The following is a 56,792-nucleotide window of genomic DNA, read 5'->3' on the forward strand; positions in this document are numbered from 1 at the left end:
TGGAATCCACGAAGGAACGTGGGGTAATTTTGTGCGAAGAGGTTTCAAAAGATTAAATATTTGCAAGCGAATGTAGGGACCAATTTATTGGTCCGCCGCCGTTAGGCGAATTATTTGGAGATAAAATAAAAAAATGAGAAAGAATAAATGCAGATTAAATATAAATTGAAAAAATTTAAAATACAAAATAAAAATAAAAATTTAAAATAAATTTTTATTCAAATGCAATATTTGTTCTCTCACCCAATTCACACGGACCGGTAAACCGGTCCCTACAGCCAGAATAAAGTTTGTGGCAAGGGATGAGGATTATTTAAAAAAAGAATTTTAAACCATTGTAGGGACCAATTTATTGGTCCGGTGGCGTATGGCGAACGAATTGAAATAAAATAAAAAATGAAAATGAAAATTTATAAATAAATGGTTTGTTGAAAAAATTTAAAACAAATATTAACTTTGTTTTCACACCCAACACACGGACCGGTAAACCGGTCCCTACATGCCCATATAATATTTTAAAACAAATATTGATTTTGTTTTCTCACCCAACACACACGGACCGGTAAACCGGTCCCTACATGGTTTATTTAAAATTAATTTTAATCGACAAACAAAGAATCCAAATACCACCTTTTGGGATTGTTTGAAATATATTCCCGTATATTCATGAGATCTTCATCATTTCTTACAATGTGATCATAAAAATTCTTTTGCCAAAAACGATTGTCAAAAATCTCTCGAGAAAACAATTTTGTAGAAAAAACCTTAAAAAATTTAACAATCTCAATAAGATCAAATTCATTATTTTTAAAAATTAAAAAATGAAGATGATTGGGCATAATGACATAAGAATCAATAGAGGAACCTGGAAATGATTCACAAAGAGCAGAAAAAGAACGAGCGATAATAATATCCGAATCGTTGGAGGGCACAAATGTTTCTTGAGAAATTTCTCCGAGCAAATTTCTGCGACCATTTACACATAGGGTAATAAAATAAAATGTTGGGGTTTTATAATCAAAGCCTTCAAGATGCATAGGCTTTCTTTTGGGAAATTTATCCATAATTACCTCCAAAAACAAGGAAATTATAGCATAAAACGGTGTAATTTTAAACCATTGTAGGGACCAATTTATTGGTCCGGCGGCGAAGCCGAATTATTTAAAATAAACAATGATAAATAAAAAAAAGGCATATGTTAAATATGCCGATTTTTTTATTTTTATTTACCGAAGAGAGTTGTTTTTATTACTTCTATTACTTCTTTTAAAATGTAGAAGTAATCAACTACGTTGTTTGCGTTTAAGTGGATTGTTTTGGCGGTATCGCTTACGGTATCTGTTACGTTTGAAACTGCTCCTGTTACTTTATCTGCTGCAAGGTCCAGGTTTCTTGTTACGTTATTTACTGTATTTGATACTCCTCCCACGCTTTGGGCAAGTTTTTCTACTTCTGGTTTTACGTTTGTCAAAAGCTCATTGGCTTCACTGGAAATAGAAGATACATTAGCAGTGATTTTTATTGCGTCATCAGAAATTGCGGGTATTTTTTTCATTGTATCGTCTATTACATATTGGTTCTTTTCTACAATTTCTTGAACTTTTCCCAATATTCCCAGGACTTTTTTAAGGACAAGGGCTAAGAATATCAGTGCTCCTGCTCCCGCTAAATATAATATAATTCTGAGCAAATCTTCTAAAGTAATTGTTGCTCCCATAATTATAGATTCCTCCTATTTCTTAATGTCTTTTTTTACTTCTTTTGCTCCGTCTTTTACGTCTTTTTTTACTTCTTTTGCTGCTTCTTTTACGTCTTCTGCTGCTTTTTTACCTTTTTCTTTTACTTCTTCTGCTTTTTCTTTTACGTCTTCTTTTGCGTCTTCTGCTTTTTCGGAAATAACTTCTCCTATTGCTCTTGCTTTATATTTTGCATTTTCAACGGCATCTTTAAAGTCTTCTTTTGCATCGCTGGCTTTTTCTTTTAAATCGCCCATGATTTTTCTGCTTGTTTCGCCTGCTTGATATGCTTTATATTGAACTGAGTCTGCAAGGTCTTCTACTGAAGATTTTACGTTTAGTGCTGCGTCTTTAGATTTTTCTGCTATTTTCTTTCTTGTTTTATCGCCTGATTCAGGTGCAAATAAAATTCCTGCAAGTCCTCCTAGGGCTGCTCCTGTTAAAACTGCTCCTGCCTTTTCTGCAAGTCTTTTTCTTTCTTGTTCTCTTCTTTTTCTTTCAAAATAATCAAAAATTCCCATGTTGGGCCTCCCTTTTAATATGTGATATTATTTATTTACCCAATATTATCAAATTCAAACGATTAAGGAGTTTTTTATGAAATTATTTGATTTACATTTACATTCTAATTTCAGCTTTGATTCTGTGGAAGATCCTGAAAAAATTGTTAAGAGTGCTATTGCTAAAAATGTTGAGGTTATGGGTTTTACTGATCATTATGATATTTTTTTAGGTGATAAAGAGCCTTGTATGTACAATTTAAATGATTATTTTAAGGAGATTGACAGGCTTAGGGATAAGTATTCTTCAAAGATAAAAATTTTAAGAGGGATTGAAATAGGTTTAAATTTAAATTTTAAGGGCTTTATTGATAGGTTAATTGATCTTTATCCTTTTGATTATGTTATTGGTTCTATTCATGGTATTTACGAGGATGATATTTTTGAAAATAGGGATAAGATTGAAAAAAATCCGCATTTTTGGCTTAATAAATACTACGATTACATTTTAAAGTGTCTTAATTCTTTTGATAATTTTAATATTTTAGGCCATTTGGATTATATAGATAGGTATATTGATTTTAAATATGATCCCTATGATTATCTTGATAGGGTTGAAGAAATTTTTAAGCTTTTAATTAAAAAAAATATTGCTCTTGAGATTAATACTGGTGGTCTTAGAAAGGGGCTTAATTTTCCTCATCCTAAGAAGGTTTTTTTGGACAGGTATTTTGATCTTGGGGGAAGATTTTTAACTCTTGGAAGTGATGCTCACAGGGCTTCTGATGTGGCGTGTGATTTTGATTTTGCTCTTAAGTATATTTCTGAGTATCCTGGGGAGCTTATTTATTTTGAAAGGGGAAAGATGATTAAATAAAAATTCCGCAATGCCGTATGCTCCATTAATTCAGACCCGCCCTAGTTGTTAGGTGGGTGGCCTGCCTAATATCTCTAAAGTCCCCGCAGGGCATTTTATCCTTATTAAGACGACGGCCTCCCGGATCTTTTCTGTCGGTTGAATTAAATGAAGTTTTTATTTCGCACATCGCAGAATCTATTTTTATTATAATTCATCAATTAACTTTTTACAAGTTTATTACATTATTAAGGTCTTCATATCACAAGGTAATTCTCCTTTTATTTCAAGGATTTTATTTGTCCTTGGATGGTTAAATTTTAAGTAATAGGAGTGCAGGGCTTGTCTTTTTATTAGGGGTGATGGATTTCCGTAAAGGGGATCTCCAACAAGGCTATGACCTATATAGTTTAAGTGGACTCTTATTTGGTGAGTTCTGCCTGTGAAAAGCTGAACTTCTGCCAGGGTCATATTGTTAAAGGTTTTTATGGGTTTTACAAGGGTCTTTGCGTATTGGCCTCTTTGGTCTACTATTCTTTTTATTCCGTCTTCTGAACGCAAGATATTTTTTTCAATTATGGTTTCTCTATCTATTACTCCTTCTACTATTGCCATGTATTTTTTTATGATTTTTCCTTCTTCCATTTGTTTTGCCAGTTGGGAGTGGGCGTTGGAATTTTTTGCCACGATTATAAGTCCGCTGGTATCTCTATCTAATCTATTTACTAGTCTTATTTTTCTTTTTATATTATTTTTTAAAAAATATCCTGCTAAATAGTTTGAAAGGGTTCCCCTTTGTTCCACGTTTACTGCGTGGGCAATTATGCCTGGTTCTTTGTTTACTATTAAAAGGTCATTGTCTTCATAGACTATATCAAGTTCTTTTTCTTCAGCTATGGCGTTTAATTCTTCTTCTTCAATTTTTATGGAGACTATATCCCCTGGTTTTAAGTCAATGTTTTGAAGGATAAGCTTACCGTTTACAAATATATTTTTTTCTCTTACGCTTCTTCTAATGTATCTTGATGACAAGTTTATTTTTTTTAAAAATTCTTTATTTTTCATAGCTTTATCAACTGTAAAATGATAAAAGTTAAAATCGTCTTTTAATATATCCATATCCACCTCTTTATTTTTTGCAAAAGTTACTATATTATATACTTTAGTTAAAGTAAAGGTGAAAAGATGTCAAAAATAATTAATATTATTTCAAATTACAATTTTGAATCAAAAAAAATCTCTTATGAAATTTATGAAAAACTAAAGGAAAGGGACTACTTACCTTCTACAACTTTCAATCACAAGGCTGAACTTACAATCTGCATTGGTGGAGATGGGGCTTTTATTAAGTCTATTCACAACAACAATTTTCCTCAGATGCCTATTGTGGGAATTAATACTGGTCACTTGGGATTTTTTCAAGAAATTTTACCGGATCAGATAGATTGGTTTTTGGATCAATATGAAAAAAAGGATTATGAAATTGAAGATTTAAAACTTGTTAAGGGTGATATTTATACAAAAAACCGAGTTATAAATCTTACGGCTTTAAATGAAATTGTCCTAAAGGCTCAACATTCAAAGACTATCCACATAAATGTTTTTGTACAGAGAAATCATGTTGAAAAATTTTCTGGTGACGGAATTTTAGTTTCAAGTCCTTCGGGCTCTACTGCCTATAATTTTTCAACGGGAGGGTCTATTGTTTATCCAACTTTAAATGTTTTACAAATGACTCCTATCTCTCCTGTTTTTTCTGCTGCCTACAGGTCCCTAATCCACTCTGTAATCGTTCCTGGAGACCATGTGATAAGTTTGGTACCTGAAAGAAGATATTCTAACTCCTGCCTTGTTCTAGTGGATGGAAATGAATATAGTTTTTCAAATTTAAAAAGAGTGAATTTAAAAATTTCTAAAAATTCCATAAAAAAATTAGTCCTCAATAAGGATTCTTATTGGGACAATTTGAAGAGCAAATTCTTATAAAAAACCTCTCTATATTTTAAGATAAAGAGGTCTTTTTAATCTTTAAGTTTATTTTTTTCGTCTTTATTTTCTTTTAGGCTTTTTTTATTTTTTTCCTTTTTAAAATAAACTATCAAAGCTATTAAAACAAACCAAGAAACTGCATAGGAAGCAACTTCACCTAAGACAAAAAATGAAACCAGACCCAATAAAACTATTTGCCTATTGTCTAAATTAAAGGGAAAGGATTTTTCTTTTTTATTTTCCACTTCTCTTGCATCATAGCTTATATTTTGAGGAAAATTATTATCCAAGACTTCCTTAAGGTCTGACATGTCTCCAAATTCATTTATAATTTCAAAAAAGGCATCTTCTTCTCTATTTGATATTTTTATTTTTTCTTCCATGCCTAAGTTCATATTTTTTTTAAGTTCGGCTTTTATATTTTTATTTTTTTGAGTTTCTGGATAGCCTAAAAAAATATTGTCAATGTAGGTGTTAATTTCATTAAATTCTCTATACATGGTCTCTCCTCCATAAATCTTCAATTTTATTTAAACACAAAGTTTTTTTAAAGAAAAGATTTTAATTTTATTTTTACTTATTTCTTATATTATATTTACACTTTTTATATCTTTTTCATTCATTGCAAAAGGAACTTTTTTTTGTTACTATTTTAAATGGTGATATTATGAAGACAAAAGATTTAGCAAAAAATGCCATAGTACTCGCTTTTTATATGTTGCTTATAGGTTTAAACCCCTATGGGTTTTATATGTTTCAGTTAAGAATTGGTGAGGCTCTTTCAGTCCTTCCTTTTTTTAACAGAAAGTTTGTGCCTGCCTTAATTTTAGGTGGAGCTCTTGCAAATTTTGCATCTCCCCTTGGCCCTATTGATATGATCGTAGGTGGTTCCTGTGCAATTATAACTTATGCTTTAAGTAAATTTATAAAAAACGTCTACCTTAATTCTTTAATCTTTAGTTGTGTATCTGGACTTTTAGTAACTTTAGAGCTTTTTAAAACTGGAAACCTTGATATGAGTATGAAGCTTCCTTTTTTAATAAGTTTTGTAAGTATAGCTGGTTCTACTTTAATTGTTACAAGCCTTGCTTGTTTTATAATTAATAAAACTAAGTTAAAAGAATTAATAAAAAACAACTAATCCTTGATTATCAAGGATTTTTTACATAATTGGGAAGTGTTTATGAAAAATTATTTTACTCTTGCCTATATAAGAAATTTAGAAGATAAGGAAAAATTTTTATTTTTACTGAGAAATAAAAAGAAAAATGATATAAATAAGGGAAAATATATTGGCATCGGCGGTCACGTGGAGGAAGGTGAAAGCCCTGACCAAGGTATTGACAGAGAAATATTTGAAGAGACTGGTTTAATTGTTAAAAATAAAATTCACTGTGGAAGTGTTTTTTATAGGGATATTTCCGGCTACCATGAGACTATGGAAGTTTATTATGTTGATGATTATAAGGGGGTTTTACATGAGTGTAATGAGGGAGATCTTCACTGGCTCTATCCCCAGGAATTTATGGATCTTCCCCACTGGAAGGCTGATGAAATATTTTTAGACTATGTTTTTCAGGGGAAAGTTTTTTCTAAGATGAGTTTTCTCTATGATAAAGACAACTTATTGGAGGTTGTTAAAGAATGAATAATACAATAAAATTTCCAAAAGAAAAATATTTAATGACTCAATTTTTCTATTGGATGATTATTTGTGCCGTTCCTACTTTTATGAATGCCTTTTTAACTGGAAGAAGTATGAGTCCTACTGAAATTGGTATTGTTACAGGTTTTGGAAATATAATTGCGGTTTTTTTGCAGCCGAGCATAAGTCACATGGCTGATAAGTCTAAAAGATATAATGTTAGAGATTATCTTCTCTTTCTTTCTTTTTTAGGAATTTTTATGGTTGGTGGAACTTTATTATTTAAGGATTTTTACTTAACTTTTATTTTTGCCATGCTTTCTATTACTGTTTCTCAACTGATTTTTCCTTTAATAAATGCTCTTTCTTTTTATTACAAGAAAATTAATGTAATTATAAATTATGGTCTCAGCCGTGGAATAGGTTCTATTTCCTTTTCAATTACTTCTGTAATTTTAGGAAGACTTGCTCTTAAAAATACTGAGTCCCCTATGATTTTTGGACTTTTTCTCTATATTGGGATTTCAATTTTACTGATTTTTCAAAGTTTTAAAAATGTTAACCTAATAAACAATGAAAGCTTTGATGAAAAAAAGGTTGAAAAGAACAATAATTATATTTCAAGAAAAAATTTAACTTTATTTTTAATTGGGGTTGCTGGTCTTTACACTTCTTATATGTTTTTAATAAATTACATTTTTCAAATTGTAAAAAACATAGGGGGAACTAATAAGGACGCAGGCCTAGTCCTTGCTATAGCTTCTATAATAGAGTTTCCTGCAATGTTTGCTTTTTTAAAATTAAATAAGAAATTTAAAATTCAAAGTATTTTAAAATTTTCAGCTCTTATGTTTGCTTTAAAGGGAATTTTAACTTACATGGCAACTAATGTGGAATTCTTATTTTTAATACAAGTAACTCAGGCTGTGGGCTTTGCCCTTTTTACTCCAGCTTCAGTTTATTTTATGGATCTTGCAGTTTCCCCTAGAGAGGCTACAAAGGCTCAGGGTTTTCTTTCCAGTGCCATAACTCTTGGCAGTGTTATAAGTGCTTTTGTTGGAGGTGTGTCCATAGATCTTTTTGGACCTTCCCATGCAATTTTAATTTCCACTTGTCTTGCCCTTTTAGGCAGCGGTCTTATCTTTATCTCTATTAAAAATTATAAATTAGATAGAAATTAAAAAAATCACAAAGTTTTTCTTTGTGATTTTTTTTATAAAGTTTTTATTATAAAATAAAAAAACCTTGGAAGTTGGTGATTCCAAGGTAATTTTTGTATCTTATCTCTTTGAGAATTGTGGAGCACGTCTTGCTTTCTTTAAGCCGTACTTCTTTCTTTCTTTCATTCTCGGGTCTCTTGTTAGGTAGCCCGCTTTTTTTAATAGACTTCTGAAGTCTGCGTTTACTTCAAGTAAAGCTCTTGCAACTCCATGTCTTACAGCTCCGGCTTGACCTGTAAATCCACCACCGTGAACTTTTACTATAACATCATATGAGCCGAGAGTTTCTGTTAACTCAAGGGGAGATTTTGCAACTGTTATTAAAGTATCGTAGTTAAAGTAGTTGTCTAAATCTCTTCCGTTAACGGTAAAGTTTCCGTTTCCGGGAATAAGTCTAACTTGAGCTACAGAAGATTTTCTTCTTCCTGTTCCTCTATATTGCTTATTGTCCATAACTACCTCCAATTAAAATTCGTATACTTCAGGTTTTTGTGCTTCGTGAGGATGATTTGGTCCTGCATAAACCTTTAGTTTTGTATACATTTTTCTTCCCAATCTGCTCTTTGGTAACATGCCTTTTACAGCAAGTTCAATGATTCTTTCAGGATTTTTTTGAACTAATTGTTTATATTGGATTTCTCTTCTTCCTCCCGGATATCCGGTGTGATATGCGTACACTTTTTGATTCCACTTGTCACCTGTTAGACGAATTTTATCTGCGTTAATTACAATTACAAAGTCGCCTGTATCAACATGGGGTGTATAGATAGCTTTGTGTTTTCCTCTTAATAGAGTAGCTACTTCAGTAGCAAGTCTACCTAAAACTTTATCTTCGGCATCTATAATATACCATTTTCTTTCAACTTCATTAGCTTTAGCCATAAAGCTCTTGCTATTCATGAATTTCCTCCTGTGTATAAAAAATTTCCGGGGCTTTTTAAACACTATTGATTATAATAGAGTGTTTTTATTCATTTGTCAAGATATTTTTTAACCTATATTTTGATGAGCAACTCTTGATGCTGCTGCGGCTGCAATAGCTGCAACTAAGTCGTCTGCGAAGGTTGTAACTTCATCTGAAGTTTTTTTTCTGTCATCAAGTTCTTTTATTATTCCTATTTTTTCCTTGTCAAGATATCCAAAATTTGTAAGTCCTATGGACCCGTATAAATTTACTATTCCAAGGGGCAATATTTCGTCTATACCGTAAAGGCCTTCGTCGTTAGAAACTATTGATTGAAGAGGTTCGTCTAAATTTTTTTCCATTGCCATCTTATCAAGAGCAAGGCCTGTGAGAACAGCATGAACTACTTCTCTTTTTCCCAAAACCATTTCAACGGATTCAAGGCAAATTTCATAAGTTACATGAGGGCTATAGGGAATTTGAAGATCATAAACTATTTTTGCTATGTCTGAAATTTCTATTCCTCTTTCTTCTAATCTTTCCTTTGTAATTTTTACAAGTTCTTCCATTTTATATTTATACATCAGTTACCTCTTGTGCTCCCTTCTTCTGAATTTTTCCACATTCCGACTTTTTCTTTTTTTGCTTTATCTTCTATTTCTTTAAAATATTTTTTGTATTTTATGTTTGGCTTAAAGGTATAGACCCTTGCATAGCCCTTTGCTAAAAGTATTCCTTCAAGGGTATTCTTCTCAATTTCTTCCCTATTTATTTTTTTAGGTTTTTTTAGCCAAACATATCTTAAAAGTCGATTATATTTATCCCTTTCTTCTATGTCCTTTTCAAAATATACTTTTTTATTTAAAACAAGGCTTTTAGTTAAGTCTTTTGCCTCATGAGAAAAGTCTTCTTTACTTTTTAATTCTGGAGTGTTTACTCCTATAATTCTTATTTTTTCATTGTTTGCCCAAATTGTATCTCCATCAGATACTTTTGTTACGGTATAAGCTTCAAATTGCCCTAAAGAGGGACTTAAAAATAAATTTATACCGTAGGCGAGAATAATTAGAAAGACTAAAAATAAAAGTTTTTTTAATCTATTCATATTTTTCTTCTTCTTGCTAAATTTCTTTTTCTTATAAGCTTTTTTCTGCTAATTTTTATGGAAATTCCATAAATTAAACCTGGCAAAAAGCTTAGTAAGATTAAACTTACAAAGCTTTCTTTAAGTTTTAAGAGTCTAATAATATAGAGCTGGGGAAATAAAAACACGTCCATAAAAATTCTGAATCCGCTTCCTCCTGGTCCTGCTTTAAAAATATTTTTTCCCAGTCCTAAAAAGGCAAATCCCATAGTGATTAAACCTATAAAGACAATTAAATTTCCCGCAAGAAAATCAAAGTTTTTATTTTGCCTTTTGCTCATAGCCTTTGAAAAGTTAAAATACAAAAAAATCACAAAAGCTATAAGGACAAGTCTGAAAATAAAATTGCCATATAAAACCCCTGTCAAACTTGGGCTTAAATTTATAAAATAAGCAAGAACAAAAAGGATAAGTCCTAAGAAAATATGAAAGATAAGGCCTCTTATATTATTTCTCATTTTTGTCCCCTATCTGTCAACTCTTGAGCACCTTCCATCATATAAGTTTTTGAATCCTTATCAATCCAAATTCCCAGAGCATTCTTTTCTTTTAAAAGTTTTTCTCCTTCTTCAATGGGAAGTAAAAAGCAAGCTGTAGATAAAAAGTCACAAAGGCCTGAATCTTTTGCAATAATTGTTACTGATTTAAAATCATGGGCAGGTTTTAAAGTTAATGGATCAATTATGTGGCAATATCTTATTCCGTCCAAATCAAAATATCTTTGATAATCTCCACTTGTTACAGCTGAAGTGTCATTTAAATGCAAAACTTCAGAAATGGAATCCATTCCGTTTGTATTTTCATCAACATCTGGGTTTCTTACTCCTATGGCAAAGGCTGTTTTTCCACTATCATTTTTTGGGAAATCTCCAATAATTCTAACGTTACCTCCGGCACTTATTACGCAGTGCTTTACCCCTTCTTTAATTGCTTTTTGAGCTACCAGTTCTGTTGCATATCCCTTGGCAACAGCACCTATATCCATTTTCATTCCCTTTTCTTTTAAGTAGATAGAAGATTCTTCATCATTAAGCACAATCTTATCCATACCTAAAAGGGGTCTGAGAGCTTTTAGGGCTTCCTCTGTGGGCAGATAAGATCCTGTTAAGGCTTTTACCTCTTCTTTTGTTTTTCCTTCGTTATAGAGGTCCCTGTACTTTGTCCAAAGGTCCACAACAGGTCCTATGGATATATCAACCTTATTTGACAGTTCTTTATTGTAGGTAAAAGTATCCTTAATAAGTTTATAAGCTTCAGGGCTCACTTTTACAGGAGCGAGCCCTGCATTTTCGTTGACGTTACAAAAATTGTTTATTCCGTCATACTTATTGTATCTGTCAAAGAGTTTATTTAATCTTTCAAATTCGTTTTTTATAAGTTCAAGTTGTTTTTGACCTTCTTTTTCGTTTTCTGTATAGACACTTACATCTACAACAGTGTCAAAGGTGTCGAAAAATTGGTCTGAATATTTTTCAAGTTCTTTATCCTTATTACAGGCTGTAAAAAGACTTAAAGATAAAATTAAAGATATTAAAATTATTATTTTTTTCATGCAATCACCTTTTTAATTTTAACATTTACTTGAAACTTAAACAAGAAATAAGATATTATGTGATTATATTAAAAAAGGAGAAAAATATGTATTCAATATATGCAGACATGGGTGGAGATTTCAGCCAAGATATAATAGACAAAATAAATATTATTCCTATGGATATCATTGTTGACAAAGAAACAATTTTAAATACAGATGATTTTAAAAATTTAAGCAGAGAAGAATTTTTGGAAATATTAAAAAACAAGGATATGTCCACTTCAATGATAAATTCTTTTACATTTAAAGAATACTTTAAGAAATCTCTGGAAGAAGAGAAAGACATCTTATATATATGTCTTTCTTCAGGGCTTTCAGGTCAGTATTTACAGGCTAAAATTGCAGCAGATGAACTTTTAAAAGACTTTCCTCAAAGAAAAATAGAAGTTGTAGATTCCCTTGCAGCAACAGCAGGTCTTACAATTCTTGCTGAACATGCCCTTAAAAATAGAGATAAAGAAATCCCTATTGAAAAAAATGCCGAAATTTTAAGAGAAAAAGCAAAATTTTTAAAACACATATTTATTGTAGACGACTTATTTCATTTGCAAAGAGGCGGTAGGCTTTCAGTAACGGCTGCCCTGGTGGGAACAGCTATAAAGATAAAACCTATACTAAGAGTGGATGCTGAGGGAAAGCTTACAGTAAAAGAAAAAACTCGAGGCATTAAGAATGCCTATAAAAAATTAAAAGAAACATATTTTGAAGATAGAAATTTGAATTCAAAAGAGCTTTTTATATCTCAATGTGCTAATGAAGAGGGAGCCCAAATACTTAAAGAAATGATCTTAGAAAAAGATCCCGATGTTAAAATAGAAATCATCGAGATGACACCTATAATTTCTATACACACAGGTCAAGGTTTACTTACAACAATATATGAAGGAAGCGAGCCTAACTAACTTTTAAAATATGGATTTTTATTGTATAATACAATTTGTTTAGGTGATAAAATGGAAAAGAAAAAAGTAGTCCTTGGAATGAGCGGCGGAGTTGATTCTTCAGTCTCTGCTTATCTTCTAAAAGAAGAAGGCTATGATGTAATCGGAGTCTTCATGAAAAATTGGGACGAAAATGATGCTGAATGCACTGCTACTGATGATTATTTAGACGTTATAAAAGTTTCGCAGGAACTGGGAATCAAGCAGTACACAGTGAATTTTGAAAAAGAGTACTGGGATAAAGTTTTTTCTTATTTTTTAGAAGAATATAAAAAAGGAAGAACCCCTAACCCCGATGTTATGTGCAACACTCAAATAAAATTTAAAGCTTTTCTTGACTTTGCTATGAAGTTTGATGCAGACTATATAGCTATGGGACATTATGCAAGAACCAAGACTGAAAACGGAAGAACCTATCTTTTAAGAGGCCTTGATAAAAATAAAGACCAGAGCTATTTTTTAAGCAGAGTAAATGAGGAAGCCTTAAAGAAAACTATTTTCCCTATTGGAAATTTAGAAAAAAATAAAGTTAGAGAAATTGCAGAAAAATTAAATTTGTCCACAGCTAAGAAAAAAGATTCCACTGGAGTTTGTTTTATAGGCGAAAGAAATTTTAATGAATTTTTAGACAAGTTTTTATTTACAAAACCCGGCGACATTGTTGATGTTGATGGAAATATAATCGGCAAACACTCAGGCCTTATTCATTACACAATAGGTCAAAGAAAAGGAATCGGCATAGGCGGTGTTGGAAGCGGAGAACCTTTTTTTGTTTGTGATAAGGATTTAAAGAACAACAGGCTTATAGTAGCTCAGGGAGTTAAAAATCCTCTTCTTTACAAAGATGAGTTTACTGTTGAAGATCCCTTTTTCATAACTGAAAAACCGGACTTTCCCTTTAAATGCACTGGGAAAATTCGTTATAGGGCACCTGATGAAGAAATGACCATCTATAAGGACGGTCAAGATTTAAAAATTAAGTTAAAAAATCCGTTAAAAGGAATTACTCCCGGACAAGTATGTGTCTTCTACAAGGGAGAAGTTTGTCTTGGATCGGGTATAATAAAAAATTAGGAGGATATTATGAAATTAAATTTTACAAAAAGAGAGGCCTTTGGTAAAAATAAGGTCGATAAACTTAGAGCACAAGGTCTTGTCCCTGGAGTTGCATACTCAAAGGGAGAAGAAGCAATTCACGTATATGCAGTAGAAAAAGATTTAGTAAAAGCATATCAAAATGCAGGTCTTTCAAACATTATAAAGGCTGATTTTGACGGAGAAGAAAAAAATATTCTTTTTAAAGACGTTCAAAAACATCCCTTTAAAAATCAAATTATGCACTATGATATTTATCTAATAGATATGAATCAAAAAATCAAAGTTGAAATTCCTGTTGTTCTTGAAGGCAGAGATAATGTAAAAGTTCAACCTTCAGTATTGATGCAAATACTTGATACAGTTGAAATTGAATGTTTACCTGCAGATCTTCCAAGTGAAGCTCTTGTAAAAGTTGTTGATATGCAAATTGGCGATACAATGACAGTAGAAGATCTTGACATAGCTAAAAACGAAAAAATCGAAATTCTTACAGATAGAGATGAAATTGTGGCTACTTTAAGTGCTCCTCAAGAAGAAGTTATTGAAGAAGAAACATCAGAAGCATCAGTTGAAGTTCCTACAGTTGCTGAAACTAAAGAAAAAGAAGAAGAAGAATAACAAAGTTAAAGCCGTCTTTTTTAAGGCGGTTTTTTTATTTTCCCATCTTTCTTGTTTAAGAAACCATAGACTTATATAATATTAATAAAATAAGTCAAAATTTTTAAGGAGGATTAAAGATGAATTATTCAATGAATAATAAAGATATTAGCCTGTATAATGATAAGAGTCCCTATTCTTTTCCCAAATACACATCTCAATTAATTAACTGGGCTAATCAAAATGCAAAGGGAACCCGTCCAAATGTTGTAGGTCAAATGTCCAATCTCTTTTTGGAATTTTTAGAATCCGGCGATGAAAAGACCATAGAAGGCTGGAAGTCTTGGTATGAAAATCTAAATCCCAATGCCCGCAAAGAAGCAAGTGAAAAAATATGGCTGCAGATAAACAATCTTCGCAGTGCCATTGATCTTATTGATAAAGCCATGGTAGAAGACTGGGTTGAAGATCTTCTTATCTACAAAACATTTAACGGACTTTATTTTCAAAAAGTAATCTTGGCTTTTCTTGCAGAAAAGAAAAACACTTCCTATCGTTTGGCAAATCCTCAAGAAGAAAGCCAAGGTATAGACGGATATGTTGGAAACACCCCCTATTCTGTAAAACCCTTTAGCTATAAAACTATGGGCCGTCTTTCTGAAGTAATAGATGTGAAAATGATCTATTACAACAAGACAAAAACAGGTATAGAAATAGAAGTGGAAGATTAAAAACACTTTGACTTTTCTATGTAAAGCCAAATTTTATTTATATAGGCCTAATTTAAGGAAATTTCCTGGTCAAAATAAATTTGATTTTATAAAATTTATAAAAAATCACAAAAATTAGCGGACAAAAGCAAAATAGCTCTTATCCGCTAATTTTTATATAAATAATTAACTTTTATCCTTACCATATTGGCAGAAAAATACATTTCCCTCTTTTTTAATTTCAGTTATAGGATTAATTTCAATTTTCTTTTCCTGCTTTGTTTTTACAAGAAAACCATGATGATCATTAAGATAACATTTTTCTTTTTTTTCCTCTTTTAAAGAATCAATAAAATTTAAATGTCTTTTAATTCTAGTATCAATAATTTGATTTAATTCATCAAGGCTCCTATCCATATTATTTAAAGCCATATCTGCAATAGCTTCGTCAATCTCAACTCCAATACTGTTCCTATTTAAAATCATACAAGCAAGGTTAGTTGTTCCAAGGCCTGCAAAGGGATCTAAAACAGTGTCCCCCTCCACTGAATACATGTTTATCAATCGAAAGGGTATCTCCAAAGGAAAAGAAGCATTTCTATCACGACCATTTTTTGCTGAAAGAATAGTTTGAGAAGTTCCCTTAACATCCCAAAGATCAGAAAACCAAACATTTCTCTCTTCCCAAAAAAAAGCACTTTTTTGTCTTAATAATTTTTCTTGACCCTTAAAAATTCTCTTGCCGCCCTTTCTAAAAATCAGAATATATTCATGCTCATAAGTAACATAAGCACCAGCAGGATACATTCCAGAGCCCATAAATTTATTAGGAGAATTGGACTGCTTTCTCCAATGAATATCGGGAAGAAGACTATAACCCATTTCAAGAAAGGTATTAATAATCTGAGTGTGATTGGAAAAAAGTTGAAAATTATCTCCTATACTTCTTGTTGCATCTCCTATATTAATGCAGACAAAACCATTCTTAGCAAGAACCCTGTCACACTCTTCCCAAGTTTTTTTAAGGACCTTATGCATTTTAAAAAAAGCGCCCATCCCATCTTCAGATTGTAAATCCTTTTCAATTTCTGGATCCTTTTTGCTAAACATTTCATCCCACATTTTTATCATGGGATAAGGAGGCGATGTGACAATTAGATTAACTGACTCATCTGATATTTTGTCCATTTTTTTGCTATCTCCAAGAATAATTTCATGTTTTGTCATTTATCTTTTCCTCCTATTTTTAAGCTTTATTTTAAAGTAGGTAAATTTTTTAATTTATTTTTGCCTTAGACTAATTTTAAACTATTAATTTAAGTCTGCCAAGGGATTAAGAATATAAGAAAATAAAAAGACCTCGACTAATATATAAATCTTAGTCGAGGTCTTATAAAATTTTATTTTTTTACTTTAATAAACTTTTATCTTCTATAATTTTTAACCAAATTTCATCCTTTAGATTTGATTTTCTCTTAAATTCATGACTGTTTGCAGCTTCCATAAGTTCGTAATAAGCCCAGTGCTTTTTATTTAGGTCTTTGTACTTTTCCAATAGAGCTTCATTTAAATCAATATAAGCCCTATCTGGAATTCTATTAAAAATACTGTTAAACATTATAACTGCTTCAGCTCTTGTTATATTGTTATCTGGTTTAAATGTTCCGTCGGAATATCCTACTATTCTTCCATTTCCAAAAGCCATATTAATTTCTTTTTCGTACTTATGGCCGATTATGTCAGGGAAATCTGATTTTGCATTATTTTTTTCATCAATGGCAGCGAAAAGTTTTGCCATTTCTCCTCTTGTTATAGGATCATTGGGTCTTATTTTATTTTGATTCCAATCTAAAAGTCCAAGTCTTATTCCTTCATTTAGAGAAGCTATATACCATTGTCCTTCTTCAACATCTTCAAAATCAGGTTTTACCTTGTTATTTGCAGAAATTCCCTTTAATCTTACTGCTATTGCCACAGCTTCTGCCCTTGTTATATTTCCTTCAGGTTTAATATTGTTATCAGGATAACCGTAAATATATTTTATATGGTTTTCATAATGATCATCATCATGATTATTATGATCTTCACTTATTATAGTGAATCTTCCTCCAATCTCCCTATCTTCTTTAGGCTTTTCAGGTTGAGGTTGAGGTTTTGGTTCAGGCTTTTCAGTTTCTTTTAAAACTATGTTGTCATCAGCCATTTTGCTTAAATCTTTTTCTTCTTTAAATTCAAGAGTTTTTAAGCCTTGAGCTAGATCTTTTCTAACCAAAGCTTTCTCTTTCGCTGTCTTTCCTAAAGAAGCATTAGACTTATATAGAAGAATGCCAAAATCTCTTTCAAATACACCGTCATAAGCTGGACCTTTCTTTAAATCTTCATCAATAAGATCACTGTAATTTTTATTTTTATCAACTTTTAATATTCTATATAGAGGAGTTGAATTTTCTGTCCTATATTTTATTCCCTGAGGATTTCCATCTTTATCTTCAGCTTTTTCATAAGAATTTATGGTGTTTTCTTTAAAAATATCAACGTGATATTTTCCGCCCTTGACTAAAATATTCTTATCTCTGTACTCTTCATCTCCACCGGAAAATACTTTTGCCTTGCCTACATATAAGGCTCCATCGTTTTCTAAAAATATACTACTTATAGGATCTTTTCCAAACCAACCTTTAGGTGTAGTATAAGACATAACTTGTGGTGTGAATTGACCTTGTCCGTCAATTATAACTTTACCACTTGCTGATATGGCATAGGCTTCAGAGGATCGCCCTGAGAATCCTCCACCTCTAGTTCTTGGATGCATTTTCTCCTTATAAGCTTCTATATAGGTTTGATAAAGTTTATTACCAGCTTCAATTTTACCTGCTTTTATAGTGGCATTTCCTACCATATAAAGGCCTGAACCTGCTTGCCTATTAGTTTCTTGATCTGTAAATCTACAACCTCCACCAAAAATTGTAGGTTCCGTTCCGCTTGCTTCATCACCTTCAACAACTAGGTTATTTACATTGGCAATGGCGTGACCTGACTTTGTGGAACTTCCTCCGCCATAAATTTGTGCTCCACCCTTTACAGATAGATTTTCTCCTCCGTCAATGGCGCTTCCTGCCGTAAGTCTGTCGGCAAATAAATATCCGTTCCGAGTTATATTAGTGGATGAACCCCCCGTTATTAAAGAGTCACCTATAATTTGAATGTCTGTAGCACCCTTTATCCCTGCTCCGGCAATTCCATTACCTTCACACCTACCTGAAGTATCACAATTAGATGGGACAGTTAATATATCTCCACCGTGGACTTCTGAGTTTTCAATATATACACTGACTACATTTTCAAGTCCGTAGCCTGCAGATACATTTTCTTCAGCAAAGCTATTGCTGTGTTTGTATACACTTTTATTTCTCAAGTATTTTATAGGTCCATAGCCTTGAACCACTGCACCATTTACAAGTTTAACTTCACTTGCATCTTTTATACCAGAGCCAAATCTGTATAGGTCTTTTTTTGAACCATTATCACTTAATATGTTAGATATTCCTCCACCGGAAATATTAGCTCCGTCAACTAAGACTTTACCCAGAGTTCTAATACCTGCAGCCCCAACCTTAGGTGCTATTTCATTGTCGCTATACCCTTTATTAGATGTGCTTGATCCAGGTGTAGGACCTTGAATAGAGGTGTTTGCTCCGTAAACATTTACATCAGCCTTTGAGTCTATAAGGGCTTCTGATGTATTAAAGAAGTGAAAACCGCAACCTATTGATAAAGGATCGGTTTGACCTGGCATTCCCAAATTCAATGTTCCAGTTCCCATTTCTATAACAGGTGAATGGGGAAGCTTGTACATAAAGTCTGGATCAGCTGAACCACTAGGCATAGTGTCATTAGCTCCCTTGTCTATAAAGTTTCCTCTATAGACATTTACCTTAGCGTTTCCATTAGCAAGGATAATAGGCCCATAGAAGTTAGTAAATCTTTTCCCACTGAAAAAATTTTCGGATTCTGTATTACCATTTGAGTCTATATATTTTATATTACCACCACCGGTTATGCTATTCATTTTTTCCTTATCGCTATCATTTAGACTTGGAAATTCTTTTGTGGCAAAGTCTAATTTACCTCCATCATCTTCAACTTCAATAGTACCATAGTAAAACTTTTCTCTTTTGCTCTCGTTTACAGATAAATCAACTCCGTTACCTGGAGCTATTTTATTGTATCCGGCACACTTGATATTAATATTTTTCCCTATTATTGCTCCTTGACCGTAGCCTCCTGCACCTCCTGAAATAACAGTAGATGTAGAATGATATTCATTTTTTTCTCCTGAAAGGTCTACGATTATATTTTCACCCTTTAATCCATGGCCGCCTTGGATATTATCTCCTAGGCCATTACCGCCTCTTATATAAAGGCCCTGATCAACGGTATAAGGGGAAGGTTTAAAGTCTAAATTAGTTTGATCAACTTCAATATCTTTAGCAACAATGGCATCTGCTCCCCTTTCTGTTGAAGAATCTCCCCCTATAATTCTGCTGTAATATTTTAGCTTAACTGTTACAGGATACCCATATTCATTAATTTCACCAGTTTCCTCCTCACCAGTATAAGACATAAGATTTTCTATTTTTACTGAACTGTTAGGTAGATAAATAGCAGGCTTGCCATTTTGTCCCGAAAGATTCATCCTCTCAGTTAAATAAAGATTCCCTTCGCCTGAAATTACTGCTTTGTCTTCAGGTCCCTTTAGATAAAGGTGTCCCTTCAGAGTAAGAGTTTTTTCAGAAGCTATATTAAAGCTTATATTTGATATGTAAACAGCCCTTGCTCCCTCTGTTGTACCCCATCCATAAGCAGCTTGTTTTGGGTCTGATGACATAATGGTAATATTACTATTTACATTAATTAGTCCAAGGGAAGAAAAGTCATTACCTCCTGGCTTAAATTCATTTCTGTTATAAAATTTTACAAGGTCTATAACATCTCCATTCTGTGCATTTTCAACCATGTTTTTAAATTCGTCCATGTTTTGTGGCTCAAGAGTTGCTGCACTTACATTTTGTGGCAAAATAAAAGTTAGTGCAAAAACTGCTAAAAACATAAAAACAAATTTTACATTTCTTACTTTCATAAAATCCTCCTCATTTTTGTCTATATTGATATTAAATTTATATTATCATATTAAAAATTTTTTTACAAAGGCAAAATAGCCATGATCTTATGCTTTTTAATTTTATTTTTTTAAATAAAAAACCGTAAGTTTAAACTTACGGTTCTAATTGATTTTTTAATTTTGTTTAGTCTTTTAGAGCAGGTCTTACGTGCTTATAGATAAAGATTGTAAATATCGCAGTTATCGTTCCTTTTACAAGGTTAAAGGGCAAAACTACATAAAACATAATGTCTTTTAAGTCTTTAACATTTGCATTTATTTTTGAACACATGGAGATTATTGCTTCCATTGGCATTATTTTCCCATATAGGGGAAAAATAAAGAAATAGTTTGAAAGCATTGCTAAAGCTGTCATGGTTATTATTCCCAAGGCTAAAGATCCTATTGCTCCTTTAAAGGTTCTATGTTTTCTATAGAAAAGAGAGGCTGTTACTGCAAAGGCACTTGCAACGATAAAGTTTGAAAGTTCTCCTACAAGTCCTGTGTCAGATCCTGCAATAATTATTTTTAAGATATTTTTTATTAAAGCTGTAATAACCCCATATACAGGTCCCATGGTAAAGGCTCCTATTAAAACCGGCATATCCGAAATGTCAAGCTTCATAAATGAGGGAGCTATAAATCCTAAGGGAGTTTTTATGTTCATAAGCACAAAGGCTATTACTGAAAGAACTGCAACTCTTGTTATGTTTCTTGTTTTAAATCTGCTTCTTACTTTTACTTCGTTCATATTTATTCCTCCTTAATTTTAAGGGCAATAAAAAAAGCCCAACTTCCGGGCATACAAAAAATCTTCTTTCATCCGGACTATACCGTCGGTATCGGAATTTCACCGATTCAGTTAAAACTCGCGGACTATAACCGCCGGTGAGGATTTACACCTCGCCCTGAAGATAAGTTTATTATACAACAAAAGTAGAGAATATTCAATCTCAGTTAAATTTTAAGATTAAATATTCTCTTAATAAGTCTTTATTTATTTTTTATTTTACATCTTCTTCTGTGCTTGGTTGGTATTCTACGTTTCCATTTCTTCCTGGAACTTTATTAAATATTCCTGTTACCATTAAGGCTATTGCTCCATCTCCTGTTACGTTACATGCTGTTCCGAAACTGTCTTGAAGGGCAAATATGGAAAGCATTAGAGCTGTTCCTGTGTCGTTAAAGCCCAAAATACTTGTTATTAAACCTAAAGATGCTACTACTGTTCCTCCGGGCACTCCTGGTGCTGCTATGGCAAAAATGCCAAGTAGGGAAATAAATAAAATCATTGTTGATATTTCTGGCATTTTTCCGTACAAAATTTGTGATACAGTCATTACAAAGAATGTTTCTGTTAATACTGAACCGCAAAGGTGGGTGTTTGCACATAGGGGTACTACAAAGTCCCTTATTTTAGGATCAAGGACTTTTGATTTTCTTGCACATTTTAAGGCTACTGGAAGGGTTGCCGCACTGGACATGGTTCCTACTGCTGTGAAGTATGCTGGTGGATAGTGTTTAAATACTTCTCTTGGGTTTGCTTTTGATATTGCTCCTCCTATTGAATATAAAAGGGTCATCCAAATAAAGTGTCCAACTATTACAATTAAAATTACTTTAATAAATACTGGAAGTTCATGAATTATTGCTCCTTCATAAGCAAGTTCCGCAAAGGTTGTTCCAATGTATAGGGGAAGAATTGTTATTACAACTTTATCTACTATTGCAAGAACTATGTTGTTAAATTCAAGCAAAAGTTTTTCCCATGTTTGAGATTTTGTCCAAAGTACTGCAAGTCCTATTAAAACTGATGTTACAAGGGCTGTCATAACTGGCATTATGGGAGCTATTTGAAGTTTAAATATTGCTTCTGGGATCTCATTTCCTGCCCCTACATTGCTTGCTATATTAAGATGGGGAATTATTATTCTTCCTGCTATTAAACTCATTGTTGCTGCACCTACTGATGATATGTAGCAAATTAATAGGGTTACTGATAAAATTTTCCCTGCTGAATCTTTTAAGCTTACTATAGCTGGTGTTATGAATCCTAAAATTATAAGAGGAACAATATATCCTATTAAATCTCCAAGTATCCTCTTAATTGCATCAATAACTGCTATTAACCCTTGGTTTGCCATTTGGCCTACTATAATTCCTATTGCTATTCCAAGGATTAATTTAAATACTAAACTGTTAAAAAAACTTTTTTTCTTTTCCATTTTTTTACTCCTTTCTAATTTTATTTTAGCATGTTAATTTATTTAATCAATGAAAAAGTTTTCATGTTTCATAAAAATACCATAAAAAAAAGAGCGTTTTTTCAACGCTCAAGTTTTTATTCTCCGAAAAGTATTTTTATAATTTCTTTTGCTTTCGGGCTATCTATCATATAATAAATTTCCGTTCCCACTCTTCTTGATTTTAAAACCTTGCTTCTTTTTAGTTTTGCAAGATGGGAAGAAACAGTAGGTTGAGGTATTCCAACTAATTCTTGTATGTTTGAAACATTTAAGTCTCCGTTTTGAGAAAGATGTTTCACGATCAAAAGTCTTATAGGATGAGCCATAACTTTTAACATTTCAGCGTATTCTTCGTAAATTTCCATTTTAATTTTTTTCATTATTTCACCTTCAAATTAAATCATATAAGTTTTCAATACTTTTAATTAATATACGTCCCTTTGGGAGAAGTTTTATATAATCGGCCTTTTCAAACTGATTAAGCTTTCTTGAAATTGTCTCCCTTGTGATTCCTGAATAAAAGCCTAGCTCTTCTCTATTTATATCCAGATTTAATAAAATACCCTCTTTTGTGATTTTGCCATATATTTGAGCAAAGTTTATGAGAAGTTTTGCAACTTTCATATTGGCATTTATGCCGGACAAAACATCTATAAGAGATTCACTTTTTCTAACTCTTTCGTATGTTTTTTCCAAAAGTTTCAATAAAAATTCTCTGTTTTTAAGCAGAACATTTTTAAAATCACAACTGGATATTTTAATTATTACACAGTCTGTAAGACAGACTCCGTTATAAACATACTTATCCCCTGACAAAATATTAAGCCCTCCTACAAAATCGCCGGCTTTAAAAATATATAGTATTTGTTCTCTGCCGTCGCTTAAGGGCTTCATAAGCTTGAATATTCCTTCATAAACTATGAACATAACATTTGCCGGGTGACCGGACTTAAAAATTGCCTCTCCTTTTGATACTCTTTCTACTTCAAAGGATGAGTTCATCGAATTTATTTCTTCTTCACTGAGGTAAGACAAAATCGGTACGTCTTTAAAAGCAATTTTTTTGTCTTCAAAATTCAGCTCCATAACATCACCTATGTTTTATATTACCCAATTTTTTTCAGTTAACACAATCTTTAAGCATATAATTATAAAAGTTTTCATGCTTAATTGTAAAGGAGCTTTTGTATAATTGCAATACTTTTTTAAAATATTTATAAATTTTATATAGTTTATTTTATAACTTTTTTATATTTTCCCATAAAAAAATCCGTCGACTTAATCAACGGATCTTATTATAAAAGTTTTTCCTTTTTCTATTATTATTTTACTTGCTTCTTTTCCTTTTTTCATTTCGTTTGAAATTGCTCTTGATGTTTCTCTTTTTATTAAAAGGGATTTTACTTCATAAGCCATATTTTCTGTTGAAAATATTACTTCTTCACTTACGGGGACAAGGGAAATATATTTGTAATTTTCGTCTTTTTTGAAAATATATTGACCTGGTCCTGCAAAAATTATTTCGTTGTTGTTATCTACTGCTTTTGCTTTTATTTTTTTATTGTAAATTTTTTCAAGTAAAAATAAATTTGCAAGGGTGTGGTCAAGTCTTGTGCCGCTCATGGCAAGGATTGTTATTTGGTCAAAGCCCCTTTTTATTGCTTCTTCCAAAGCCATTTCTGTGTCAGTTCCATCTTTTTCCTTTGGAAATTTTAAAATTTCTATTTCTTTATCTTCTAATTTTTTTCTGTCAAGGTCTTCTATGGAATCAAAATCTCCTAATAATAAATCTGGTTTTATTTTTAAATCTCTTAAATTTTTTATGCCGCTATCGGCGCAAATTATATATGAATTTTTTATTTCTCTTTTTATTATCGTGGGGTCTAATTTTTTCCCCCCTGATATTACTGTTGCTTTCAATTTATTTCTTTAAACTTCCTTATATTTTCTAGGGTATTTTCTCCAAATATTCCTGATCCTGACACTAATATGTCTGCTCCTGCTTCTATTACTTCTTTTGCGTTATCAAGTTTTATTCCACCATCAACTTCTATTAAAGCTTTTGAATTTTTTTCTTTTATGAGTTCTTTTAAATCTCTAATTTTATCAAGGCTATAATCAATAAATTTTTGTCCACCGAAGCCTGGGTTTACACTCATAATTAAAACCAAGTCCAATTTTTTTAAAATGTATTTTATAGAATCTATATTTTCTCCTGGATTTATTGCAATTCCTGCTTTCATTCCCAAATCTTTTATAAGAGAGATTGTTCTATCTAAGTGCAGTGTTGCTGATGGATGGATAGTAATTATATCTGCTCCCGCTTTTTTAAATTCTTCAATATAATTTTCAGGCTTCATTATCATTAGGTGCAGGTCAAAGGGTATTTTTGTAAGTTTTCTTAATTGCTTTATAAGGGAAGGCCCAAAAGAAATATTTGGCACAAAATTGCCATCCATTACATCTATATGTATGTAATCAGCTTGACCTTGATTTAATTTTTTAAATTCTTCCTGCATATTTGTCCAATCTGCGGACAAGATTGATGGTGCTATCATGAATATTTGTTTTTCTCCTTTTCTTTTAATTCTAAATAAAGATTTTTATAGTTTTCGTATCTTTGTCTATCTATTTTTCCTTCTTCTACTTTTTCTCTTATTATGCACTTAGGCTCATGAATATGATTACAGTTGTTAAAGTTGCAGGGACCGAATTTAATAAATTCTCTGAAATAATTTTTCAAATCTTCTGATGGACAAGTTAACTCATAGTTTGAAAATCCCGGTGTATCAAAAAGATATATATTTTTCCCGGAAAATATTTCCGTATGCCTTGTTGTGTGTCGTCCACGATTTAATTTTTTACTTATTTCTCCGGTTTTTAATTCTCCGCCTATTAATTTATTTATTAAGGTAGATTTCCCCGCTGCTGATACTCCGCTTAGGGCTATGGTTTTATTTAAAAGATATTCTTGGAGTTCTTCTATTCCCAGGGAATTTTTAAGGCTTATTTTAAAGGTTTTAAATCCGCTTTTTTTATAGGTTTCATAAAGTTTATTTCCAGCTTCTTCATCTAAGTCAATTTTATTTATGCCTATTATTATTTCAAGATTTTCTCTTTCATATTCTGCAATTACCTTATCTATTAAAAGGGTATTTGGAGATGGAGATTTTGCCGCTATTAAAATTAAGACCGCATCAACATTTGCAACAGGCGGTCTTTTTAAAAAATTTTTTCTTTCTAAAATTTTTGTAATGTAGCCAAGAGAATTTTCTTCAACTTCAAATTCAACATTATCTCCTACTAAAGGTTTTAAGTCTTGATGTCTGAAAAGTCCCCTTGCTCTTGTTTCATAAACAGTATCAGAGAGGACATAATAATATCCTCCCGTCAACTTTATAATTTTTCCTATCATAGTGTTCTTGTATCTACTTGTTCATCGTCTATAAAAATATTAAATGTGTCTCCCTTTGAACCTTTAAGTTCAATTTCAACGGGGCTTTCTTCACTTGTCTTGTGATAATTATAGTATTCACTTGTGTTTCCATTGTGAATTCTATTAATTATTATTCTGTGTCTTGCTCCGTCTTGAGGAATTGTAACACTTATACTTTCACTTTTGACGTCTTCAGAGGAGTTTTCTGAACCTACTTCATTTTCTCCATCTTGTAAAGGTCCTTCTGAAACATATAAAATTATTTCCGTAGATTTTGAAACTTCTCCAACTTCATTTTGAGATGCAACTTCTCCTTCATCCACTTTGTTGGATCTTACATTTTCAACTTTATATTTAAGTCCTAAACTGTCCAAAACTCCCTTTGCAGCTTCAAGAGGTATACCCTTTAAGCTTCTTAAATTTACAGGATTGTTGTCTACTCCTTTTGATATAAGGATATCAATTTTTTGTCCTTTTCCTACTTCATAGCCAGATTCAGGTGAAGTTGAAATAATTTTTCCACTATCTATGCTTTCATTGTATTCTTCTTTTACCTCGCCTATTTCCAAACTTGTTCCCTTTATAATATCTTTTGCTTCTTCTAAAGTTCTACCGACTAAGTTCGGAATTTTTTCTGTATCTGGTAATTTATTTACAACTATTTTAACCATGGAGCCTTTTTCAATTTCTTCTCCATCTTTAGGTTCTTGACTTAATATTACTCCGCTTGGTTGGGTGTCATCTTCATCTACTTCCCTATCAGGTTTAAGTCCAAGTGCGGCTAAAATTGAATTTGCTTCTGATTCTGTTTTTCCAACTAAAACAGGCACTGTAATCTTTTCATTAGTTTCTACGGGCTTATCCCCACTGTCTCTTCCAGATAAAACTTTAGGTACTACAAAAATGAGAAGAGCTACAAGTAAAAGTGCAGTTAAAGAGCCTAAAATTACAGGCAATTTTGAAGATTTTTCCTTTTTTGGTTTTTTAGGTCTTTCTTCTATAACAGGTTCATCTTCTTCTTTAACTTTTATATTTTCTCTGTCGCTTCGTCTTATTACTCTTTTCTTTCTCACTTCTTCAAAACCGAAGTCTTCTTTTCTGCCAAGTAAAATATTTTTTATATCACGGATTACAGCCTGAGCATTTTCATATCTGTCTTCAGGATCCTTCATGGTAAGTTTTTTTACAAGTAAGTCTGTTTCTTTACTTATTCCTGGAACACTATCTGATGGCATTGGCATATTACTTTGCACTTGCATAAGAGCAACTGATACAGGATTTTCTGCATCGAAGGGAAGTTTTCCTGTAAGCATTTCATAAATTACAATTCCAAGAGAATAAATATCGCTTCTGTTATCTACTTTTCCTCCCCTTGCTTGTTCTGGTGAAAAATAATGAACAGAACCCATTATGGCATTTGTTGCAGTTACTGTTGTATTATCTGCAATTCTTGCTATTCCAAAATCTGTAACCTTAACTCTATCATCTCTTGTGATCATAATATTTTGGCTTTTTATATCACGATGGACAATATTTTTACTATGGGCAACTTTTAATGCTTCAGCAATTTGAATAGCATAATTTAAAGCTCTTTTTTCAGGAATTTTATTTTCATCTTGAATAAGTTCCTTTAAAGTTTTCCCATCAATAAATTCCATAACTATATAATGGACAGTTTCTTTTTGATTTTCTTCTGAACCGACATCATATATGCTGACAATACTTGGATGAGAAATACTTGCTGCAGCAAGAGATTCTCTTTTAAATTTTTTTATAAAATTTGAATCCTCATTATATTGTTGCTTCAAGATTTTTATAGCAACAATTCTATCAAGTCTTCTGTCATGGGCCTTATAAACGTCCCCCATACCTCCGGTGCCGATTTTTTCTAATATTTCATATCTATTTCCTAAAATTTTTCCTATCAACTTTCACACCTACTTGTATCTATTAATATAAAAGTAATATTATCAACTCCACCATTATCAAGGGCTTTTTCCATCAACATATTACCGGCATCTTCAAGTTCATTCTCCATTAAAAGTTTGTATATGTCTTCTTCTTTTACCATATTTGTAAGTCCGTCACTGCAGAGCAAAAATTTTTTTCCTTCAATATCTCTTGACTGAATATTAACTTTAAGTTTTTTTTCAGTACCAAGAGCTAATGTAAGCACGTTTTTATTTGGATGTACCCTTGCTTCTTCTTCCGTTATTTCACCTATGTCCAACAAATAATTTACATAAGTGTCATCTCTTGTAAGCTTTCTTATTCCTTCTTTGTCAAGCTCATATATTCTTGAATCTCCTACATTGGCATAAATAAATTGCTTTTCAAAAATATAGGCTATTGAAAGAGTGGTACCCATGCCCTTATATTTTTCCACACTATTTGCTAAATCGAAAACTACTTTATTTGCAAGTTCAATTGACTCTTCTATAAGTGTTTTTACATCTGCCGCTTCTTTTATATTCTTGCTTTCAAATTCATGGACTATGGTTTTAACAGCTGTTGCTGAAGCTGTTTCACCTGCTAAATGTCCACCCATTCCGTCTGCAAGAATAAATAGAGGAAGATTTTCGGACACGTGGTAATAATCTTCATTTTTTTCTCTGACTTTACCGACGTTAGTTTTTGAAACTATTTTCAATGTTCTACCTCACTACTTCTCTTTAACTGCCCACATGATGCTGAAATATCACTGCCTAATTCTCTTCTAATTGTAGCATTTAATCCAAGTTTATTCATTTTATTTTTAAAATCTTCAACTTTTTTTCTATCAGGTCTTTTTTCTTGATATTCTTCAATGGGATTTAAAGGTATTATATTTAAATGACTTCGCATGCCTTTCAATAACTTGGAAAGTTCATTGGCATGAGCATCCTTATTATTTACTCCGTCAATTAAAGTATATTCAAAAGTAACTCTTGTGCCTGTTTTTTCTTCATAATATTTGCAAGCTTTTATAACTTCATTAATATCATATTTTTTTGCAATAGGCATAATTTTTTTTCTTTCCTCATTAAAAGGATTGTGTAAAGAAAGTGCAAGAGTTATTTTTTTATTATAATCTGCCAGCTCATAAATTTTTGGGCTTATTCCACAAGTCGAAATTGTAATGTTTTTATAACTCATATTATGGCCTTTTTCATCATGAATAATTTCTAAAAATTTTAAAAGGTTGTCAAAATTATCAAAAGGTTCTCCTGACCCCATTAATATAACATTTGAAACATTTATGTCAAAGGCTTTTTCAACTTGATAAATCTGTCCCAACATTTCCGATGGTCTTAAATTTCTAACAAGACCTTTTTTAGTTGATGCACAAAAAGAGCAATTCATTCTGCATCCCACTTGGGTTGAAATACATTGAGCATATCCGTATTTGTATTTCATAAGGACTCCCTCTATAAGGTTGCCATCATCTAAGCTAAATAAAAATTTCTTCGTTTCATCAAGTTCAGAATTAAAAATTTTATGAATTTTTATTTTACTCACATCTAAATCTCTTAAAGATTTGGGAAGATTTGAAGATTCATTTAAATTTAATTTTTTTTCAGAATTAAAAAACCTAAATAATTGTTCAGCTCTGAAAGGTTTTTCTCCAATTTTTTTTATATATTCTTTCATTTCCTCAAAAGTTAAGTCATTTATATAAATCATCTTATTTTCCTTAATTTAGTCATTGAAAAACCATCGCTTCCCATTGTTACATCAGTTCTAAAAGTATCTTTATCAAAGGTTTTTACAATCTCAAAATTTTTATTTTCTTGCAAAAATTTTGAGATTATATCCTCATTTTCAACTTTCAAAATAGAGCAAGTTGAGTATAATATCTCACCCTTTAGTTTTACATATTGTGAAGCATTTTCCAATAGTTTATATTGAATATTTGACAATTCTTTTATATTCGAAAAGTCCTTATATTTTATTTCAGGTTTTCTTCTTATAAGTCCTAGAGCTGAACAGGGTGCATCTAACATAACATAATCAAATTCATTTTTATTTTCTTCTTTGTAGATAGTTGAATCATTTATTTGAGTTTTTACTATTTTTATTCCAAGTCTTTTTGTGTTTTCATCAATAAGCTTTATTTTTTTATCCCTATCCCAAGCAAGGATGCTACCCTCATTTTTCATAAGGGCTGCCATATGGGCGGTCTTTCCTCCGGGAGCTGCACACATATCCAAAACTTTTGAGCCAGGTCTTGGATTTAAAACCTGAGAAATTAAAATTGAACCTGAATCCTGAACATAAAAAAATCCTTTTTTAAATTCATCTGAATCTAAAATTCCTCTTGGATTTTCTATTTTTAAACCTGAATCTGTAAGCTTATCAATTTGAACAATATAATTTTCTTTAAGCTTTTTTAAAAGTTCTTCTCTTGAAATTTTTAAGGTATTTGTTCTAATTGTAAATGGAGCTTCACTATTATTAAGTTTTAAAATTTTTTCTCCTTTTTCTTCTCCATATAAACTTATTATATATTTTACATAGGAAAGACTGTGAGAATAAAATGTTGAAAGATATTCAATACCCTTTAAGTCAACTGAAAAATCTTTTTCTCTTATAATATTTCTAAGCATTCCATTTACATAGCCTATGGAACCTCTATTTCCCACTTCTTTTGCAAGTTTTACAGCTTCATCAACAATGGTGTAACTTGGTATATTGTCCATAAAAATTATTTGATAAAGACTTAATTCAAGTATAGTAAGAATTTTTTCGTGAATTTTTTTAAATTTTATTTTTGAACTTTTTTCAATTAAATAATCTAAATAAGTTTTGTTTCTAATGACTCCGCTTGTAATTTCTCTTAAAAGGGGCATCTCGTCATAATTTCTATATTTATCTAAGGACTTCCATAAAAAAGCACCCTTGTTTACTTCAAGGATGATTTTCATTGCATTTTTTCTAACTGTCATATTATCTTCTGCTCCTATTTCTAAGGGCTAAAAGTCTAAGAAGGTTTCCTATTGATACAAGGGTTGAAGCAACATAAGTTAAAGCTGCTGCAGAGAGGACTTTTTCAGTTCCTTCCATAACCCTATCAGACATAAAAAGTTTTAGTTCTTCTTTTGCCCTTGCCGATGCATTAAATTCAACAGGAAGAGTTATTATAGAAAAAGCCACTGCCAATAGGAAAAGACCTATTCCTAAATTTAATAAAAAATCTGAAAATATAAGTCCCATAATGACAAGATATATACCTAAGTTTGATCCTATAGCAACTCCTGGTGCAAGGTAAGTCCTAAGAGCAAGAGGTCCATATTTTTCCTTATCTTGCAAAGCATGGCCAACTTCGTGAGCTGCAACAGCAGCTGATGCCACACTGGAATTTTCATAAACTTCCGGTGATAGTGAAAGGCTCTTATCTCTTGGATCATAATGATCTGTCAACCTTCCATTTACTTCTTTTATAGTTACATTATTTAATCCGTTTGCATCCAAAATTTTTCTTGCAACTTGAGCTCCCGTTAAACCGCTTTCATTAAAAACTTTTCTATATTTTTCATAATTTGAAGAGATTTTACTTTGAGCATACAAGGAAAGTAAAAAACCTGGAATTAAATATATTAAACCTGAATAGTATCCGTATCCTAAAAGCATATTAACCCCCTATTATTTTTTCTTCTTCAATATTTCTTCCACGAAGAAAATCTTCAGTATTCATCATCTTTTTACCCGGCCACTGAATTTTATTAATCTTTATAGCCTTATCTTTTGTCATAATAATTAATTGACCCTCATTTGAAATAACCTGTCCTGCTTTTCCTTCCATGTTTAAAACTTCAAGATCTGAAATTTTAATTCTATTGCCGTCATAATTAAAAGATATTCCAGGTTTATCAAACAAGGCTCTGGAAAGTCTTTCAATTTCATCAGCAGTCATCTTTTTAAAGTCAATAAAACCTTCTTCTTTTTCAATTTTTGGAGCATAGGTTGCCTTAGAATCCTCTTGCTTTATCCACTTAATATTATTTTTTTCATAATCTTCTAAAAATTTAACAATTAAGTCTGCTCCCATTTGTCCCAACTCTTCTGTAAGTTCATCTATATTTTTGTTTTTTATTGGAGTTTTATCTTGAAAGCAATAATCTCCCGTATCAAGGCCCTCTTCAATTTTCATAATTGAAACTCCAGCAAATTCATCTCCATTTATTATAGCCCTGTTAATAGGGGCCGCTCCTCTTAACTTAGGAAGAAGAGATGCGTGAATGTTAACCGGATTATCTCCTGTTAATTTTAAAATTTCATCTTTTAAAATTTTTCCATAAGCTGCCACAACTATTAAGTCTGCATTCATGGACTTTAATTTTTCTATAGATTCTTTCGAATTAATTTTTTCAGGTTGATAAACTTCAAGGCCCAAAGCTTCTGCACAAATTTTTATTTCAGGTTTAGCAAGTTTTTTGCCCCTTCCTTGTCTTTTATCTTCCCTTGTTACTACCAGGACAACTTGATGTTTTTCTGAAATCTTTTTTAAAGCTGGAACAGCAAAACTTGGAGTTCCCATAAAAATAATTTTCAAATTATTCTTCACTCCCATCTTCTTTTTTCTCAGGTAAATCCACAATGTCCTCCGCCATATCAATGTACAAAATTCCATTTAAATGGTCAGTTTCATGTTGCAAAATTCTTGCAAGAAATCCTTCCGCTTCAATTTGGCATTCCTCTTGATTTTCAGATAGATATTTTACTTTTACCTTATTAAATCTTTTAACGGTTCCTTGTTTTCCCGGTACTGAAAGGCATCCCTCAGGCCCTATTTGTTCTCCGCTTTCTTCAATAAATTCAGGATTTATAAGAGCAAGCCTATTTTCTTCTCCGTCATCAATTACAATTATTCTTTTTAGAATTCCCACTTGAGGTGCAGCAAGACCAACTCCATCTGCATCATCCATGGTTTCAAACATATCTTCAATTAAAATTTTTACTCTATCATCTATTTTTGTAACTTCTCTTGATCTTTTTCTTAAAATCGGATCTCCATCAGTTCTAATATTTCTCTTAGCCATACTTACTCCATTTCTATATCAATTTTTATATTATTTATCTCTTTCTTATTAATTACCCCTTTTAGGGCATTTAATAACGTCTGTTCATCTCTTGGATCTACTTTTATAAGAACTTTTTGCCTGTAAATATTTTTTATTTTTGGAATGTTTATAAGTCTTGAGCGAACTGCACTTATATTTTTAAGTTCCCCTATTAAATCTTTTAAAAAATCTTCAGCATATTCTTTTATCGCTTTTTCTTCCCTTGATGAAAAAACAATTGTATAAAGCTTTGTAAAAGGTGGATATTCAGAAATTTTTCTAACTTGTAATTCGTCTTTATAAAAATTTTCATAATCACTTTTTGCAGCATGAACTATGGAATAATTGTCCGGATTATAAGTTTGAATAACAACATTGCCTTGCTTTTCTGATCTTCCAGCCCTGCCTGAAACTTGAGTGATAAGTTCAAAGGTTGTGGCTTGAGCCCTATAATCTGAAATATATAAGGACATATCTGCAGCAATAATTCCTACTAAAGTTACATTTTCAAAATCGAAACCCTTAGCCAACATTTGAGTCCCTATTAAAATATCAACTTCATGATTTTTTACAAGTTCATAAACTTCATCATAAGAATTTTTTTTGTTCATAGTATCCCTATCCATTCTAAAGACCTTTGCCTTTGGGAAAGCTTTTTTTACTTCCATTTCAACTCTTTGAGTTCCTATCCCAAATTGTTTTAAATATTTGCTTCCACAATTGGGACAAGTTTTAACCATTGGCTTAACGCTTCCGCAGTAATGGCATCTTAAATGGTTCATGTCTTTATGGTAGGTCATAGATATGTCGCAGTTGTCACATTTAATAACATAGCCACAAGATCTGCAACTGACAAAATTTGAAAAACCCCTTCTGTTTAAAAATAAAATAATTTGTTCATTTTTTGAAAGTTTTTCTTCCATAAGCTTATATAATTTATTGCTAAAAATAGAAAGATTGCCTGAAAATAATTCCTCTCTCATATCTGCAATGTCAACTTTAGGAAGTCTTGCTCCCTCTACTGCCCTATTCTTTAATTTAAAAAGTTGATATTTATTTTCTTGAGCATTTTTAAAACTTTCTATAGATGGCGTTGCTGAACCTAAGACTACTTTTCCCCTGCCTTCCATTCTTTTAAGGGCAACTTCTCTTGTATCATAAAAATTATTTTTTGAAAATCTATAAGATGAGTCATGTTCTTCATCAATTACAATTAACTTCAAGTTTTTAAGAGGAGAAAAAACTGCCGACCTTGCTCCAACAACTATATCCACTTGATCATTTTTAATTTTCATATATTGGTCAAATCTTTCTCCTGGTGAAAGTCTCGAATGTAAAATTGAAACTCTGCCCGGAAATCTTCCCATAAATCTTTCTATCATCTGGGGAGTTAATCCTATTTCAGGAACAAGAATTATAACTTGACCACCCTTATCTATAATCTCTTTTGAAAGTCTTAAATAAACTTCTGTCTTTCCACTTCCAGTTTTCCCATATAAAAGACTCGTTTCTTTTTTTGTTTCTAAAATCCCCTTATAAGCTTTAACTTGCTCCATGTTTAATGGAACTTGACGATATTCTTTCTGTTTCTCATAGGGATTTCTTTGGTCCTTTACTAAGGATTCTTCAATAATATTTTTCTTAATTAAAGTTTTTAGAGGAGAATCTGAAATTTGTAAATCTCTTAAAATTTCTTTTTTTGTTTTTTCTCCATTTGTCGCAAGATATTTTATTACATTTTTTGCAGGTTCACTTAACTTTTCAGAAAAAGTAAAATCAAGATAATTTTCACTTAACTTATAAAAACTTATAAATTTTTCTTTAACTTGAGTTTTTACTTTATAAAAAAATTTTATTTGACCCTTATCTTTTAAATCCTTTAAAAGTTTTCTTTCCTCTGCTTTTAAATCATAAATATTTCTATTTAAAAGATGGCCGTAAGGCTGTTTTTCATCACCTTGTGCGTAAACTTCAATAAATTTATAATCTCCCGGAGGCAGTATTGGCTGAAAAGATTTATAATAGCCCTTTAAATATTTATCCTTCATCCAAAAGCCAAGGTCTATTAAATCTTTATTAATTATAGGTTCATCATCAATTACATCTATAACTTTTTTTAACTTTTTTGATTCATTTTCAACATTTATGCGCACTACAAGACCTATAAGACTTCTATTTCCCTTTCCAAAAGGAACATGAACTCTCATTCCCGGTTCAACTAAAAAATCACATTCATATGTATAAAGCCTGTCAAAGTTTGAAAGACTTTTTTCAATAAAAACTTCAATAAACACTTAATCACTTCCAAAAAATAAAGTAGGTTTTTAGCCTACTTCAATAATACTCTTACTTTGTCTATAATTATTTTTGCAAGATCTTCTTTGCTCATAATGTCAAATTTTTCAAGATTTCCTGACTTATCAATAATACTTGCAATGTTTGTGTCCGATTTAAATCCTGCTCCTTGGCTTTTAATATTATTTATTACAATTAAATCCATATTTTTACTTGCCAGTTTGTTTTTTCCATATTCAAGTTCATTTGTTGATTCTGCAGCGAATCCAACTAGGACTCTGTTTTCTTTCACTTGCCCTACATATTTTGCAATGTCAGGATTTTTTTCAAGCTCTAATAAAGTCATATCTTTTTCTGAATTTTTCTTTATTTTTTCCTTTTGATAAAACTTAGGTCTGTAATCTGCCGGAGCTGCAGCTTTAATAATGACATCAGCATCTTTCATTTCTTCTTTAACTGCATTAAACATATCTTCAGTAGAAATAATATCAATAGTTTTGTCAACTTTAGGACCTTTATTTTCAACAGGTCCCTTAATAAGAACTACATGAGCTCCTCTATAAAAAGCTTCCTTTGCAAGAGCAAAACCCATTTTACCAGAAGAATGGTTGGATAAAAATCTTACAGGGTCAAGAGCTTCTTCAGTTCTTCCTGCAGTTATAACAAATTTTTTTCCAAAAAGATCTTTTTCTGTCAATTGATATTCAATAAGATCAATAATTTCTGAAGGCTCAAGCATTTTCCCCTGGCCCACATCTCCACAGGCAAGTAAATCATTTTGAGTTGAGCTTATTAAAAAACCCTTTTTCTTTAAATCTTCCAAATTTTTTTGAGTCTGTTCATTTTTAAGCATGTAAGTATTCATAGCAGGAACTATTAAAACAGGACACCTCTTTGCTAAAAGAACTGTTGTTAAAAGATTATCTCCAATGCCCCAATTTATCTTTGCAATTGTATTTGCAGTGGCAGGAGCAACAACTATTATGTCCGCCCATTTTGCAAGGGCTATATGTTCCACATCCATATTTTTCATTTGGTCAAATTGTTCAATATGGACTGGATTATTTGACAAAGTTTGAAAGGTAAGAGGACTTACAAAATGAGTTGCTCCTTCTGTCATTATTATTTTTACTTGAGCTTTCTGCTTTTTTAATCCGCTTACAAGACTTGCTGCCTTAAAGGCGGCAATCCCCCCTGTTACTCCTAAGAGAATTTTTTTATCCTTCAAGATCATCAGAAACTTCCTCGTCAGATAAAATCATATATTTTTCTCTTAAAATTCCAAGCCTCTTTTCTTTTTCTTCGTTAATTTTTTTATCGTATTGGCTGTTTGTCATAGGTGGACCGAATTTTATAACTCCATCTACAGCTTCTTGAAGAGCAATGGAAACAGGTTTTGTAAGTTCCGTATCTTCTAAGGGTCCGTTTCCGTCTACAATTTTTCTTGCTCTTTTTGAAACAAGCATTACAAGAGAATATCTTGAGTTTGTAATTTTTTTAATTTCTTCAAATGATGGTATTATCATCTAATTTTCCTTTCTGTTTTAAAACTTCATTTTTTATATCTGAATGTCTTTTTGTTCTTAGCTTTTCAGCGGCAATAATATGTTCAATATCTGATACGGCCTTTTCCACTGTTGAATTGACAACAAAGAAATCATACTCTCCTACAAAATCCAGTTCTTTAAAGGCATTTCTAAATCTTGTATTTATTTCTTCTTCTGTTTCCGTATCTCTTTTTATAAGTCTTTGTTTAAGCTCGTCCATAGTCGGCGGCAACAAAAATATAAATACTGCTTCTTTATATTTTTTCTTTATTTGCAGGGCTCCCTGAACGTCAATTTCAAGGAGAACTATTTCGCCTTTTTCAATTTCATTAAACACAAACTCTTTAGGTGTGCCGTAATAATTTGTATGGACAAAGGCATATTCTAAGAGCCCGTCGTTTTTTACCATATCTTCAAATTCATCAACACTTACAAAAAAATAATTTTCTCCGTTTACTTCTCCTGGTCTGGGAGTTCTTGTTGTTACTGAAGTTGAAAATACTATTTCTTTATTTTCTTTTAACAGTGCTTCACTTACAGTACCCTTTCCGCTTCCGGAAGGTCCACTTAGCACAAGTAAAAAACCTTTGGACAAAATTTCACCGCCTACTCAATATTTTGTATTTGTTCCCTTATTTTTTCAATTTCACTTTTGAGAACCACAATTGTGTTTATAATCTTTGTGTTTGTAGATTTAGAGCCTATGGTGTTTGACTCCCTATTAAGCTCTTGTAACAAAAAATCCAACTTTCTACCTATTGGATTTGTATCCTTTATTATATCATTAAACTGGTCAATATGTGAATAAATCCTTGTAATTTCTTCATCTATTGCAAGCTTATCGCACATAAGGGCAACTTCCGTTGAAAGCCTTGCCTTGTCAAGACTTTGGTCTTTAAGTTGACTTTCTATATTTTCTTTTAATTTTTTTATATTTTCTTCAAGACTTATAGGTGCAAGATCCTTGATTTCATCATTTAAAGTTTTTATATTTTTAATTTTTTCTTTTAAGTCCGCCTTTAAATTTTCCCCTTCAATTTTTCTAAATTCATCAAATTTTTTTACTGCACCTTCAAGAGTTTGAAAAATTAAATTATTAAGCTCATGATCTTCTTCGTCAGAAATGGAACTTGTTACAACTCCTTGAAAAGTATAAATATCCCTTAAGCTTATAGGGTCTTTAAGTTCAAGTTCTTCCTTTAAATCCAAAAGATTTTTCATATAGGCTTTTGCCAAAGGAATGTTTAGCTTAATGTCTTCATTGTTTTGGCTTAAATATTCAATGTTTATAAAAACATCTACTTTACCCCTCTTTACAGTATCTTTAATAAATTTTCTAATTTTATCTTCTATGGCAAAAAGATTTTTCGGCAATCTTATATTTATTTCAGCATAGCGATTATTTACACTTTTTATTTCTATTTTAACATTGTAATTTTCATCGGACTTTTGATAAAGTCCATAACCTGTCATGCTTTTCATCTATAACACCTCAGTCGTTTTTATGAATTTTCAAACAATCTTTTCTTATTCCTGCAAGAATTTTTAGGGCTTCAGGTATTACATCAATAATATAAGATAAATATGCTATGGCAGCTTCTTGTCCGCCTGGTAAATTTATAATTAAAGTTCCCTGTCTTATTCCACAGACTGCCCTTGATAAAAGAGCTTCTCTTGTAGACTGTGAAGCTTTTCTTCTCATTTCTTCAGCAAGACCAGGCACAATTCTTTCACAAACATTTATTGTTGCTTCAGGAGTGTTATCTCTTTTTGAACAACCTGTTCCTCCTGTTGTAACAACAAGGCTTATATTTTCATCTCTGTCCAGTTCCAAAAGTTTATCTTCAATTACTGACCTGTCATCTGAAACAATTCCTCTATTTACAACTTTAAAATTATTTTTTGTCAAATATTCTTCAAGAGCAGGTCCTGAAGATTTTTCAACTCCATCTTTATAAGATGAGTCACTTACCGTTAAAACATAAACGCCGAACATTTTTCCTCCAAATTTAATATTATTTTTTTAATTTCATGTCATTATTTTTCAAATATATATTATCACACAATGTAAAAAATATTTACCTTATATGAATTAATAAAAATTATATAAAAATTTTTTTAAAAAATAAAAAAAAGGCAAGTTTAATTCTTGCCCTCTTTCTCAACCTGGTGGCCATTGTAAGCTTCTTCCTGCGAGCACATGAAAATGCAGGTGATCTACTGTTTGACCTCCGTCTTCTTTGCAATTATTTACGATTCTAAATCCATTTGTAACGCCTTTTTCTTTTAATATCTTTGCTGCAGTTAAAAACACATGACCTATTAAGTCCTTATCTTTTCCCGACAGCTCTTCTGCATTTTTTATATGTTTTTTTGGAACTATTAAAAAATGTACCGGCGCTTCCGGATTAATATCCTCAAAAGCATAAATAAGATCATCTTCGTAAACTTTTTTTGAGGGTATTTCTCCTGCTATTATTTTGCAAAATAAACAGTCCATTAGTCCTCCTTTTCTACTTCTGCTTCTTCTTTTTCTACACCTTTTATTTTAACATTTATTATCTTATTTTTTAATTCTTCTTGAGTTTTTAATTTACACCTAATGTAATTTGTAGTGTAGCCCTCATAGTAATCTCCCTTTCTCTCTTCAAAAAGCACTTTTAAACTTCTATTTTTATTTTTTTCTATAAACTCTTCCATGAGCCTATCGTTTGTTTCAAGAAGTTTTTCGCTCCTTTCAATTTTTATATTTCCATCAACTTGATTTTTCATACTTGCAGCAGGAGTGCCTTTTCTCTTGGAATACTTAAAAACATGAATTTTTGAAAATTTTACTTTTTCAACTAAATCTAAGCTATCATTAAAATCTTCATCTGTTTCTGTGGGAAAACCTACTATTATATCCGTTGTAAGACCTGCATAGGGCATATATTTTCTTATTATTTGACACTTTTCCATATATTCTTCCCTGGTATAGCGTCTGTTCATTGCTTTTAAAATTTTATTTGAGCCACTTTGCAAGGAAAGATGAAAGTGATCACAAAGTTTTTTTGTTTCAATGGCTCTTTCCATAAATTCATCGGTTATTATTACAGGCTCTACTGATGAAAGTCTTATTCTTTCTATTCCTTGGACTTTTCCTATGGCTTCAATTAAGTCTATAAGTCTTTTATCTCCCAGATCTTTTCCGTAACTACCTATGTGAATTCCTGTTAAAACTATTTCTTTATAACCTGCTTTTGCCAATACTTTTGCTTCTGCAAGAGAATCTTCTATGGTCCTTGAGCGAATTTCTCCTCTGGCATAGGGAATTATGCAGTAAGAACAAAATCTGTTGCAACCATCTTGAACTTTCATATAAGACCTTGTCATTATATGCTCTCTTGTTGTCTTTATTTTTTGAAATTCCCTATCTCCTTTTAAAGACCTTACTATATTTATTTTGCCTTGATCTTTTTTATAGTTTTCGCAAAGTTCAACTATTCTTTCTCTTTCACTGGTTCCTATTATTATGTCCACATCTTCAAGACTTTCTACTTCTTTTGGGGATACCTGAGAATAGCAGCCTACTACTGCAACAATTGCATCGGGATTTTCTCTTTTTGCCCTTCTTATATATTGTCTGGATTTTCTGTCGGATAAGTTTGTAACAGTGCAGGTGTTTACTATATAAACATCTGCAACATCCGTTTCCTTATCCACTTCCACATATTGATTTTTTTCAAACAACTCCTTCATTGCTTCAGATTCATATTGATTAACTTTGCAACCAAGAGTCAGTATTGAAAATGTCTTCATCTTATCTCCTCTATTACTGTAAATGAGCTTACTATTGCTGCTGTTTCAGCCCTTAATATTCCGGGCCCTAATGTAACAATTTTTGCTCCTTTATTTTTTAAATATTCTATTTCTTCTTCTTCAAAACCGCCTTCGGGCCCTATGACTAAAGATATTTTTTTTGTCTTTACATCTTCTAAGGCTTTTCTTATGGTATTTTCTTTAGCTTCTTCATAGGGAACTATTACAAGATTTTCAAAATCTATTTCTTCAATTGTTACGGTTTTATTTAGTTTAGGTATTATATCACGTCTTGATTGTTTTGCAGCTGATTCTATAATTTTATTCCAACGTATAAGTTTTTTTTCTTCTTTTGCTGATATGTCACTTATAGATCTTTTTAATTTTAGAGGGAAAAATTCACTTATGCCCACTTCCGTTGCCTGGCTTAAAATTTTTTCCATCTTGTCCCCTTTTACTAAGGCCATATAAAGAATTACAGGAATTTTTGTTTCGTGAGTTTTTTTAAGTTCTTTTAAAATTTCAAGCTCTTGATCAAATTTTGCAAGATAGAGTTTGTCTTTTATTACTATTTCAAATTCTTCATCTTTTCCTATTCTAAGAACCTTTATATGGTGAAGATTTTCTTTTGAAAGCTCCCTAGATTCATCAAAAAATCTATGCATACAATCTACCTACTACTAGTGCCCAACCGTTTTTTTCTCTTATTTCTAAAATTTCAAAACCATTTTCTTTTAAGGCTTTTTCTACCAAGTCTATTTTTTCTTTTATTATACCTGAAGAAATAAATATGCCCTTTTCATTTAAATGGACTCTTAAATCGCCCACAAGACCAGCTATTATTTCTGCTATTATATTTGAAACTATAAGGTCTGCACTTCCTTCAACTACATCAAGAAGATTGCCCTCGTAAACTTCAATTTTATCTTCTACTTTGTTTAGTTTTGCATTTTTAAGGGTTACTTCCACGCATTTTTTATCCAAGTCCACTGCAATAACTTTTTTTGCTCCCAATTTTACGCCTGCTATGGAAAGTATTCCTGAGCCACAGCCTACATCAAAAACCTTTTGGTCTTTTTTAAGATATTTTTCAAGGGCTTCAAGACACATATATGTGGTTTCATGACTTCCTGTTCCAAAGGCCATACCTGGATCTATTTCTATAATTTTTCTATTTGTATCTTCTACTTCTTCCCAGCTTGGTTTTATTAATAGCCTTTTACCTACTTCTATGGGATGATAATATTTTTTCCAATTGTTTGCCCAATCTTCATCGTCTTTTTCTATAAACTCGCAATAAATATTTTTTTCATTAAGTTCTTTTTTTATTTTTTTTGCCAGCTTTTCTTCATGGGGATAGGCTTTTATTATAAGCTCTTCATCTTTAAGTTTAAAAATTTCAGAATCTACATAGTCCCAGGAATCTTTTGCATTATTTAGTTCATTTAATATTTCTTTTGAATATTCTTCAAGGGTAAAAATATCATTCTTATAAAAAATATTTAAAATTTCTTCCCTAAGTTTATTTTCTGATTTTACAACAAGTTCTATATATTTCATATTTATTCCTTCTTTAAAATTTTTTCTTAATTTTATTATATTAAAGTAATTTTATTTTTTCAATTTTCCTTTTTTTCAAAAAAAAAGAGCAAGTTTTAAAACTCACTCTTTTTATTCAAATATCTCTTTTACCTTATCAAAAAAAGTTTTTCTTTCTTTTGTAATTTCTTTTCCTTCGTGTAATCTTAATTTTTCAAGAATTTCTCTTTCTTCATCGGAAATTTTTCGAGGAACGTGAATGTCTACTCTAAAGTATAAATCTCCCTTAGCTTCTCTTTTTATAAATGGAACTCCTTCTCCTTTTATTTTAAAAGTTGTCCCAGAGCTTGTTCCTGCAGGAATATCATAATCTACAATTGATGTTAGAGTCGGAACTTTTATTTTTCCTCCTAAAACTGCATCTGAATAGGTTATTGGAAGTTCTATATAAATATTATTTCCGCTTCTTTTAAAGATTTTATCTTCCTTAACATTTACATATACATAAAGGTCTCCCTTTTCTCCTCCATTGTCTCCTGCATTTCCTTCACCTTTTAAAGAAATGACCATTTTATCGTCAATGCCCTTAGGGATTTTAACATTAATTTTTTTTGTTACAACTTTTTTGCCTATTCCCTTACATTCTTTACAGGGATCTTCAATTATTTCTCCTGTGCCCTTGCATTTGTCACAAGGCTCTACTTGCATGAATCTTCCGAAAGCTGATTGTCTTACGGTTTTCATTTTTCCGGTTCCCTTACATTTATCACAGGTTTTTTTCTCTGTGCCCGGTTCTGCTCCTTCTCCATGACAATGTTCACAGGTTTCGCTTCTTTTTATATTTATTTCTCGCTCTGTTCCGAAAACTGCTTCTTTAAATTCTATTGTTATATCAGCCCTTATATCAGATCCTCTAACAGGCCTCTTCCTGAAGTCCTCATAGGACGTATCATAGCCGGAAGAAAATCCGCCACCAAATATGTCAAATAAGTCTCCAAAGATGTCTGAGAAGCCTCCAAAGCCTCCCTGGCCCATGTTCCCTTTAAGACCTTCTTCGCCATAAGTATCATATATTTGTCTTTTGTTGTCATCTGACAAAACTTCATAGGCAAGATTTATTTCTTTAAAGTGTTCTTGAGCTTCTTTGTCATCTGGATTTAAGTCCGGATGATATTTTTTTGCAAGTTTTCTATAAGAGGATTTTATTTCTTCTTGAGAGGATGATCTTTCAATTTCCAAAATTTCATAAAAGTCTCTCAAATTTTCACCACCAATCAAAGGAATATTTTATACTAAATAAAAAATTTTTAAAAGTAAAAAAATAAAGTGGCTTTAAGCCAAAGCCACTTTTATTTATTTTATTTGTTTTCTTTGTTGTCATCTTCATCTACAACTTCGTAATCAGCATCTACAACATCATCTTCTGCTGTTGACTTGCCTTCTCCTGCACCGCCTTGTTGTGCTTGAGCTTCTTTATAAAGTTGTTCTGATATAGCATAGAAAGCTTTTGTTAAATTTTCGGTCTTGTTCTTTATTTCTTCAACATTTTCAGAATCTTTTACTTCTTTAAGTTCTGAAATTGCCTTTTCTATTTTTTCTTTATCTTCTGCCTTGATTTTACCTTCCACTTCTTTAAGAGTGTTTTCTGATTGATAAATCATTGAATCTGCATTGTTACGAGCTTCTATTAAGTCTTTTTTCTTCTTGTCTTCTTCTTCATACATTTCAGCTTCTTTTACTTTTTTATCAATTTCTTCTTCACTCATATTAGTTGAAGATGTGATTGTTATGTGTTGTTCTTTTCCTGTTCCCAAATCTTTAGCAGATACATTTACAATTCCATTGGCATCAATATCAAAAGTTACTTCTATTTGAGGGATTCCCCTTCTTGCCGGTGCAATTCCATCAAGTTGGAATCTTCCAAGAGTAATATTGTCTTGAGCCATTTGTCTTTCACCTTGAAGAACGTGAATATCTACTGATGTTTGATTGTCTGCTGCTGTTGTAAAGATTTGTGATTTCTTAGTTGGAATTGTAGTATTTCTTTCAATAAGTCTTGTTGTTACATTACCCATTGTTTCAATTCCAAGAGATAGAGGTGTTACATCAAGAAGTAGTAAATCTTTTACATCTCCTGATAATACTCCACCTTGAATTGCAGCACCTAAAGCTACACATTCATCTGGATTAATATCTTTTTGAGGTTCCTTGTTTATTAATTTTTTAATGCAAGCTTGAACTGCTGGTACTCTTGTTGAACCACCTACTAATAAAACTTTATCAATGTCACTTGCACTCATTCCTGCATCTTTTAATGCGTCAAGAACAGGTCCTTCAGTTTTCTTTACAAGATCTGCAATTAAATCTTCAAATTTTGCTCTTGTAATATCCATGTTCAAGTGAAGAGGTCCTGATGCATTAGCTGTAATAAAGGGTAGATTTACATTTGTTGACATTGTAGAAGAAAGTTCCTTCTTTGCTTTTTCAGCTGCTTCTTTTAATCTTTGAAGACTCATTTTATCATTCTTTAAGTCAACGCCGTTTTCTTTTTTAAATTCTTCTGCAAGATAATCTATAAGTCTGTTGTCAAAGTCATCTCCACCTAATCTGTTGTTACCACGAGTGGCATGAACTTCAAAAACTCCGTCTGAAAGTTCAAGGATGGAAACATCAAAAGTACCTCCACCTAAGTCGTATACCATAACAGTTTCAGAGTCTTTATTTTTATCTTCTCCATAAGCAAGTGCTGCTGCTGTAGGTTCGTTAACAATTCTCTTAACGTTTAAACCTGCAATTTTTCCTGCATCCTTAGTTGCTTGTCTTTGAGCATCTGTGAAATATGCAGGAACTGTAATTACTGCATCTGTAATTTTTTCTCCCAAGTAAGATTCTGCATCTGATTTTAATTTTTGAAGAATCATTGCTGAAATTTCTTGGGGTGTATATTTTTTGCCATCAATATTCACTGAATAATCGTGGCCCATTTCTCTTTTTATTGATTGAACAGTTCTTTCTGGATTTGTAATAGCTTGACGTTTTGCAGTTTCACCTACAAGTCTTTCTCCGTCTTTTGTAAAAGCTACTACAGATGGTGTAGTTCTGTTTCCTTCAATATTTGGAATAATAATAGCGTCCCCGCCTTCCATAACTGCAACTGCAGAGTTTGTTGTTCCTAAGTCAATACCAATAATTTTAGACATATTAATTTACCTCCTATTTTGAAACCTTAACCATTGAAGGTCTCAATACTTTATTTCCAATCATATAACCTTTTTGAAGAACCTCAGTTACTATACCTGGTTCACAATCTTCTCTCTCATCCATGATTACAGCATGGTGAAAGTTGGGATCAAAAGGTTTGTTTAATGCTTCTATTTCAACTATATCGTGCTTTTTAAGAGTATCTATAAGTTGTCCTTCAATAAGAACAATCCCTTCATAAAAAGCATCTTTATCATCACAAGCTTCAATAGCTCTTTCAAAAGTGTCAAGAACCGGCAAAAGATCATTTGCAAGTTTTTGAACACCTAAATTTAGATACTCGGCTTTTTCATTATTAGCCCTTCTTTTAAAATTTTGAAAATCCGCTTGAAGTCTTATGTGCCTGTCTTTTAATTCATCCAACTGTTTTTGAAGAGGATCTTCTGCTTTTTCTTCCTCTTTTTCTAAATAGTTGGAATCTCTTTCCGGCTCAAGTATTTCTACTTCCGGCTTATTTTCTTCTAAGTCCGATATTTCATCATTTTTTATATCTTGACTTTTATCTTTAACTTCTTCTTCAAATTCACTTTCATTTTTTTCATAAATATCACGATTCAAAATATCACCTCACTTATAAAACTCTCATAATAATATCACTTAGAATATTTCTAAATAACGCAACTGAATCCAACAAATTTTGATAATCCATTCGCATAGGACCTAAAATTCCTATTTGTCCATACTTTGACGGAACGTTAAGACCTGCTCTCACAATGGACATGTCTTTTAAAAGATCACTGTCATTTTCATCTCCTATGGATACATCTATGTTGGAATCTTCCATTGAGGAAAGTGCTTCAATAAATAAACTTCTATTTTCAAGTAAAGTCATAAAATTTTTTGCACCGGTAATGTCTTTAAAATCCAAAAAGTTTAAGACATTTCCCAATCCGTCATAATAGATATCCACTGATTTTATGTGAGAATTAAAAGTGCTTGCACGTTTTATCACATCATAGATAAAATCTTTGTGTTTTAAAAGTTCTCCTGTCACAGTAACTTTCATCTCTTCAATTTCATTAAATTCAATTTGTGTAAGCTCAGAGTTTAGATAAGCCTTTATCATATTAAGTTCGCTATTTTTTATTGGAAATTTTAAACTTATAATATCTTTTTCCACAACTCCCCTATTTCCTATAAGAAGAATGAGGACTAAAGTTTCATCCAACTTCAAAAGCTCAATGTGATTAATTTTTGTATCTCTTTTTTTTGGAGTGATTATAAAGGAAACGCAATTTGTATAATTGGCAAGTTCCTTTACAGTATTTTTATAAATATCCTCAATGCCCGTGGCATCTGACAAAATTCTGTCTTTAAGTCTATTGTTTAAAAAATCATTTCCATTAAAAATTTGAAGAATTTCATCAACATAAAATCTATAAGCCTTAGTAGACGGTACCCTACCTGCTGAAGTGTGTGGTTTGTTTAAATAACCTAAGTCTTCAAGGTCTGCCATTTCATTTCTAATTGTTGCAGAACTTATACCAAGTCCTGACTCTTTTGAAATGGTTCTGGATCCTACAGGCACAGCGGACTTAATATAGGATTTTATAATTGTATTTAAAATTTCAATTTTTCTTTCATCCATATAAATCCTCCACCTATTCTTAGCACTTATTCAGTGCGAGTGCTAAAGCTTATCTATATAATATACAAAGTGTTAGCACTTGTCAAGATTAAGTGCTAATTTTTTAAAAATTTTTTAAGTTTTTACATCTATATGTTAAAATTAAAGTTACTAAAATTAGTCTTTAAGGAGAATTTTAATGTCAAAAGAAAATTTATCTATAATTAAAACTATAATAATTGCAATAGTAATTGGTCTTTTAATAAGAAATTTTGTTTTTACTATTGCATCTGTAAATGGAAAATCCATGTATCCCACTTTGAGTCATGGAGACAAATTATTTTGTTTGTCCTATAAAAAATACGGGCAAGTAAAAAGAGGAGATATAGTTGTAGTAAGCCCACCTATAAAGGGAGAAAGAAGAAAGTTTATAAAAAGAGTTGTAGGCCTTCCTGGAGAAACTATAAAATTTGAAGGAGGTCAAGTTTATATAGATGGAAAGCTAATAGAAGAATCTTATATAGGAGATGCTATAACCGATCCTCTTACAAGCTACCCTTCTTTGGTGGAAGGTTTTGTAAAATCTGATGAGTATAAGTTAAAGGATGACCAATATTTTATAATGGGTGACAATAGAGAAAATTCAGAGGATTCAAGAGAATTCGGCCCAATTACAAAAAAGAACATAAAAAGTATTGTTGCTTTTAGAATACTTCCCTTTAAACAAAGAGGGAAAATAAACTCTGAATATAAATTAGGAGATTAAATGGACAGACAAAAAAGAATTAGAAATTTTTCAATAATTGCACATATTGACCACGGTAAAAGCACTCTTGCAGACAGATTAATAGAAAAAACTGGAATGCTTACAAAAAGAGAGATGAACAATCAGGTTTTAGATTCCATGGATCTGGAAAAAGAAAGAGGAATCACAATAAAACTTAAGGCTGTTCGTCTTGTTTACACTGATAAAAATGGTGAAGAGTATCTTTTTAATTTAATAGATACTCCCGGTCATGTTGACTTTAATTATGAAGTCTCAAGGTCTCTTGCAGCTTGTGAAGGGGCTCTTGTTGTGGTGGATGCTACCCAAGGTGTGGAAGCTCAAACTCTTGCCAATGTCTATCTTGCCATTGATCAGGACCTGGAACTTGTTCCTATAATAAATAAAATAGATCTGCCCAGTGCAAGACCAGATGAAGTAAAAAAAGAAATTGAAGATATAATTGGAATTGATACGGAAAATGCTCCTTTAATATCTGCCAAAACAGGACTTAATATTCAGGATGTAATTGACAGTATTATTTCGCATATACCTGCACCATCAGGAGATGAAAATGCACCCCTTAAAGCCCTTATATTTGATTCCTATTACGATTCTTACAGGGGGGTTATATGCTATGTAAGAGTGAAAGACGGAATTGTAAAACCCGGAGACACCATTGAGATGATGTCTACAAAAAATACCTTTGAAGTTGTTGAGGTAGGTATAACGGCAAATGGGCTTATAAGTCTTGATAAATTAAGTGCCGGTGATGTAGGTTATATAACTGCATCAATAAAAAATGTAAAGGATGCAAGAGTGGGGGATACTATAACAAATCCTATAAATCCTACAAAGGAACCCTTCCCCGGTTATAAAAAGGTCGTTCCTATGGTCTTTTGCGGAATTTATCCTGGCGAGGGAGAAAATTATCAGGAATTAAGAGAAGCTCTTGAGAAATTACAGGTAAACGATGCTGCCCTTTCTTTTGAAGCTGAAACTTCCGTTGCCTTAGGTTTTGGATTTAGATGCGGATTTTTAGGTCTACTTCATATGGAAATAATTCAAGAAAGACTTGAAAGAGAATTTAATTTAAATTTAGTTACAACAGCTCCTTCAGTAATTTATAAAATTATGAAAACTGACGGAAATTTAATAGAAATTCAAAATCCTACAAATCTTCCAGATTTAAGTGAAATTTCTTTTATGGAAGAACCTATTGTAAGGGCTGAAATTATGACTCCCACTGATTATGTCGGTGCCATAATGGATTTATGTCAAAATAGGCGTGGAACTTTTATAGATATGGAATATCTTGAAGAAACAAGAGCTTTAATAAGCTATGACCTTCCTTTAAACGAAGTAATCTATGATTTTTTTGATGCTTTAAAATCAAAAACCAGAGGTTATGCAAGTTACGACTATGAATTAAACGGCTACAAGGAATCTGAACTGGTGAAACTGGATATTTTAATTAACGGAGAGTTAATTGATGCCTTTTCCATGATAGTTCACAAGGACAGTGCCTATGCAAGGGGCAGAAAAATTTGCGAAAAATTAAAAGATGTAATACCCAGAAAACAATTTGCAATACCTATTCAAGCGGCTATAGGTTCAAAGATTATAGCAAGAGAAACTATAAGAGCCCTTAGAAAAGATGTAACGGCAAAATGTTACGGTGGAGATATTTCAAGAAAAAGAAAGCTTTTAGAAAAACAAAAGGAAGGAAAGAAAAAAATGAGAATGATAGGCTCAGTAGAACTTCCTCAAGAAGCTTTTTTAACAGTTTTAAAATACGACGAAGAATGAGAGAAGGCATTTATATCCATATTCCCTATTGCCAAAGAAAATGTAAATACTGTGATTTTTTATCTTTTACAAACTTTGATAATGTGGAAAAATATATAACTTATCTTATAAGGGAAATAGAAATTTTTCCTCCCCATGAAATTTCATCAATATTTATAGGCGGTGGCACTCCTTCTGCAATAGATGGAGTTTACATTGAAAAAATAATGGCTGCTTTAAAAAAATATATAAAAGATGAAATTGAAATAACAATTGAAGCAAATCCCAATTCATTAACTGAAAAAAAAGTCCTTTCTTATAAAAGGGCAGGGATAAATAGAATTTCCATGGGTGCTCAAAGTTCCAATGATACAATTTTAAAAACAATAGGAAGACTTCACAAGCGAGAAGATGTTTTTAAAGCTGTAAAATTAATAAAAAAATACGGTTTTACTAATTTTAATTTGGATTTTATGCTGGATCTTCCTGGACAAACTTTAGAAGATATTAAAAATACCCTTGAAGATATAAAAATTTTAAATCCTGAACACATTTCTTATTATTCTTTAATTTTAGAAGATGGAACTCCTTTAAAAAAAGAATATTTAGAGGGAAAAATTAAAATTCCTCCCGTAAAAAAAGATAGGCAAATGTACAGGTATCTTGTAAAAAATTTAGAAAAAATCGGCTACAAACAGTATGAAACTTCAAACTTTGCAAAAAATTTTCCTTCCTCTCACAATTTATCTTATTGGAAGCTTAAAGACTATATAGGCTATGGTCTTAATGCTCATTCAAACCTTGGTTTAAAAAGATTTTACAACACGGGAAATTTTGAAGAATATTTTTCCCTAATAGATCAAAATAAAAAACCCACCCTGGAAGTTGAAAATTTAACAAAAAAAGATAGAATTAACGAATATTTTATAATGGGCCTTAGGCTTACAGAGGGCATAGACCTTTTAGAAGCTTCAAAAAAATTTGAAATGGATCTTTTTTCCTACTATAAGGAAGCAATAGAAAATAATATAAAATATAAAACTTTAATAAAAAAAGAAAATAAAATCTTTCTTACCACCTACGGCAAAGATGTTGCAAACCAAGTAGAACTTGATTTTATGAAATAAATCTTGCAATGGTAATGTCCGGGTGGTAAAATATTAAGAGCTTTAAAGAATAATTGGAGGTGAATTTGAGTGGCAAATATTAAGTCTGCTATTAAGAGAATACAAGTTGGTAAGAGAAATACTCTTAAAAATAAAATAAAAAGAACTGAAATAAAAACAGCAATTAAAAAATTTGAATCAACCCTTTCTTTAGGAAAAGCTGACGATGCAAAGGAATTGCTTAAAGATGTGGACAAGAAACTTAAAAAAGCTTCCGCTAAAAATATTATTCATAAAAACGCAGCTGCAAGAAAAGTTTCAAGACTTACAAAAAAATTAAACAAATTAGTAAAATAAAATTTTAAATTTTAAAATAGCTTGGACCTGTTCCAAGCTATTTTTTTAATTAATTTTAATTAATTTCAATTGTATTAAGACTGAAAGTATTAAAAGAATTTATTGAATGACTAAATCTCGTGTAATCTAAAAATCTTTTTTGACTTGACCAGTTATCCACGACTTCAAGAATTTTTATTTTCATTCCCCTATAATTTAAAATTATATACCCGCTTATAGTTATAGAATGGTTTTTATAAGCCCCAAAAACTATATTCATAATAAGAGGCCTTCGCTTATCCAACTCACTTTTTATAGGCCTATAAAAATTTCCTAAATAATGTCCCCTTACCTTTCCCTTAACCTTATATTCTTTAAAGACATCCTTCACAATGTTTGAAATCATAATTGGCATGGTACCAAAGGTTTCATTAAAAAAATATTTTTTCCCGCTCTTATAAATATCTTCATAAAGCACTTCTTTACTTTCTGGCAAAACTTGAAACTTATCTATGTTGTACATAAGAACCCTTAAAATCGAAGTTAAAGTACAATTGTTTCTTTGATTTTTAAAATCCGTCTGAGTGAAATTATCAAGTTTTAAACTTACGCTAGTTAAAACTTCCGCCCCTTTATAATTTTTTTCAATGTATTCTGGCAAATTTTTTATTACTTCATAATCATTTACCTTATTTTTTAAATCTCTTATAATTTTCATTTCATCACCTTTTTTAATTATAACAAATATTTTTTATAAATTTTCTTGACAAGTATATATAGTGAGTATACACTGTATATACACGATATATACGGAGGCCTTTATGTATATAATAATTTCAAACTCAAAAGACAAACCTATCTATGAGCAAATTAAAGATGAAATAAAAAATCAAATCATAGATGGAACTTTAAAAGCTCATGATCCTCTTCCTTCCATGAGATCTCTTGCAAAAGATTTAAGAGTTTCAGTTATAACCACAAAACGTGCTTATAATGATTTGGAAAATGAAGGATTTATTGTAAGCCTTGCAGGAAAGGGAACCTATGTTGCTGGAAAAAGTTCTGAGTTTGCAAGAGAAGAAAGATTAAAAGCAATTGAAGAAAATTTAGATTTGGCAGTTAAATCTGCAAAAGATTTAAATTTATCTTTAGAAGAACTTATTGAAAGTTTAAAAATTATCTATAACGGAGATTAAAATGAATGCAATAGAAGTAAAAAATTTAGAAAAATCCTATGGTGATTTTACTTTATCAGTGGAAAATTTTCTTTTGCCCAGGGGAACTATTATGGGCCTTATAGGAGAAAATGGAGCTGGTAAAACAACTTTTATAAAATGTATTTTAAAAATGTTAAATTATAAGGGTCAAATCACAGTTTTAGGAAAAAGTTTAGATAAAAATGTAAAAGAAAAGATGGCGGTTATCCTTGATGACTCCTATTTTCCCGATCAAATGACTCCCAATGAAATTGGAAAAGTTTTAAATAAAATCTATAAAAATTATGACCTTAATTATTACTATGAACTTTTAGAAAAATTTAAAATTCCAAAAAATAAAAAATTACGTGAATTTTCAAAGGGAATGTTTGTAAAAACAAAAATTGCATCAAGTCTTTCCTCAAGGCCTGAGCTTTTAATTTTAGATGAACCTACAACGGGACTTGATCCTGTTATTCGCTCTGAAATTTTGGATATTTTTTATAACTTTATTGAAGATGAAAGACATTCAATTTTAATTTCAAGCCACATAACAAGTGACCTTGAAAAAATTGCAGACTATATTACCCTTATTGATAATGGAAAAATAGTATTTAAATCCTCAATAATAGACTTAAAAGATAACTATGGTCTTGCCATAATAAAGCCTGATGAATTTGACAAAATAGACAAAAAATACCTGCTTAAATATATTAAAAATAAATATAACTACAAGGCCTTAATAAAAAATAAGGTGGAGTTTAAAAATTCCTACCCCAATACAGACGTTGAAAGTTTAAATATAGAAGAATTAATGGTCTTCTTTATAAAGGGTGAATAAAATGAAAGCCTATCTCTTAAAAGATTTTTATATTTTTAAAAATTCTTTAAAAGCCTCAATTATGGCAATCCTTATAGGTTGTTTAATAATTTATGTATCCTTAAACCAAATGCCAAATGTTTTTTCCTTGGGGCTTAACTTTTTATTTATCTTTATTGTAATGCAATGTTTAAATAACTGGGAAATTGATAGAAATTCAAACTTTAAAAATTTGGTTAAAACCTTTCCAGCCCAGTATAAAGCCTATGTAGATGGAAAATTTATTTTTACTTTTATTTTAATACTTATATCAGCCATAAGCATATTTGTTTTATTTTTAATATTTAAATTTGAAAACTTTGATTTGTTAATTGTAAATATTTGTTTAGAGATGGTTTTTTTAAGTTTAATAAATACTTTTCAAATCCTCGATCTAAATCAAAATGTGATTGTAATATTTCCCATGATTTATTTGGCTCTTATATTTTTCCCCTATATTTTGAAAAAATTATCAAATTTTTCCATATACTTAGATCCCTTTAAATTATGCTTAATATTTTTAATTTCATGTTTAATCAGTTTATTACTAATGTTTTTTGCAAGGAGAATAAAAAAATGACAGGATTATTTTTAAAAGATATATATTTAAGTAACAAAAAAATCAATTTATTTTTGCTATTTCCACTAATCTTTATTTTGTCTTTAGGCATAACCTATGTAAGCGGTGATTTTATACCTGCCTTTATTGCTTTTATTATCGTTTGTGCCTTTGTAGTAAATATGGCAAGTGAAGCTGAGGTAAAAGATAAGACCCTATCTTATGTAAAGACTTTACCTGTAAGCAGTATAAACATAGTCTTTTCAAAATTTTTAGTAAGTGCCTTTTTATTTATAATTTTAAGTTTATTAAATTTTTTAGCAGTATTAATCTGCAAAAAAATAGGAAGAATTGATGAAAATACAATTTCATTTTTACTTATAATTAACGGCTTTATTTTTTTAATACTTATGCTCTACTCCATTTTAAGAATTACCCTTGATTATAATAAAAGTAAATTTCTTTTGATTTTTTTATCTTTTTTCCCAAATTTATTTTTAAAAGCTACAGACAAATTATTTCCTCATGCCTTAAAAAATATTAAAATGTTTTTTATTAATAAATCTATGATTTTTAACATAAGTATCGGGATTTTTACAACATTTATAATACTTTCTCTTGCCATTTTATATGAAAGTAAAAAAGTAAGTCTTAACAAATTTTTACACTAATTAAAAAAATACTTGATTAAATTTATTTAAAAAGCTATAATATACAAGTGACGTCGGGGTGTAGCGCAGTTTGGTAGCGCACATGGTTTGGGACCATGGGGTCGAAGGTTCGAATCCTTTCACCCCGACCACTTTTATATGCTTTATTGCGGGGTGTAGCGCAGCTTGGTAGCGCGCATGGTTCGGGACCATGAGGCCGGAGGTTCAAATCCTCTCACTCCGACCACCAAACTTGCACAGTCAAGTTTTTTTTTGTATGTGAGGTGATTTTTTATTAAAGCTGTAATTTTTGATTTAGACGGCACTCTTGCAGATTCTATGAAAATGTGGAGAGCCTTGGGTTATGATTATTTAAAAAGTAATAATATAATTTTACAAGAAAAAGATGCTCAAGAAATGACTACTATGAGTTTAAAAATGAGCAGCACTTTTATTAAAGAAAGATTCAAATTAGAAAAAAGTTCTGAGACTATTTATGATGAGATGAAAGATATAGCAAGAAATTTTTATAAAAATGATTGCCTTTTAAAAATTGGTGCAAGAGAGATCCTTCAAGATTTTAAAAACATGAATTATAAAATGCTTTTAGGTACTGGAACTCCTCATGAATTTCTTGAACCCTTTTTAGAAAGAGAAGATTTATATAAATATTTTTCAGATATAATTACCTGTGATGGAATTGGAATTAAAAAAGACAATCCCAACTTTTTTCTTTTTTGTTCAGAAAAGCTTAATTCCAATCCAAAAGATGTTACTTTAATAGATGATGCCTTTTTTGCTCTTAAAGCTGCTAAGACTTTGGGCATGAAAACAATAGGTGTGTATGATGAAGTCAATAAAAATGTCCTTGATATTTTAAAAAGTGTAAGCGATCAATTTGTTTACAATTTAAGTGATATAAAACTATGAAACTTATTTTATTTTTTGCCATAAGAGGTGTCATTGCCTTTGTAATAGGCTTTTTACTTGCCAGTATCATGAGGACTTATTTCTTTAATGATTTGAAAAAAAAATCTTCAAAAAAAAGAGAAATTTTAATTTCCTGTCTCGTTGGATATATCCTTATGCTTTGTATTTTTATGTTTATGCCCAACTATTTAATAAGTAGGGGCGGAATAGATTTAAGTGCACAAAATTTTGATTTTGTTGGAAATTTTAAGGATAGGGCAGGCTCAGGTTATTGGGGAGTAAATATTTTTCCCTTTAGAACTATAAGATCCTATTTAAAATATTCAGGGTTTTTCCATTCTTTTTTAAACATTGTGGGAAATATTTTAATATTTGTTCCCTTTGGATTTTTTATTTCCACCCTATACAAAAGATTTCAAAACTTTTTAAAAGCCACTAGTGTTTTTGTTTTAATAAGTCTTTTTATAGAATTCATACAATTTTTTGTTGGACGCAGTGTTGACATAGATGATATGATATTAAACACCCTTGGAGGAATAATTGGGTATATAATATATAGATTAAATGAAAAAAATTTAAAAAAATTATCTCGTTAGGGGGCGAAATTGGCTTCGACAGGGATAGTGAACTTTTAGTAGCGAGCAGTTGTGAGGAACAACTTTAAAAGTCTCAAAACAAATAAACGACAATAATAATAGTTTAGCTTACGCAGCTTAATAGCGTCATCTGAACCTTGAGGCCCACGTCAAGGGGAAGGTGTCAAAACCTGTGGGAAACAAAGCTTGGCAAGACTTCATAGCCAAGGGGGTAATTATGAGGTTATAGTTTAAATTGTTTGTCTTTAGAAAATTTAAACAGAATATTAAATAAAGACTGCGCTCGGAGAAATTATTAGGAATCTATTTTTGGACGCGGGTTCAACTCCCGCCGCTTCCACCATACATAAAATGCTTATTTTTTGATTTTTAATAAAAAAAGGTTGGTTAGAATTTTATTTCTAATCAACCTTTTTTAATGCTCCTATTATTTTATTTTTGATTTTTTTGTTTTATTAAATATTCTGCAGCTATTCCCGGTCTTGTCATTGCAGAAGGATCCAAAATTTCATTTATTTCTTCTTCTGTTAAAAGTTTATCCCTAAGTATTAAAGTTCTTAAAGGCACTCCTGTCTTAAGTGATTCTTTAGCTATATCGGCACTTTTTTGATATCCAATGTGAGGAACAAAAGCAGTAACTGTTCCAACACTTGTTTCAATATCATGTTTAAGTTGAGCTTCATTTGGAAGTATTCCTACTATACAATTATCTACAAGAGTTGCAACTGCATGAGTCATATATTCTATAGATTCATAAAGAGAATAGAAAAGTACAGGTTCAAATGCATTAAGCTCAAGTTGTCCACCTTCTGCACACATGGAAATTGTTAAATCATTTCCTATAACTTTAAAGGCAACTTGATTTACTACTTCTGGAATTACAGGATTTACTTTTCCTGGCATAATTGATGATCCATTTTGCTTTGCAGGTAAAATTATATCTGCAATCATAGTCTTAGGACCTGAACCCATAAGTCTTAAGTCGTTACAAATTTTTGATAAATTTACAGCACAAGTTTTAAAGGCTGAAGATACTTCAACTAAACCATCAAGGTTGTTTGTGCCATCTATTAAATCTTCTGCTTGAACAAGATCATAACCTGTTAATTTTGAAATTTCAGGAACTATCATATCAAAATAATTCTTATCTACATTTATTCCTGTTCCTATGGCAGTTCCGCCCAT

62 protein-coding genes, 2 tRNA genes, 2 other RNA genes and 1 riboswitch (1 of these 67 running past the window's edge) are annotated in these 56,792 nt (G+C 31.2%); of the genes, 22 read left to right on the forward strand and 44 right to left on the reverse strand.

All coding sequences use genetic code 11. The annotated features are described in order from the left end of the window. Positions 1–599: 599 nt before the first annotated feature. The 3 genes from J2S72_RS02855 to J2S72_RS02865 all read right to left on the reverse strand — a co-directional run bounded on the left by J2S72_RS02855 (position 600) and on the right by J2S72_RS02865 (position 2,257). Positions 600–1,064 (reverse strand): transposase, encoded by a 465-nt coding sequence (locus tag J2S72_RS02855; protein ID WP_023055183.1) that lies wholly within the window; start codon positions 1,062–1,064, stop codon positions 600–602. 158 nt (positions 1,065–1,222) lie between these two features. Next, a complete protein-coding gene (locus J2S72_RS02860; RefSeq protein ID WP_023055176.1) occupies positions 1,223–1,717 on the reverse strand; it encodes a hypothetical protein in 495 nt (164 codons plus the stop codon). Between the two features lie 15 nt (positions 1,718–1,732). After that, the gene (locus J2S72_RS02865; protein WP_307494957.1) at positions 1,733–2,257 is read right to left on the reverse strand and encodes a YtxH domain-containing protein; all 525 of its coding nucleotides are present in this window, start codon (positions 2,255–2,257) and stop codon (positions 1,733–1,735) included. 76 nt (positions 2,258–2,333) lie between these two features. On the opposite strand from J2S72_RS02865, the gene J2S72_RS02870 reads away from it, so the two are divergent. Then, entirely contained in the window at positions 2,334–3,113 is a 780-nt protein-coding gene (locus tag J2S72_RS02870) for a histidinol-phosphatase HisJ family protein (RefSeq protein WP_036739233.1), read from the forward strand. Here the strand turns inward: J2S72_RS02870 and ssrS are convergent. Next, positions 3,112–3,293, reverse strand: a non-coding RNA gene (ssrS, locus tag J2S72_RS02875) — 6S RNA. The two genes, J2S72_RS02870 and ssrS, sit on opposite strands and share 2 nt — an antisense overlap. Positions 3,294–3,332: 39 nt before the next feature. After that, positions 3,333–4,211 carry an RluA family pseudouridine synthase gene (locus J2S72_RS02880; RefSeq protein ID WP_023055182.1) on the reverse strand — a complete coding sequence of 293 codons (879 nt, stop codon included), beginning with the start codon at positions 4,209–4,211 and terminating at the stop codon, positions 3,333–3,335. A 66-nt stretch (positions 4,212–4,277) separates the two neighbouring features. On the opposite strand from J2S72_RS02880, the gene J2S72_RS02885 reads away from it, so the two are divergent. Beyond that, complete coding sequence (locus J2S72_RS02885) at positions 4,278–5,078, forward strand: NAD(+)/NADH kinase (RefSeq protein ID WP_023055180.1); 801 nt, start codon at positions 4,278–4,280, stop codon at positions 5,076–5,078. 35 nt (positions 5,079–5,113) lie between these two features. Here the strand turns inward: J2S72_RS02885 and J2S72_RS02890 are convergent, their stop codons facing one another. Continuing rightward, positions 5,114–5,581, reverse strand: a complete 468-nt coding sequence (locus J2S72_RS02890; protein WP_307494958.1) for a hypothetical protein — start codon at positions 5,579–5,581, stop codon at positions 5,114–5,116. 167 nt (positions 5,582–5,748) lie between these two features. Here J2S72_RS02890 and J2S72_RS02895 point away from each other — a divergent pair, with 167 nt between their 5' ends. From J2S72_RS02895 to J2S72_RS02905, 3 genes are read left to right on the forward strand one after another with little or no spacing between them, the layout of a single operon-like run. Continuing rightward, entirely contained in the window at positions 5,749–6,222 is a 474-nt protein-coding gene (locus J2S72_RS02895) for a QueT transporter family protein (RefSeq protein ID WP_307494959.1), read from the forward strand. Positions 6,223–6,264: 42 nt separating this feature from the next. Beyond that, on the forward strand, positions 6,265–6,729 hold the full coding sequence (locus J2S72_RS02900; protein ID WP_307494960.1) for an NUDIX hydrolase: 465 nt from the start codon (positions 6,265–6,267) through the stop codon (positions 6,727–6,729). Continuing rightward, complete coding sequence (locus tag J2S72_RS02905) at positions 6,726–7,907, forward strand: MFS transporter (RefSeq protein WP_307494961.1); 1,182 nt, start codon at positions 6,726–6,728, stop codon at positions 7,905–7,907. Before J2S72_RS02900 ends, J2S72_RS02905 begins: the two co-directional genes overlap by 4 nt. 99 nt (positions 7,908–8,006) lie before the next feature. On the opposite strand, the gene rpsI is transcribed toward J2S72_RS02905, so the two are convergent. From rpsI to J2S72_RS02935, 6 genes are all read right to left on the reverse strand, one after another. Further along, on the reverse strand, positions 8,007–8,399 hold the full coding sequence (gene rpsI / locus J2S72_RS02910; RefSeq protein WP_023055337.1) for a 30S ribosomal protein S9: 393 nt from the start codon (positions 8,397–8,399) through the stop codon (positions 8,007–8,009). 12 nt (positions 8,400–8,411) lie between these two features. Continuing rightward, entirely contained in the window at positions 8,412–8,846 is a 435-nt protein-coding gene (gene rplM, locus J2S72_RS02915; protein WP_023055397.1) for a 50S ribosomal protein L13, read from the reverse strand. Positions 8,847–8,936: 90 nt separating this feature from the next. Next, positions 8,937–9,434, reverse strand: coding sequence for a phosphatidylglycerophosphatase A family protein (locus tag J2S72_RS02920; protein WP_023055322.1), 498 nt, complete (start codon positions 9,432–9,434; stop codon positions 8,937–8,939). Continuing rightward, positions 9,434–9,955 carry a thermonuclease family protein gene (locus J2S72_RS02925; protein WP_307494962.1) on the reverse strand — a complete coding sequence of 174 codons (522 nt, stop codon included), beginning with the start codon at positions 9,953–9,955 and terminating at the stop codon, positions 9,434–9,436. Before J2S72_RS02925 ends, J2S72_RS02920 begins: the two co-directional genes overlap by 1 nt. Then, the gene (locus tag J2S72_RS02930) at positions 9,952–10,452 is read right to left on the reverse strand and encodes a hypothetical protein (protein WP_023055331.1); all 501 of its coding nucleotides are present in this window, start codon (positions 10,450–10,452) and stop codon (positions 9,952–9,954) included. The genes J2S72_RS02925 and J2S72_RS02930 overlap by 4 nt, the downstream gene beginning before the upstream one ends. After that, positions 10,449–11,546, reverse strand: a complete 1,098-nt coding sequence (locus tag J2S72_RS02935) for an FAD:protein FMN transferase (protein ID WP_023055395.1) — start codon at positions 11,544–11,546, stop codon at positions 10,449–10,451. The genes J2S72_RS02930 and J2S72_RS02935 overlap by 4 nt, the downstream gene beginning before the upstream one ends. 86 nt (positions 11,547–11,632) lie before the next feature. Between J2S72_RS02935 and J2S72_RS02940 the strand changes: the two genes are divergently transcribed. From J2S72_RS02940 to J2S72_RS02955, 4 genes are all read left to right on the forward strand, one after another. Beyond that, positions 11,633–12,490, forward strand: a complete 858-nt coding sequence (locus tag J2S72_RS02940; RefSeq protein WP_023055339.1) for a DegV family protein — start codon at positions 11,633–11,635, stop codon at positions 12,488–12,490. A 51-nt stretch (positions 12,491–12,541) separates the two neighbouring features. Continuing rightward, positions 12,542–13,603 carry a tRNA 2-thiouridine(34) synthase MnmA gene (gene mnmA / locus J2S72_RS02945; RefSeq protein WP_023055392.1) on the forward strand — a complete coding sequence of 354 codons (1,062 nt, stop codon included), beginning with the start codon at positions 12,542–12,544 and terminating at the stop codon, positions 13,601–13,603. Positions 13,604–13,612: 9 nt separating this feature from the next. Further along, entirely contained in the window at positions 13,613–14,245 is a 633-nt protein-coding gene (locus J2S72_RS02950) for a 50S ribosomal protein L25 (RefSeq protein ID WP_023055440.1), read from the forward strand. Between the two features lie 119 nt (positions 14,246–14,364). Further along, positions 14,365–14,955, forward strand: coding sequence for an MjaI family restriction endonuclease (locus J2S72_RS02955; protein WP_023055375.1), 591 nt, complete (start codon positions 14,365–14,367; stop codon positions 14,953–14,955). Positions 14,956–15,120: 165 nt separating this feature from the next. Here J2S72_RS02955 and J2S72_RS02960 read toward each other — a convergent pair whose 3' ends face one another. The 30 genes from J2S72_RS02960 to hrcA form a co-directional block, all read right to left on the reverse strand. Then, a complete protein-coding gene (locus J2S72_RS02960; RefSeq protein WP_023055425.1) occupies positions 15,121–16,161 on the reverse strand; it encodes a DNA-methyltransferase in 1,041 nt (346 codons plus the stop codon). A gap of 181 nt (positions 16,162–16,342) precedes the next feature. Continuing rightward, complete coding sequence (locus tag J2S72_RS02965) at positions 16,343–20,074, reverse strand: S-layer homology domain-containing protein (protein WP_023055342.1); 3,732 nt, start codon at positions 20,072–20,074, stop codon at positions 16,343–16,345. Between the two features lie 166 nt (positions 20,075–20,240). Continuing rightward, positions 20,241–20,846, reverse strand: a complete 606-nt coding sequence (locus J2S72_RS02970; RefSeq protein WP_023055385.1) for an ECF transporter S component — start codon at positions 20,844–20,846, stop codon at positions 20,241–20,243. 56 nt (positions 20,847–20,902) lie between these two features. Continuing rightward, positions 20,903–21,015, reverse strand: a riboswitch (FMN riboswitch). An 84-nt stretch (positions 21,016–21,099) separates the two neighbouring features. After that, positions 21,100–22,320: a dicarboxylate/amino acid:cation symporter gene (locus J2S72_RS02975; RefSeq protein ID WP_023055332.1), complete on the reverse strand. Its 1,221-nt coding sequence runs from the start codon at positions 22,318–22,320 to the stop codon at positions 21,100–21,102. 116 nt (positions 22,321–22,436) lie between these two features. Further along, on the reverse strand, positions 22,437–22,721 hold the full coding sequence (locus J2S72_RS02980; protein ID WP_023055414.1) for an ArsR/SmtB family transcription factor: 285 nt from the start codon (positions 22,719–22,721) through the stop codon (positions 22,437–22,439). Positions 22,722–22,731: 10 nt separating this feature from the next. Beyond that, positions 22,732–23,427 carry a Crp/Fnr family transcriptional regulator gene (locus J2S72_RS02985; protein WP_023055354.1) on the reverse strand — a complete coding sequence of 232 codons (696 nt, stop codon included), beginning with the start codon at positions 23,425–23,427 and terminating at the stop codon, positions 22,732–22,734. A 192-nt stretch (positions 23,428–23,619) separates the two neighbouring features. After that, positions 23,620–24,261 carry a thiamine diphosphokinase gene (locus tag J2S72_RS02990; RefSeq protein ID WP_023055356.1) on the reverse strand — a complete coding sequence of 214 codons (642 nt, stop codon included), beginning with the start codon at positions 24,259–24,261 and terminating at the stop codon, positions 23,620–23,622. Next, entirely contained in the window at positions 24,258–24,899 is a 642-nt protein-coding gene (gene rpe, locus J2S72_RS02995; RefSeq protein WP_023055429.1) for a ribulose-phosphate 3-epimerase, read from the reverse strand. The genes J2S72_RS02990 and rpe overlap by 4 nt, the downstream gene beginning before the upstream one ends. Continuing rightward, positions 24,896–25,756, reverse strand: a complete 861-nt coding sequence (rsgA, locus tag J2S72_RS03000) for a ribosome small subunit-dependent GTPase A (protein WP_023055359.1) — start codon at positions 25,754–25,756, stop codon at positions 24,896–24,898. The genes rpe and rsgA overlap by 4 nt, the downstream gene beginning before the upstream one ends. Next, positions 25,753–27,705, reverse strand: coding sequence for a Stk1 family PASTA domain-containing Ser/Thr kinase (gene pknB / locus J2S72_RS03005; RefSeq protein WP_023055418.1), 1,953 nt, complete (start codon positions 27,703–27,705; stop codon positions 25,753–25,755). Before pknB ends, rsgA begins: the two co-directional genes overlap by 4 nt. After that, complete coding sequence (locus tag J2S72_RS03010; protein WP_023055346.1) at positions 27,702–28,427, reverse strand: Stp1/IreP family PP2C-type Ser/Thr phosphatase; 726 nt, start codon at positions 28,425–28,427, stop codon at positions 27,702–27,704. The genes pknB and J2S72_RS03010 overlap by 4 nt, the downstream gene beginning before the upstream one ends. Continuing rightward, the gene (gene rlmN / locus J2S72_RS03015) at positions 28,424–29,440 is read right to left on the reverse strand and encodes a dual-specificity RNA methyltransferase RlmN (RefSeq protein WP_307494963.1); all 1,017 of its coding nucleotides are present in this window, start codon (positions 29,438–29,440) and stop codon (positions 28,424–28,426) included. Before rlmN ends, J2S72_RS03010 begins: the two co-directional genes overlap by 4 nt. Continuing rightward, the gene (gene rsmB, locus J2S72_RS03020; protein ID WP_023055391.1) at positions 29,437–30,702 is read right to left on the reverse strand and encodes a 16S rRNA (cytosine(967)-C(5))-methyltransferase RsmB; all 1,266 of its coding nucleotides are present in this window, start codon (positions 30,700–30,702) and stop codon (positions 29,437–29,439) included. The genes rlmN and rsmB overlap by 4 nt, the downstream gene beginning before the upstream one ends. Position 30,703: 1 nt before the next feature. Then, positions 30,704–31,387, reverse strand: a complete 684-nt coding sequence (locus J2S72_RS03025; RefSeq protein WP_023055319.1) for a zinc metallopeptidase — start codon at positions 31,385–31,387, stop codon at positions 30,704–30,706. A gap of 1 nt (position 31,388) precedes the next feature. Then, entirely contained in the window at positions 31,389–32,309 is a 921-nt protein-coding gene (gene fmt / locus J2S72_RS03030) for a methionyl-tRNA formyltransferase (protein WP_023055368.1), read from the reverse strand. Position 32,310: 1 nt separating this feature from the next. Beyond that, positions 32,311–32,796, reverse strand: a complete 486-nt coding sequence (gene def, locus J2S72_RS03035; RefSeq protein ID WP_023055344.1) for a peptide deformylase — start codon at positions 32,794–32,796, stop codon at positions 32,311–32,313. A 2-nt stretch (positions 32,797–32,798) separates the two neighbouring features. Continuing rightward, a complete protein-coding gene (priA, locus tag J2S72_RS03040) occupies positions 32,799–35,111 on the reverse strand; it encodes a primosomal protein N' (RefSeq protein WP_023055420.1) in 2,313 nt (770 codons plus the stop codon). 35 nt (positions 35,112–35,146) lie between these two features. Further along, a complete protein-coding gene (gene coaBC / locus J2S72_RS03045; protein ID WP_023055367.1) occupies positions 35,147–36,346 on the reverse strand; it encodes a bifunctional phosphopantothenoylcysteine decarboxylase/phosphopantothenate--cysteine ligase CoaBC in 1,200 nt (399 codons plus the stop codon). Continuing rightward, positions 36,330–36,638, reverse strand: coding sequence for a DNA-directed RNA polymerase subunit omega (gene rpoZ, locus J2S72_RS03050; protein WP_307494964.1), 309 nt, complete (start codon positions 36,636–36,638; stop codon positions 36,330–36,332). Before rpoZ ends, coaBC begins: the two co-directional genes overlap by 17 nt. Next, on the reverse strand, positions 36,619–37,254 hold the full coding sequence (gene gmk / locus J2S72_RS03055; protein ID WP_023055409.1) for a guanylate kinase: 636 nt from the start codon (positions 37,252–37,254) through the stop codon (positions 36,619–36,621). The genes rpoZ and gmk overlap by 20 nt, the downstream gene beginning before the upstream one ends. Before the next feature lie 11 nt (positions 37,255–37,265). Next, the gene (locus tag J2S72_RS03060) at positions 37,266–38,141 is read right to left on the reverse strand and encodes a YicC/YloC family endoribonuclease (protein WP_023055369.1); all 876 of its coding nucleotides are present in this window, start codon (positions 38,139–38,141) and stop codon (positions 37,266–37,268) included. Positions 38,142–38,151: 10 nt separating this feature from the next. Continuing rightward, on the reverse strand, positions 38,152–38,655 hold the full coding sequence (locus J2S72_RS03065) for a MogA/MoaB family molybdenum cofactor biosynthesis protein (RefSeq protein ID WP_023055383.1): 504 nt from the start codon (positions 38,653–38,655) through the stop codon (positions 38,152–38,154). A 165-nt stretch (positions 38,656–38,820) separates the two neighbouring features. Continuing rightward, on the reverse strand, positions 38,821–39,159 hold the full coding sequence (locus tag J2S72_RS03070; RefSeq protein WP_023055366.1) for a histidine triad nucleotide-binding protein: 339 nt from the start codon (positions 39,157–39,159) through the stop codon (positions 38,821–38,823). Continuing rightward, positions 39,159–40,457 (reverse strand): tRNA (N(6)-L-threonylcarbamoyladenosine(37)-C(2))-methylthiotransferase MtaB, encoded by a 1,299-nt coding sequence (gene mtaB / locus J2S72_RS03075; RefSeq protein WP_023055329.1) that lies wholly within the window; start codon positions 40,455–40,457, stop codon positions 39,159–39,161. Before mtaB ends, J2S72_RS03070 begins: the two co-directional genes overlap by 1 nt. Beyond that, positions 40,454–41,122 carry an RsmE family RNA methyltransferase gene (locus tag J2S72_RS03080; protein WP_023055396.1) on the reverse strand — a complete coding sequence of 223 codons (669 nt, stop codon included), beginning with the start codon at positions 41,120–41,122 and terminating at the stop codon, positions 40,454–40,456. Before J2S72_RS03080 ends, mtaB begins: the two co-directional genes overlap by 4 nt. Beyond that, positions 41,115–42,017 carry a 50S ribosomal protein L11 methyltransferase gene (gene prmA / locus J2S72_RS03085; protein ID WP_023055333.1) on the reverse strand — a complete coding sequence of 301 codons (903 nt, stop codon included), beginning with the start codon at positions 42,015–42,017 and terminating at the stop codon, positions 41,115–41,117. The genes J2S72_RS03080 and prmA overlap by 8 nt, the downstream gene beginning before the upstream one ends. A gap of 111 nt (positions 42,018–42,128) precedes the next feature. Next, on the reverse strand, positions 42,129–43,256 hold the full coding sequence (gene dnaJ, locus J2S72_RS03090; RefSeq protein WP_307494966.1) for a molecular chaperone DnaJ: 1,128 nt from the start codon (positions 43,254–43,256) through the stop codon (positions 42,129–42,131). 98 nt (positions 43,257–43,354) lie between these two features. Beyond that, a complete protein-coding gene (gene dnaK / locus J2S72_RS03095; protein WP_023055393.1) occupies positions 43,355–45,196 on the reverse strand; it encodes a molecular chaperone DnaK in 1,842 nt (613 codons plus the stop codon). 13 nt (positions 45,197–45,209) lie between these two features. Continuing rightward, complete coding sequence (gene grpE / locus J2S72_RS03100) at positions 45,210–45,815, reverse strand: nucleotide exchange factor GrpE (RefSeq protein WP_023055404.1); 606 nt, start codon at positions 45,813–45,815, stop codon at positions 45,210–45,212. A 13-nt stretch (positions 45,816–45,828) separates the two neighbouring features. Further along, positions 45,829–46,845: a heat-inducible transcriptional repressor HrcA gene (hrcA, locus tag J2S72_RS03105; RefSeq protein WP_023055334.1), complete on the reverse strand. Its 1,017-nt coding sequence runs from the start codon at positions 46,843–46,845 to the stop codon at positions 45,829–45,831. A gap of 178 nt (positions 46,846–47,023) precedes the next feature. On the opposite strand from hrcA, the gene lepB reads away from it, so the two are divergent. The 4 genes from lepB (at position 47,024) to rpsT (ending at position 50,838) form a co-directional block, all read left to right on the forward strand. Next, positions 47,024–47,590, forward strand: coding sequence for a signal peptidase I (gene lepB / locus J2S72_RS03110; RefSeq protein ID WP_023055377.1), 567 nt, complete (start codon positions 47,024–47,026; stop codon positions 47,588–47,590). Continuing rightward, positions 47,591–49,396, forward strand: coding sequence for a translation elongation factor 4 (gene lepA, locus J2S72_RS03115; RefSeq protein WP_307494967.1), 1,806 nt, complete (start codon positions 47,591–47,593; stop codon positions 49,394–49,396). Next, the gene (gene hemW / locus J2S72_RS03120) at positions 49,393–50,502 is read left to right on the forward strand and encodes a radical SAM family heme chaperone HemW (protein ID WP_023055325.1); all 1,110 of its coding nucleotides are present in this window, start codon (positions 49,393–49,395) and stop codon (positions 50,500–50,502) included. Before lepA ends, hemW begins: the two co-directional genes overlap by 4 nt. A gap of 69 nt (positions 50,503–50,571) precedes the next feature. Further along, a complete protein-coding gene (rpsT, locus tag J2S72_RS03125; RefSeq protein WP_023055348.1) occupies positions 50,572–50,838 on the forward strand; it encodes a 30S ribosomal protein S20 in 267 nt (88 codons plus the stop codon). Between the two features lie 55 nt (positions 50,839–50,893). Here rpsT and J2S72_RS03130 read toward each other — a convergent pair whose 3' ends face one another. Beyond that, positions 50,894–51,535, reverse strand: coding sequence for a C39 family peptidase (locus tag J2S72_RS03130; RefSeq protein WP_023055343.1), 642 nt, complete (start codon positions 51,533–51,535; stop codon positions 50,894–50,896). Positions 51,536–51,638: 103 nt separating this feature from the next. On the opposite strand from J2S72_RS03130, the gene J2S72_RS03135 reads away from it, so the two are divergent. The 9 genes from J2S72_RS03135 (at position 51,639) to ssrA (ending at position 55,950) form a co-directional block, all read left to right on the forward strand. Continuing rightward, on the forward strand, positions 51,639–52,013 hold the full coding sequence (locus J2S72_RS03135; RefSeq protein ID WP_023055365.1) for a GntR family transcriptional regulator: 375 nt from the start codon (positions 51,639–51,641) through the stop codon (positions 52,011–52,013). 1 nt (position 52,014) lies between these two features. Further along, positions 52,015–52,854, forward strand: a complete 840-nt coding sequence (locus tag J2S72_RS03140) for an ABC transporter ATP-binding protein (protein WP_023055424.1) — start codon at positions 52,015–52,017, stop codon at positions 52,852–52,854. 1 nt (position 52,855) lies between these two features. Next, a complete protein-coding gene (locus J2S72_RS03145) occupies positions 52,856–53,452 on the forward strand; it encodes an ABC-2 transporter permease (protein WP_023055371.1) in 597 nt (198 codons plus the stop codon). Continuing rightward, positions 53,449–54,102 carry an ABC-2 transporter permease gene (locus tag J2S72_RS03150; protein WP_023055442.1) on the forward strand — a complete coding sequence of 218 codons (654 nt, stop codon included), beginning with the start codon at positions 53,449–53,451 and terminating at the stop codon, positions 54,100–54,102. The genes J2S72_RS03145 and J2S72_RS03150 overlap by 4 nt, the downstream gene beginning before the upstream one ends. Positions 54,103–54,156: 54 nt before the next feature. Beyond that, positions 54,157–54,233 (forward strand) — tRNA-Pro (locus J2S72_RS03155). Between the two features lie 18 nt (positions 54,234–54,251). Then, a tRNA-Pro gene (locus J2S72_RS03160) sits at positions 54,252–54,328 on the forward strand. Positions 54,329–54,387: 59 nt separating this feature from the next. Beyond that, a complete protein-coding gene (locus J2S72_RS03165) occupies positions 54,388–55,011 on the forward strand; it encodes an HAD family hydrolase (RefSeq protein WP_255349230.1) in 624 nt (207 codons plus the stop codon). Then, entirely contained in the window at positions 55,008–55,607 is a 600-nt protein-coding gene (locus J2S72_RS03170) for a VanZ family protein (RefSeq protein WP_036739341.1), read from the forward strand. The genes J2S72_RS03165 and J2S72_RS03170 overlap by 4 nt, the downstream gene beginning before the upstream one ends. Further along, positions 55,607–55,950: a transfer-messenger RNA gene (gene ssrA / locus J2S72_RS03175) on the forward strand. Before J2S72_RS03170 ends, ssrA begins: the two co-directional genes overlap by 1 nt. Before the next feature lie 89 nt (positions 55,951–56,039). Here the strand turns inward: ssrA and J2S72_RS03180 are convergent. Further along, a protein-coding gene (locus J2S72_RS03180) for an aspartate ammonia-lyase (RefSeq protein ID WP_023055338.1) crosses the window boundary here: on the reverse strand, positions 56,040–56,792 show its 3' portion. 672 nt of this gene lie beyond the right edge of the window; only the last 753 of its 1,425 coding nucleotides appear in the window; its start codon lies off the right edge, out of view; it ends in the stop codon at positions 56,040–56,042.

This window comes from Peptoniphilus koenoeneniae, assembly GCF_030812875.1.
Lineage (GTDB): Bacteria > Bacillota > Clostridia > Tissierellales > Peptoniphilaceae > Peptoniphilus_B > Peptoniphilus_B koenoeneniae.

Excerpts from the sequence above, each read along its gene's own strand:
- J2S72_RS02870 (WP_036739233.1), top strand. The coding sequence starts at position 2,334 with ATGAAATTATTTGATTTACATTTACATTCTAATTTCAGCTTTGATTCT.
- J2S72_RS02890 (WP_307494958.1), bottom strand. The coding sequence starts at position 5,581 with ATGTATAGAGAATTTAATGAAATTAACACCTACATTGACAATATTTTT.
- J2S72_RS03170 (WP_036739341.1), top strand. The coding sequence starts at position 55,008 with ATGAAACTTATTTTATTTTTTGCCATAAGAGGTGTCATTGCCTTTGTA.
- J2S72_RS02900 (WP_307494960.1), top strand. The coding sequence starts at position 6,265 with ATGAAAAATTATTTTACTCTTGCCTATATAAGAAATTTAGAAGATAAG.
- J2S72_RS02950 (WP_023055440.1), top strand. The coding sequence starts at position 13,613 with ATGAAATTAAATTTTACAAAAAGAGAGGCCTTTGGTAAAAATAAGGTC.
- rpe (WP_023055429.1), bottom strand. The coding sequence starts at position 24,899 with ATGATAGCACCATCAATCTTGTCCGCAGATTGGACAAATATGCAGGAA.
- J2S72_RS03065 (WP_023055383.1), bottom strand. The coding sequence starts at position 38,655 with ATGTTCGGCGTTTATGTTTTAACGGTAAGTGACTCATCTTATAAAGAT.
- J2S72_RS03140 (WP_023055424.1), top strand. The coding sequence starts at position 52,015 with ATGAATGCAATAGAAGTAAAAAATTTAGAAAAATCCTATGGTGATTTT.
- J2S72_RS03060 (WP_023055369.1), bottom strand. The coding sequence starts at position 38,141 with ATGAAAAGCATGACAGGTTATGGACTTTATCAAAAGTCCGATGAAAAT.
- J2S72_RS02865 (WP_307494957.1), bottom strand. The coding sequence starts at position 2,257 with ATGGGAATTTTTGATTATTTTGAAAGAAAAAGAAGAGAACAAGAAAGA.
- coaBC (WP_023055367.1), bottom strand. The coding sequence starts at position 36,346 with ATGATCTTGAAGGATAAAAAAATTCTCTTAGGAGTAACAGGGGGGATT.
- hrcA (WP_023055334.1), bottom strand. The coding sequence starts at position 46,845 with ATGGATGAAAGAAAAATTGAAATTTTAAATACAATTATAAAATCCTAT.
- J2S72_RS02895 (WP_307494959.1), top strand. The coding sequence starts at position 5,749 with ATGAAGACAAAAGATTTAGCAAAAAATGCCATAGTACTCGCTTTTTAT.
- rsmB (WP_023055391.1), bottom strand. The coding sequence starts at position 30,702 with ATGACAGTTAGAAAAAATGCAATGAAAATCATCCTTGAAGTAAACAAG.
- rlmN (WP_307494963.1), bottom strand. The coding sequence starts at position 29,440 with ATGATTTATATAAATGACTTAACTTTTGAGGAAATGAAAGAATATATA.
- mnmA (WP_023055392.1), top strand. The coding sequence starts at position 12,542 with ATGGAAAAGAAAAAAGTAGTCCTTGGAATGAGCGGCGGAGTTGATTCT.
- J2S72_RS03135 (WP_023055365.1), top strand. The coding sequence starts at position 51,639 with ATGTATATAATAATTTCAAACTCAAAAGACAAACCTATCTATGAGCAA.
- J2S72_RS03150 (WP_023055442.1), top strand. The coding sequence starts at position 53,449 with ATGACAGGATTATTTTTAAAAGATATATATTTAAGTAACAAAAAAATC.
- J2S72_RS02930 (WP_023055331.1), bottom strand. The coding sequence starts at position 10,452 with ATGAGAAATAATATAAGAGGCCTTATCTTTCATATTTTCTTAGGACTT.
- J2S72_RS03145 (WP_023055371.1), top strand. The coding sequence starts at position 52,856 with ATGAAAGCCTATCTCTTAAAAGATTTTTATATTTTTAAAAATTCTTTA.
- J2S72_RS02985 (WP_023055354.1), bottom strand. The coding sequence starts at position 23,427 with ATGGAGCTGAATTTTGAAGACAAAAAAATTGCTTTTAAAGACGTACCG.
- J2S72_RS02975 (WP_023055332.1), bottom strand. The coding sequence starts at position 22,320 with ATGGAAAAGAAAAAAAGTTTTTTTAACAGTTTAGTATTTAAATTAATC.
- rpsI (WP_023055337.1), bottom strand. The coding sequence starts at position 8,399 with ATGGACAATAAGCAATATAGAGGAACAGGAAGAAGAAAATCTTCTGTA.
- lepB (WP_023055377.1), top strand. The coding sequence starts at position 47,024 with ATGTCAAAAGAAAATTTATCTATAATTAAAACTATAATAATTGCAATA.
- J2S72_RS02880 (WP_023055182.1), bottom strand. The coding sequence starts at position 4,211 with ATGGATATATTAAAAGACGATTTTAACTTTTATCATTTTACAGTTGAT.
- J2S72_RS03080 (WP_023055396.1), bottom strand. The coding sequence starts at position 41,122 with ATGCATAGATTTTTTGATGAATCTAGGGAGCTTTCAAAAGAAAATCTT.
- J2S72_RS02855 (WP_023055183.1), bottom strand. The coding sequence starts at position 1,064 with ATGGATAAATTTCCCAAAAGAAAGCCTATGCATCTTGAAGGCTTTGAT.
- J2S72_RS02960 (WP_023055425.1), bottom strand. The coding sequence starts at position 16,161 with ATGACAAAACATGAAATTATTCTTGGAGATAGCAAAAAAATGGACAAA.
- J2S72_RS02980 (WP_023055414.1), bottom strand. The coding sequence starts at position 22,721 with ATGAAAAAAATTAAAATGGAAATTTACGAAGAATACGCTGAAATGTTA.
- J2S72_RS03070 (WP_023055366.1), bottom strand. The coding sequence starts at position 39,159 with ATGGACTGTTTATTTTGCAAAATAATAGCAGGAGAAATACCCTCAAAA.
- mtaB (WP_023055329.1), bottom strand. The coding sequence starts at position 40,457 with ATGAAGACATTTTCAATACTGACTCTTGGTTGCAAAGTTAATCAATAT.
- J2S72_RS02965 (WP_023055342.1), bottom strand. The coding sequence starts at position 20,074 with ATGAAAGTAAGAAATGTAAAATTTGTTTTTATGTTTTTAGCAGTTTTT.
- J2S72_RS03130 (WP_023055343.1), bottom strand. The coding sequence starts at position 51,535 with ATGAAAATTATAAGAGATTTAAAAAATAAGGTAAATGATTATGAAGTA.
- J2S72_RS02885 (WP_023055180.1), top strand. The coding sequence starts at position 4,278 with ATGTCAAAAATAATTAATATTATTTCAAATTACAATTTTGAATCAAAA.
- J2S72_RS02955 (WP_023055375.1), top strand. The coding sequence starts at position 14,365 with ATGAATTATTCAATGAATAATAAAGATATTAGCCTGTATAATGATAAG.
- def (WP_023055344.1), bottom strand. The coding sequence starts at position 32,796 with ATGGCTAAGAGAAATATTAGAACTGATGGAGATCCGATTTTAAGAAAA.
- J2S72_RS02905 (WP_307494961.1), top strand. The coding sequence starts at position 6,726 with ATGAATAATACAATAAAATTTCCAAAAGAAAAATATTTAATGACTCAA.
- J2S72_RS02940 (WP_023055339.1), top strand. The coding sequence starts at position 11,633 with ATGTATTCAATATATGCAGACATGGGTGGAGATTTCAGCCAAGATATA.
- J2S72_RS03025 (WP_023055319.1), bottom strand. The coding sequence starts at position 31,387 with ATGCTTTTAGGATACGGATACTATTCAGGTTTAATATATTTAATTCCA.
- rsgA (WP_023055359.1), bottom strand. The coding sequence starts at position 25,756 with ATGATAGGAAAAATTATAAAGTTGACGGGAGGATATTATTATGTCCTC.
- J2S72_RS02935 (WP_023055395.1), bottom strand. The coding sequence starts at position 11,546 with ATGAAAAAAATAATAATTTTAATATCTTTAATTTTATCTTTAAGTCTT.
- hemW (WP_023055325.1), top strand. The coding sequence starts at position 49,393 with ATGAGAGAAGGCATTTATATCCATATTCCCTATTGCCAAAGAAAATGT.
- J2S72_RS02970 (WP_023055385.1), bottom strand. The coding sequence starts at position 20,846 with ATGAACGAAGTAAAAGTAAGAAGCAGATTTAAAACAAGAAACATAACA.
- J2S72_RS02860 (WP_023055176.1), bottom strand. The coding sequence starts at position 1,717 with ATGGGAGCAACAATTACTTTAGAAGATTTGCTCAGAATTATATTATAT.
- rpoZ (WP_307494964.1), bottom strand. The coding sequence starts at position 36,638 with ATGATAATACCATCATTTGAAGAAATTAAAAAAATTACAAACTCAAGA.
- J2S72_RS02925 (WP_307494962.1), bottom strand. The coding sequence starts at position 9,955 with ATGAATAGATTAAAAAAACTTTTATTTTTAGTCTTTCTAATTATTCTC.
- rplM (WP_023055397.1), bottom strand. The coding sequence starts at position 8,846 with ATGAATAGCAAGAGCTTTATGGCTAAAGCTAATGAAGTTGAAAGAAAA.
- J2S72_RS02920 (WP_023055322.1), bottom strand. The coding sequence starts at position 9,434 with ATGTATAAATATAAAATGGAAGAACTTGTAAAAATTACAAAGGAAAGA.
- lepA (WP_307494967.1), top strand. The coding sequence starts at position 47,591 with ATGGACAGACAAAAAAGAATTAGAAATTTTTCAATAATTGCACATATT.
- dnaK (WP_023055393.1), bottom strand. The coding sequence starts at position 45,196 with ATGTCTAAAATTATTGGTATTGACTTAGGAACAACAAACTCTGCAGTT.
- prmA (WP_023055333.1), bottom strand. The coding sequence starts at position 42,017 with ATGAAATATATAGAACTTGTTGTAAAATCAGAAAATAAACTTAGGGAA.